The 54,386-nt window shown below is 64.2% G+C and carries 50 protein-coding genes and 3 pseudogenes; 28 read left to right on the top strand and 25 right to left on the bottom strand.

What is annotated here, in order from left to right; genetic code table 11:
• Positions 1 to 222: 222 nt before the first annotated feature.
• Positions 223 to 1,377, top strand: a complete 1,155-nt coding sequence (locus JMJ55_RS26345; protein WP_202828597.1) for a Bug family tripartite tricarboxylate transporter substrate binding protein — start codon at positions 223 to 225, stop codon at positions 1,375 to 1,377.
• A 36-nt stretch (positions 1,378 to 1,413) separates the two neighbouring features.
• Here the strand turns inward: JMJ55_RS26345 and JMJ55_RS26340 are convergent, their stop codons facing one another.
• The gene (locus tag JMJ55_RS26340; RefSeq protein WP_202828596.1) at positions 1,414 to 2,793 is read right to left on the bottom strand and encodes an MmgE/PrpD family protein; all 1,380 of its coding nucleotides are present in this window, start codon (positions 2,791 to 2,793) and stop codon (positions 1,414 to 1,416) included.
• A gap of 138 nt (positions 2,794 to 2,931) precedes the next feature.
• Between JMJ55_RS26340 and JMJ55_RS26335 the strand changes: the two genes are divergently transcribed.
• Positions 2,932 to 3,177 carry a hypothetical protein gene (locus JMJ55_RS26335; protein ID WP_202828595.1) on the top strand — a complete coding sequence of 82 codons (246 nt, stop codon included), beginning with the start codon at positions 2,932 to 2,934 and terminating at the stop codon, positions 3,175 to 3,177.
• Positions 3,178 to 3,317: 140 nt separating this feature from the next.
• On the opposite strand, the gene JMJ55_RS26330 is transcribed toward JMJ55_RS26335, so the two are convergent.
• Positions 3,318 to 3,830, bottom strand: coding sequence for a response regulator (locus JMJ55_RS26330; RefSeq protein ID WP_202828594.1), 513 nt, complete (start codon positions 3,828 to 3,830; stop codon positions 3,318 to 3,320).
• 266 nt (positions 3,831 to 4,096) lie between these two features.
• Here JMJ55_RS26330 and JMJ55_RS26325 point away from each other — a divergent pair, with 266 nt between their 5' ends.
• The 5 genes from JMJ55_RS26325 to JMJ55_RS26305 all read left to right on the top strand — a co-directional run bounded on the left by JMJ55_RS26325 (position 4,097) and on the right by JMJ55_RS26305 (position 9,999).
• Positions 4,097 to 4,843, top strand: coding sequence for a Crp/Fnr family transcriptional regulator (locus JMJ55_RS26325; protein WP_202828593.1), 747 nt, complete (start codon positions 4,097 to 4,099; stop codon positions 4,841 to 4,843).
• A gap of 108 nt (positions 4,844 to 4,951) precedes the next feature.
• On the top strand, positions 4,952 to 5,407 hold the full coding sequence (locus JMJ55_RS26320; RefSeq protein ID WP_236034080.1) for a response regulator: 456 nt from the start codon (positions 4,952 to 4,954) through the stop codon (positions 5,405 to 5,407).
• A gap of 145 nt (positions 5,408 to 5,552) precedes the next feature.
• Positions 5,553 to 6,572: an IS110 family RNA-guided transposase gene (locus JMJ55_RS26315; RefSeq protein ID WP_202828592.1), complete on the top strand. Its 1,020-nt coding sequence runs from the start codon at positions 5,553 to 5,555 to the stop codon at positions 6,570 to 6,572.
• A gap of 265 nt (positions 6,573 to 6,837) precedes the next feature.
• The gene (locus JMJ55_RS26310; RefSeq protein WP_202828591.1) at positions 6,838 to 8,004 is read left to right on the top strand and encodes an IS110 family RNA-guided transposase; all 1,167 of its coding nucleotides are present in this window, start codon (positions 6,838 to 6,840) and stop codon (positions 8,002 to 8,004) included.
• A gap of 708 nt (positions 8,005 to 8,712) precedes the next feature.
• A complete protein-coding gene (locus JMJ55_RS26305; RefSeq protein ID WP_202828590.1) occupies positions 8,713 to 9,999 on the top strand; it encodes a carbohydrate-binding domain-containing protein in 1,287 nt (428 codons plus the stop codon).
• Between the two features lie 490 nt (positions 10,000 to 10,489).
• On the opposite strand, the gene JMJ55_RS26300 is transcribed toward JMJ55_RS26305, so the two are convergent.
• On the bottom strand, positions 10,490 to 10,804 hold the full coding sequence (locus tag JMJ55_RS26300) for a hypothetical protein (RefSeq protein WP_202828589.1): 315 nt from the start codon (positions 10,802 to 10,804) through the stop codon (positions 10,490 to 10,492).
• A gap of 144 nt (positions 10,805 to 10,948) precedes the next feature.
• Between JMJ55_RS26300 and JMJ55_RS26295 the strand changes: the two genes are divergently transcribed.
• From JMJ55_RS26295 to JMJ55_RS26270, 6 genes are all read left to right on the top strand, one after another.
• Positions 10,949 to 11,125 (top strand): hypothetical protein, encoded by a 177-nt coding sequence (locus tag JMJ55_RS26295; protein ID WP_202828588.1) that lies wholly within the window; start codon positions 10,949 to 10,951, stop codon positions 11,123 to 11,125.
• A gap of 317 nt (positions 11,126 to 11,442) precedes the next feature.
• Complete coding sequence (locus JMJ55_RS26290) at positions 11,443 to 13,947, top strand: ABC-three component system protein (protein WP_202828587.1); 2,505 nt, start codon at positions 11,443 to 11,445, stop codon at positions 13,945 to 13,947.
• Positions 13,944 to 14,639: an ABC-three component system middle component 1 gene (locus JMJ55_RS26285; RefSeq protein ID WP_202828586.1), complete on the top strand. Its 696-nt coding sequence runs from the start codon at positions 13,944 to 13,946 to the stop codon at positions 14,637 to 14,639. The genes JMJ55_RS26290 and JMJ55_RS26285 overlap by 4 nt, the downstream gene beginning before the upstream one ends.
• A complete protein-coding gene (locus tag JMJ55_RS26280; protein ID WP_202828585.1) occupies positions 14,636 to 17,788 on the top strand; it encodes an AAA family ATPase in 3,153 nt (1,050 codons plus the stop codon). The genes JMJ55_RS26285 and JMJ55_RS26280 overlap by 4 nt, the downstream gene beginning before the upstream one ends.
• A 295-nt stretch (positions 17,789 to 18,083) precedes the next feature.
• Positions 18,084 to 19,577: an N-6 DNA methylase gene (locus JMJ55_RS26275; RefSeq protein ID WP_202828584.1), complete on the top strand. Its 1,494-nt coding sequence runs from the start codon at positions 18,084 to 18,086 to the stop codon at positions 19,575 to 19,577.
• The gene (locus JMJ55_RS26270; RefSeq protein ID WP_202828583.1) at positions 19,567 to 20,496 is read left to right on the top strand and encodes a hypothetical protein; all 930 of its coding nucleotides are present in this window, start codon (positions 19,567 to 19,569) and stop codon (positions 20,494 to 20,496) included. Before JMJ55_RS26275 ends, JMJ55_RS26270 begins: the two co-directional genes overlap by 11 nt.
• An 11-nt stretch (positions 20,497 to 20,507) precedes the next feature.
• Here the strand turns inward: JMJ55_RS26270 and JMJ55_RS26265 are convergent, their stop codons facing one another.
• Positions 20,508 to 21,053, bottom strand: coding sequence for a hypothetical protein (locus JMJ55_RS26265; RefSeq protein ID WP_202828582.1), 546 nt, complete (start codon positions 21,051 to 21,053; stop codon positions 20,508 to 20,510).
• 370 nt (positions 21,054 to 21,423) lie between these two features.
• On the opposite strand from JMJ55_RS26265, the gene JMJ55_RS26260 reads away from it, so the two are divergent.
• Together JMJ55_RS26260 and JMJ55_RS26255 are read left to right on the top strand one after the other, a co-directional pair.
• On the top strand, positions 21,424 to 22,182 hold the full coding sequence (locus JMJ55_RS26260) for a ParA family protein (protein ID WP_202828581.1): 759 nt from the start codon (positions 21,424 to 21,426) through the stop codon (positions 22,180 to 22,182).
• Complete coding sequence (locus tag JMJ55_RS26255) at positions 22,179 to 22,547, top strand: hypothetical protein (protein ID WP_202828580.1); 369 nt, start codon at positions 22,179 to 22,181, stop codon at positions 22,545 to 22,547. Before JMJ55_RS26260 ends, JMJ55_RS26255 begins: the two co-directional genes overlap by 4 nt.
• Positions 22,548 to 22,732: 185 nt before the next feature.
• Here the strand turns inward: JMJ55_RS26255 and JMJ55_RS26250 are convergent, their stop codons facing one another.
• Positions 22,733 to 23,704 carry a replication protein RepA gene (locus tag JMJ55_RS26250; RefSeq protein WP_328702782.1) on the bottom strand — a complete coding sequence of 324 codons (972 nt, stop codon included), beginning with the start codon at positions 23,702 to 23,704 and terminating at the stop codon, positions 22,733 to 22,735.
• A 655-nt stretch (positions 23,705 to 24,359) separates the two neighbouring features.
• On the opposite strand from JMJ55_RS26250, the gene JMJ55_RS26245 reads away from it, so the two are divergent.
• Complete coding sequence (locus JMJ55_RS26245; RefSeq protein WP_202828579.1) at positions 24,360 to 25,112, top strand: metallophosphoesterase family protein; 753 nt, start codon at positions 24,360 to 24,362, stop codon at positions 25,110 to 25,112.
• A 46-nt stretch (positions 25,113 to 25,158) separates the two neighbouring features.
• Here JMJ55_RS26245 and JMJ55_RS26240 read toward each other — a convergent pair whose 3' ends face one another.
• Together JMJ55_RS26240 and JMJ55_RS26235 are read right to left on the bottom strand one after the other, a co-directional pair.
• The gene (locus tag JMJ55_RS26240; protein ID WP_202828578.1) at positions 25,159 to 25,770 is read right to left on the bottom strand and encodes an HD domain-containing protein; all 612 of its coding nucleotides are present in this window, start codon (positions 25,768 to 25,770) and stop codon (positions 25,159 to 25,161) included.
• Between the two features lie 64 nt (positions 25,771 to 25,834).
• Complete coding sequence (locus JMJ55_RS26235) at positions 25,835 to 26,794, bottom strand: C45 family autoproteolytic acyltransferase/hydolase (protein ID WP_236034078.1); 960 nt, start codon at positions 26,792 to 26,794, stop codon at positions 25,835 to 25,837.
• Positions 26,795 to 27,250: 456 nt separating this feature from the next.
• Between JMJ55_RS26235 and JMJ55_RS26230 the strand changes: the two genes are divergently transcribed.
• Complete coding sequence (locus tag JMJ55_RS26230) at positions 27,251 to 27,538, top strand: hypothetical protein (protein ID WP_202828576.1); 288 nt, start codon at positions 27,251 to 27,253, stop codon at positions 27,536 to 27,538.
• A 201-nt stretch (positions 27,539 to 27,739) separates the two neighbouring features.
• Here the strand turns inward: JMJ55_RS26230 and JMJ55_RS26225 are convergent, their stop codons facing one another.
• The gene (locus JMJ55_RS26225) at positions 27,740 to 28,195 is read right to left on the bottom strand and encodes a hypothetical protein (protein ID WP_202828575.1); all 456 of its coding nucleotides are present in this window, start codon (positions 28,193 to 28,195) and stop codon (positions 27,740 to 27,742) included.
• Between the two features lie 136 nt (positions 28,196 to 28,331).
• On the opposite strand from JMJ55_RS26225, the gene JMJ55_RS26220 reads away from it, so the two are divergent.
• Entirely contained in the window at positions 28,332 to 28,574 is a 243-nt protein-coding gene (locus tag JMJ55_RS26220) for a helix-turn-helix domain-containing protein (RefSeq protein ID WP_202828574.1), read from the top strand.
• 232 nt (positions 28,575 to 28,806) lie between these two features.
• Here the strand turns inward: JMJ55_RS26220 and JMJ55_RS26215 are convergent, their stop codons facing one another.
• Positions 28,807 to 29,049: a helix-turn-helix domain-containing protein gene (locus JMJ55_RS26215; RefSeq protein WP_236034077.1), complete on the bottom strand. Its 243-nt coding sequence runs from the start codon at positions 29,047 to 29,049 to the stop codon at positions 28,807 to 28,809.
• A gap of 493 nt (positions 29,050 to 29,542) precedes the next feature.
• Between JMJ55_RS26215 and JMJ55_RS26210 the strand changes: the two genes are divergently transcribed.
• From JMJ55_RS26210 to JMJ55_RS26190, 5 genes are all read left to right on the top strand, one after another.
• Positions 29,543 to 30,529 (top strand): helix-turn-helix domain-containing protein, encoded by a 987-nt coding sequence (locus tag JMJ55_RS26210; RefSeq protein WP_202828573.1) that lies wholly within the window; start codon positions 29,543 to 29,545, stop codon positions 30,527 to 30,529.
• A 40-nt stretch (positions 30,530 to 30,569) separates the two neighbouring features.
• Positions 30,570 to 31,334, top strand: coding sequence for a hypothetical protein (locus JMJ55_RS26205; protein ID WP_202828572.1), 765 nt, complete (start codon positions 30,570 to 30,572; stop codon positions 31,332 to 31,334).
• A complete protein-coding gene (locus JMJ55_RS26200) occupies positions 31,331 to 31,687 on the top strand; it encodes a hypothetical protein (protein WP_202828571.1) in 357 nt (118 codons plus the stop codon). The genes JMJ55_RS26205 and JMJ55_RS26200 overlap by 4 nt, the downstream gene beginning before the upstream one ends.
• 323 nt (positions 31,688 to 32,010) lie before the next feature.
• The gene (locus tag JMJ55_RS26195; protein WP_202828570.1) at positions 32,011 to 33,114 is read left to right on the top strand and encodes an HNH endonuclease; all 1,104 of its coding nucleotides are present in this window, start codon (positions 32,011 to 32,013) and stop codon (positions 33,112 to 33,114) included.
• Positions 33,115 to 33,510: 396 nt separating this feature from the next.
• Complete coding sequence (locus JMJ55_RS26190; protein WP_202828569.1) at positions 33,511 to 34,542, top strand: hypothetical protein; 1,032 nt, start codon at positions 33,511 to 33,513, stop codon at positions 34,540 to 34,542.
• A 312-nt stretch (positions 34,543 to 34,854) separates the two neighbouring features.
• Here the strand turns inward: JMJ55_RS26190 and JMJ55_RS31990 are convergent, their stop codons facing one another.
• The 10 genes and pseudogenes from JMJ55_RS31990 to JMJ55_RS26150 form a co-directional block, all read right to left on the bottom strand.
• Positions 34,855 to 35,820: a site-specific integrase gene (locus tag JMJ55_RS31990; protein ID WP_202828568.1), complete on the bottom strand. Its 966-nt coding sequence runs from the start codon at positions 35,818 to 35,820 to the stop codon at positions 34,855 to 34,857.
• 351 nt (positions 35,821 to 36,171) lie between these two features.
• Positions 36,172 to 36,408 carry a hypothetical protein gene (locus tag JMJ55_RS26180; protein WP_202828567.1) on the bottom strand — a complete coding sequence of 79 codons (237 nt, stop codon included), beginning with the start codon at positions 36,406 to 36,408 and terminating at the stop codon, positions 36,172 to 36,174.
• A 357-nt stretch (positions 36,409 to 36,765) separates the two neighbouring features.
• The gene (locus tag JMJ55_RS26175; protein ID WP_202828566.1) at positions 36,766 to 38,154 is read right to left on the bottom strand and encodes a phage/plasmid primase, P4 family; all 1,389 of its coding nucleotides are present in this window, start codon (positions 38,152 to 38,154) and stop codon (positions 36,766 to 36,768) included.
• The gene (locus JMJ55_RS26170) at positions 38,154 to 38,609 is read right to left on the bottom strand and encodes a toprim domain-containing protein (protein WP_202828565.1); all 456 of its coding nucleotides are present in this window, start codon (positions 38,607 to 38,609) and stop codon (positions 38,154 to 38,156) included. The genes JMJ55_RS26175 and JMJ55_RS26170 overlap by 1 nt, the downstream gene beginning before the upstream one ends.
• Positions 38,610 to 38,615: 6 nt before the next feature.
• Positions 38,616 to 38,894: pseudogene (locus JMJ55_RS32355) on the bottom strand (DUF7146 domain-containing protein); the annotation flags it as partial.
• Positions 38,895 to 39,436: 542 nt separating this feature from the next.
• Positions 39,437 to 39,646 carry a helix-turn-helix domain-containing protein gene (locus JMJ55_RS32175; RefSeq protein ID WP_202828564.1) on the bottom strand — a complete coding sequence of 70 codons (210 nt, stop codon included), beginning with the start codon at positions 39,644 to 39,646 and terminating at the stop codon, positions 39,437 to 39,439.
• Positions 39,647 to 39,753: 107 nt separating this feature from the next.
• On the bottom strand, positions 39,754 to 40,458 hold the full coding sequence (locus JMJ55_RS31260) for a hypothetical protein (RefSeq protein WP_236034076.1): 705 nt from the start codon (positions 40,456 to 40,458) through the stop codon (positions 39,754 to 39,756).
• 591 nt (positions 40,459 to 41,049) lie between these two features.
• Positions 41,050 to 41,280: pseudogene (locus JMJ55_RS32170) on the bottom strand (transposase); the annotation flags it as partial.
• A 171-nt stretch (positions 41,281 to 41,451) separates the two neighbouring features.
• Entirely contained in the window at positions 41,452 to 41,691 is a 240-nt protein-coding gene (locus tag JMJ55_RS26155) for a tetratricopeptide repeat protein (protein WP_202828562.1), read from the bottom strand.
• Positions 41,692 to 41,989: 298 nt separating this feature from the next.
• Positions 41,990 to 42,886, bottom strand: coding sequence for a LysR family transcriptional regulator (locus tag JMJ55_RS26150; protein ID WP_202828561.1), 897 nt, complete (start codon positions 42,884 to 42,886; stop codon positions 41,990 to 41,992).
• A 174-nt stretch (positions 42,887 to 43,060) separates the two neighbouring features.
• Here JMJ55_RS26150 and JMJ55_RS26145 point away from each other — a divergent pair, with 174 nt between their 5' ends.
• The 4 genes from JMJ55_RS26145 to JMJ55_RS26130 all read left to right on the top strand — a co-directional run bounded on the left by JMJ55_RS26145 (position 43,061) and on the right by JMJ55_RS26130 (position 47,850).
• Entirely contained in the window at positions 43,061 to 44,449 is a 1,389-nt protein-coding gene (locus JMJ55_RS26145) for an MmgE/PrpD family protein (RefSeq protein WP_202828560.1), read from the top strand.
• A 3-nt stretch (positions 44,450 to 44,452) separates the two neighbouring features.
• Complete coding sequence (locus JMJ55_RS26140) at positions 44,453 to 45,829, top strand: MmgE/PrpD family protein (RefSeq protein WP_202828559.1); 1,377 nt, start codon at positions 44,453 to 44,455, stop codon at positions 45,827 to 45,829.
• Between the two features lie 16 nt (positions 45,830 to 45,845).
• Positions 45,846 to 46,817, top strand: a complete 972-nt coding sequence (locus JMJ55_RS26135) for a tripartite tricarboxylate transporter substrate binding protein (protein WP_202828558.1) — start codon at positions 45,846 to 45,848, stop codon at positions 46,815 to 46,817.
• 79 nt (positions 46,818 to 46,896) lie between these two features.
• Positions 46,897 to 47,850: an IS5 family transposase gene (locus tag JMJ55_RS26130; RefSeq protein ID WP_202828557.1), complete on the top strand. Its 954-nt coding sequence runs from the start codon at positions 46,897 to 46,899 to the stop codon at positions 47,848 to 47,850.
• A 114-nt stretch (positions 47,851 to 47,964) separates the two neighbouring features.
• Here the strand turns inward: JMJ55_RS26130 and JMJ55_RS26125 are convergent, their stop codons facing one another.
• From JMJ55_RS26125 to JMJ55_RS26105, 5 genes are all read right to left on the bottom strand, one after another.
• Positions 47,965 to 48,918, bottom strand: coding sequence for a Bug family tripartite tricarboxylate transporter substrate binding protein (locus JMJ55_RS26125; protein ID WP_202828556.1), 954 nt, complete (start codon positions 48,916 to 48,918; stop codon positions 47,965 to 47,967).
• Positions 48,919 to 48,967: 49 nt separating this feature from the next.
• Positions 48,968 to 49,726 (bottom strand): SDR family NAD(P)-dependent oxidoreductase, encoded by a 759-nt coding sequence (locus JMJ55_RS26120; RefSeq protein WP_202828555.1) that lies wholly within the window; start codon positions 49,724 to 49,726, stop codon positions 48,968 to 48,970.
• Entirely contained in the window at positions 49,723 to 50,568 is an 846-nt protein-coding gene (locus tag JMJ55_RS26115) for a phytanoyl-CoA dioxygenase family protein (protein WP_202828554.1), read from the bottom strand. The genes JMJ55_RS26120 and JMJ55_RS26115 overlap by 4 nt, the downstream gene beginning before the upstream one ends.
• Before the next feature lie 120 nt (positions 50,569 to 50,688).
• Positions 50,689 to 51,600 carry a LysR family transcriptional regulator gene (locus JMJ55_RS26110; protein ID WP_202828553.1) on the bottom strand — a complete coding sequence of 304 codons (912 nt, stop codon included), beginning with the start codon at positions 51,598 to 51,600 and terminating at the stop codon, positions 50,689 to 50,691.
• Between the two features lie 392 nt (positions 51,601 to 51,992).
• The gene (locus JMJ55_RS26105; RefSeq protein ID WP_202828552.1) at positions 51,993 to 52,820 is read right to left on the bottom strand and encodes an IS5 family transposase; all 828 of its coding nucleotides are present in this window, start codon (positions 52,818 to 52,820) and stop codon (positions 51,993 to 51,995) included.
• Between the two features lie 148 nt (positions 52,821 to 52,968).
• On the opposite strand from JMJ55_RS26105, the gene JMJ55_RS26100 reads away from it, so the two are divergent.
• Entirely contained in the window at positions 52,969 to 54,003 is a 1,035-nt protein-coding gene (locus JMJ55_RS26100; RefSeq protein WP_202828551.1) for an IS110 family RNA-guided transposase, read from the top strand.
• A gap of 269 nt (positions 54,004 to 54,272) precedes the next feature.
• Here the strand turns inward: JMJ55_RS26100 and JMJ55_RS26095 are convergent.
• Positions 54,273 to 54,386: pseudogene (locus tag JMJ55_RS26095) on the bottom strand (IS5/IS1182 family transposase); the annotation flags it as partial.

The raw sequence follows: 54,386 nt of genomic DNA, 5'->3' as shown, positions 1-54,386 counted from the left end.
CGATCTGCCACTCTGCGTCGGTCAGGCAGGTTGCATAGGGCTGGGACCGGCGAGCAAGCTCGGCCCGGGCGGCGGGGTCCACATCGGCAGCCTCAAGGACGTCAGACACCCTTCGAACGCTCCGGACCGCCGCCGCTCACCTCATATCAGATCCACTCCCCCTCGTTCCGAAGCGGGCTCTTAGCCCCCTAGCTAAGCTGTCATCGTATGGTGCAATGCTGCGTGACCTTCAGCAGGCTGCCTTACGAACGCTACAGCAAGCGTCTGGTTTGGGACGGCGGTGGCCGCTCCGATATCGTTATGAATCGGGTTCTAAGGGCCAAGAAAAGACAAGCCCGCTTGCGGAGAACCTCATTTCGACCGAAAGGACTGTTCCTCATGCATGACAGGACGAAGCCCGCCGCCGCCTTGCTGGGTCGCCGAAGCGTTCTTGCCGCTCCGCTCGCCGCCGCCGCACTCCCCGTCGCAGCTCAGGCTTGGCCGACCAAGCCCATCCGCTTTGTTGTGCCGCTCGGGCCGGGCGGCGCGACGGATATCGTGATGCGGATACTGGCACCGAAGCTGGCAGAAATCCTCGGTCAGCCTTGCCTGGTGGAGAACCGGGTGGGCGCCGGCGGCGTCGTGGGGACGGACAACGTCGCCAAATCAGCGCCGGACGGCTACAGCTTCGTCCACGCTGCGGTCGCTTCGGTCGTCATCGCCACCGCGCTATTCCGCAGCCTGCCCTACGATCCCGAGAAGGACCTGACGAATATCTCCCCGACGGTGTTCGTGCCGCTGACGCTCTCCGTAACGACGAAGAACTTCAATGTCACCTCGCTGAAGGAGCTGATCGCCGAGATGAAGGCCCGCCCGGGCCAGCTCAGCTTCGCCAGCAACGGCACGGGCGCGACCAGTCACCTCGCCGGCGCCAACCTGTTGCGGCTGACCGGATGCGAGGCAGTGCACGTGCCCTATCGCAGTGGCGCCGAGGCGCTGACAGCGCTGGTGAACGGCGATGTGCAATGGGCTTTCGATATCGCCGTACTGCACCGTGAGCAGGCGAGGGGCGGCCATATCCGCATGATCATGGCGACGCCAGAGCGTCAGCCGCTGATCCCGGAGGTGCCGAGCAACACCGAGGCAGGGTTGCCGGAGCTGAAGGCGTATTCCTGGTTCGGGATCTTCGGCCCGGCCGGGCTGCCCCAGCCGATCGTCGAGAGGCTCGCCGCTGCAATTGGGCAGGCCTTGGCCGATCCCGTGATCCGCGAGCGGTTGGAGCAAACCGGCATGCCCCCGATGCTGGACTACACTCCTGCCAAGTTCGAGGCCTTCATCAAGAGCGAGCGGAATTTCTGGCCGCCGATCGTCCGGGCATCCGGCGCGACCGCGCAGTAGCCCTGGCGGGCGGCCGACAGCTCCGGTCGCTCAGCTTCAGGCCCGCATGAGCGCTGTGAGTTCGGCTACCCGGTCCAGTTGTCCGAAGCGCGATAGCGCATCCCAGACGCGGTCCGCCTGGCCCGGGGTCAGGACACGCGCCGCGCAGTCGCGGAACTTGCCCTCCAGCTCTGCATCCGTGAGCGGCGCCTGCGGATGGCCGCGCGGCACGACGGCGGTCGCGCGGAGGACCGAACCGTCGGTCAATGTCACGGCCACGCTGCCGCGTTCGAAGGTCTCGGCGACCGGGCGATCGCCGGTCAGTTCCGGGTCCATGGCCACTTCGATGCGCTCCATGAGTGGCACCAACTCCAGCCGGGCGATGGCCTCGGGCGAAAAGCTGCCGACCGTCAACGTGCCGTCATACAACGCTGCGGCCAGGCAGTAGGGCAGGCTAAATCGCGCCTCGTTGGAATCGCGCGGCACGCGGTAGCGCAAGTTGGCCTGCGCCACTTCGGAAACCTCCGCGCGGATTGTGGCCACCTGCTCCGGCCGAAGATTTAACGACCTCAATGCGTCAACAGGTCGGTGGGTGGAAGCGCAGCACGGATAATACTTGGCCCAAGCGCCATACTGCTCAATCGCCGGGGGGTCACCGAGATGGGCGAGACCCGCCGCCATGCCCGGCGCGCCTTCCCCCGCCATCAGTTCCAGATAGCCCCAGCGCCCTTCCAAAGGTTCGGCGACGCCGGTCACTCCCGCAGCAGCGAGTTGGGCGGCTACCAATCCATTCTTGGCGGCTAGTCCTGCATGCAACGGCTTGACCATCGTGCCGAATTGCCGCTTGGAACCGCCCGCCATGCTGGTGGCCAGCGAGATCGCCATCATCATGCGGTCTTGGTCCAGCCGCAGCAGCCTCGCGCAGGCTGCAGCCACGCCCATGCTGCCGATGGACAAGGTCGTGTGCCAACCGCGCGTGTAGTGGACAAGGTTCATGGCCTCGCCCAGCCGCGCCAGCACCTCGAAGCCAACGATGAAGGCATCCAGCGCATCTGCGCCCGAGGACTCCACCGCCTCCGCCAGAGCCAGCACCGCTGGCACGAGCACCGCACTGGGATGGGACATGGCAGGATCCAGCACGTCGTCGTAATCCAGCGCATGGGCCGCGGTGCCGTTCACCAGCGCCGCCCATGGCGCCGCCTGGGGACGGCCTCCCATCACATGGCTGCGCCCGTCGCCCCAGTCGCGGACGGCATGGCGCAGGTTGACGGTGCAGGCCTCGTCCTGTCCGGCCAGCATCACCGCCACCGTGTCCACCACCGCGCGCCGCGTGGCCTCAAGCTGGCCGGCAGACCATCGGCGGGGGACCGTCGCGCACCAGCCGGCGAGCCGGGCCGTGGACTCTTCTGCCTCGAGGTCGCCTCTATGCGTGTCCATCGCTTGTCACCTTCTCAACCGCAACTGCTCCTGAGAGAGCACACATCGCGTATCCAAGCGCGGTCTCAACCCAGTGTAATCCCCGAAGTCGGCGGGCGTGTAGTCGTGCATCAGTGGCATGGCGTGGATCGGCGAGCCATGTGGCGGGCGGCGGAGGTGCAGCGGGCGGAGGGCGAGGCCTGCCTGACCGGCCAGCTTGCCGGCTGCACCGTCGAGCCGAGCCGGATGCAACGCGTCACCGAGAGTGCGGCGAGCCGGGCGGCGATCCGCGCCCTCTTCGGCTCGGCGGTGCTGCCGGGCTGGGTGCGCCGCTGCGGCGCGACCTGCGCCGAGAGCTGGAACGCGGTCGCGGGGCCGGTGCTGGTGGTCTTCGTCCGTAGATAAGGCTTACCTCATTGCTCCCGCTCACATGCGATAAGCACCCCATCCGGCTGGCCTCATAGCGGTGGCTCGTTCTTGGTAAACTTGAGCCGACGATTGCAGTCGACGTGAAGCTAGTTTCGGTTTGAGAAGACCGTGCCCCGTTACAAACTTCGACAGTCGTGCACGAACTTGATGTATGCGCGCTCGTGTGAGCGAGCATTCGTTGAATCGGCCATGCCAAACGGTTTGGTTAAGAGCTCAGGCTGCGCACCGGGAAGGAATAGTTTGAAGCCCGCGGGCATGTCCGAGGGTTTTCGGCCATCCAGTACCGCGCGCACGGCCTCGACGCTGCGCAGCACCGTTTCCGTCTGATAAGGTTTATGGATGATGCCGAGCGCGGCGGGTGCTTCCTGTAATACCTCCACCGGCTGCGAGCTGGCGAAGACCACCGGCAGATGCCACCGCGCGAACAGGTCGCACGCCAGGGCCACACCGTTGTCGCCGCCCGCCAAGTTAACGTCGAGCAGTGCAAGGTCAGGGAGCGTCGTCTCGCACAGCGTCAGCGCTGCGGCAGTGGTCGCCACCGGCCCCATAACCTCATGTCCTGCAGTTTCCAGGTCGTCGGCGAGCATCATGGCGATAAGCGCCTCATCTTCGACGACCAGAATGCGCATCGTTCCAACTCCGGCCCTTTGCGGTAGTCAGGGGGGCTTTACGGCAACGCGAAGCCGGCTAGTCCGTGCGTTCGAAATCGAACAAATACTTGACCAGTCTGCCGCCATGCCCGTCCCGATCCAGGCACGCCGGCGCCTGAAGAGCAGATTTCTTTAGGAAATCTTTCGCCAGCACTCTATGTCGAGCAGATCGCCTGCACGGATCCCCGGCTGCAGGTGCCTGAGAGAGGCCAGCGCTCCCGCCGTACCACGCGCAGGAGAGCCGCATGAGCCATTCCACGATCCAGCAGTCGTCCGTCCGCAATGGCTTGCTCGCGGCCCTGCCGCCGGCAGATTGGGCGCACCTGGGACCCCACCTCGAGGCCGTCGAATTGCCCTTTGATCAGACCGTGCATGCGGCGGGCGGGCCCGTGGATGCGGTGTTCTTCATTGAGACAGGCATGGTGTCCATTCTCGTGACCCTCGAGGATGGCTCGCAGGTCGAGAGCGGCATCGCCGGGCCAGAGGGTCTGCTCGGCCTGACACTGGTCTTTGGCGACAGTCGCTCGTTCACCGACGCCAGGGTGCAGCTGGAGGGCACCGCTCTGCGGATTGGCGCGGCGGCATTCCACACGGCCATGGACCGGAGCCCTGCTCTGCGGGCGTTGTTGTTGCGCTATGCGCTGGCCTTTCTCGGTCAGGTGACACAGAGCGGGGCCTGCAACGCGCGCCACCCCATCGAAAACCGTTTGGCCCGCTGGCTGTTGACCGCACACGACCGCGCCGGTGCTGACGAGTTCCCCATGACCCACGAGTTCATGGCGATGATGCTCGGCGTGAACCGCCCAGGCGTGTCCATCGCCGCTGGCATACTGAACCGGGCTGGCCTCATCCGTTACGTACGGGGTCACATGACTATTACCGACCGTCCTGGCCTCGAAGCCGCCACCTGCGAGTGCTATCACACGGTTCGCCACGAGTACGCCCGGCTGCTGGGTCCCCGGGCGGCAGCGTCAGCGGCATCAGGGGGCTGAGCAGGCGCTTTCTCCCCTACGTATGGTGTCGAACGGACAAGGTGACGCCCTGGGTCTTCTATGCGTCAACGTTGGCCGTGGCTGCCCGCGCCATGGGAGATGATCGCGATGCTGACCGCGAATGATAACCAAGCCGATTTACAACATCAGGTCATGCCGCAAAGGCACTCCACGCTTCGGGATCGCCGCATTCTGATTGTCGAGGACGAAGCGCTGGTGACGATGCTGCTCGAGGATGAACTGAGCGACGCGGGAGCAGAGGTCGTAGGCTCCGCCAGAACCGTGTCCGAGGCTTTGCAGATCATCGAGAGAGTGGCCCAGGATGGCGGATTGGACGCTGCGGTTCTGGACATCAACCTTGCTGGCGAGGCGGTGACACCAGTTGCTAATCAGCTCGCCGCGCTTGGCGTGCCGTTTCTGTTCGCCACGGGTTACGGAACGGACTGTGACACGGGCGGACACGCCGCTGCGCCAGTGTTGCATAAACCCTTTGCCACAGAGCGGCTGGTCGCTGCCGTCGAAGCCATCGTGTCATTCACTCCCGATGGTGCCGGCGCTTCCTAGGGAGACTGATCCGTACTGGCCATCGCAGGCACTCTGACGAGGTGGAGTCGGCTCACCTGATGGGGTGGATGCCCCCTGCTCCGCGGCATCGAGGTGCCATAGCGTGGTTGGTGCTGAGCCTGACCACGAGGGAGAGGAGGCATCCATGGAGGAGATTACGACGGTTGGCCTCGACCTGGCCAAGAGCGTTTTCCAAGTGCATGGGGTCAACGCGGCGGGTGGGGTCGTGCTGCGGCGCAAGCTCCGCCGGTCAGCGCTGCTGGACTTTTTCGAGACATTGCCGCCGGCGCTGGTCGGCATGGAGGCCTGCGGGGGAGCGCACCACTGGGCGCGCGAGCTCACCCGCCTCGGCCACACCGTCCGGCTCATGCCGCCGGCTTACGTGAAACCCTACGTTAAGCGCGGCAAGACCGACGCGGCGGACGCCGAGGCGATCTGCGAGGCGGTGACGCGCCCGACCATGCGCTTTGTGCCGATCAAGACCGAGGCGCAGCAGGCCAGCCTGGTGGAACTGAAAGTCCGCGACATGCTGGTGCGCCAACGGACCCAGACCATCAACGCATTGCGCTCCCATCTCGCTGAATACGGCATCGTGGCGGCGCAGGGGCGCAAGCTGGTCGAGCTGATCGCGGTGGTGCGCGGCGACGAGGATAGCCGGCTGCCCCATCTGGCACGCGAGGCATTGAGCGAGTTGGTAGCCCAGATTGAAGCCTTGCAGGAACGCATCGAGCGGCTCGACAGCCGCATGGTCCGCCATGCCCGTGAGGACGAGACGGCCCGGCGGCTGGCGAGCATCCCTGGCATCGGAGCGATCGGCGCGACAGCCCTGGCCGCGATGGTGTCCGATCCGCAGGGCTTTGCCTCCGCGCGACACTTTGCGGCCTCGCTTGGCCTGACCCCGAAGCCGCACTCGAGCGGCGGCAAGGAGCGCCTGGGCCGGATCTCCCGGCAGGGCAACTCCATGTTGCGCCGCTTGCTGGTGCTCGGCGCCACCAGCCGCCTGCGCTATGCCCGGCGCAACCCGGAGGCCTCGGACTGGACCACGCGCCTGCTGGCGCGACGGCCTTTCAAGGTCGTGGCCGTGGCGCTGGCCAACAAGATGGCCCGCATCGCCTGGGCCTTGCTGGCCCGAGGCGGGACCTACACCACAACCGCGGCCGCCTGAGCGGCCGCGTCCGAGCTCGCCGGGCGCCGCGCCCGGCGAGGGCCAAGGTGCTGACGTGACGATGACAGCGAGAGACCGGTGAGCCGGTGACGAGACAGGCCGTTTATCGCAGGGCGCCACCCGAGCGCGCTGACTTGAATGCCCCCTCGTTCCGCGCAGCTCATCAGGGCCCGCGGCCAGGCCGGCCGCATCAGAGAACCTATGGGGGTGAGGCAGCGGCGAGATCGGATAGGCTGCTGCCACTGGACCCAGAGGGAGCGCCCCGATGACGCAGATGCCCGTTCCACAGCCCACGTATTCTGCGGCCGACTTCGACCGCACCCTAATCCTCGCGCTGGAGGTCAGCGAGAAGAGCTGGGTGGTTGCCGCACACGTGCCTGGACTGCAGGGAAGCAAGCTCCGGCGCACGCTGTCTCCGGCCGCAGAGGCATTGTTGGAAGCAGTCAAGATCTACCGGGCCCGCGCGGCGAGAGCGGGTAGGAACGTGGATCGTGTGGTGCTGGTTTACGAGGCGGGCTACTCGGGCTTCTGGCTCGCGCGATGGCTGGCGCAGCACGCTGTGGACACCTTCGTCATCCAGCCGTCCAGCGTTCCGGTCGACCGCCGCGCGCGCCGTGCGAAGTCCGACGGGATCGATGCCGAACTGCTGCTGCGGACATTGCTGGCATGGCTGCGCGGAGAGCCGCGCGTGTGCTCCATGGTGCCGATCCCAACCGAAGCCGACGAGGACGCGCGACGTTGCGTCCGCGAGCGACAGGATCTCCTGGGTGAGCGGGTGGCGATCGCCAACGGGATCGCCTCGATCCTCGCCACGCTCGGCGCCCGGGGCTACGATCCGCTGCGGCGAGACCGCCGTGAGCGACTTGAGGGCCTGCGAACCGCACTGGGGGATCCGCTGCCGTCACAAGCAAGGGCCAGGATCGAGCGCATGCTTGACCGCCTTGAGCTGGTGCTGACCCAGATCGCCACACTGGAGCGCCAGCGTGATGCCGTTCTCGACGAGGCGGCACCAGGGGATGCGGAGCGGATGATCCAGCAACTCGTACAGCTGCGTGGCATCGGCGTGCAGAGCGCGACGCTGCTGGTACGGGAGGCCTTCGTGCGCCCATTTGCCAACGGCAAGGCGCTTGGCGCCTACGCCGGTCTTTCCCCAACCCCCTACAGCAGCGGCGGCACGGAACGCGAGCAGGGGATTGGCAGGTCCGGGAATGCCCGGCTCCGGACCACCCTGGTGGAGCTCGCCTGGATCTGGCAACGCTATCAGCCGGGCAGCGCGATTGTCGGCTGGTTCCGCGACCGCCTCGGCGGCGCCGCGCGGCGCCAGCGCAAGGTCATGGTGGTGGCGCTCGCGCGAAAGCTCCTGATCGCACTGTGGCGGCTCGCCACGCAAGGCGTCATCCCGGAGGGAGCTGCGCTCAAGCCAGTCGTCTGAGACACAAGATCGGCCAGGGCTGCACTCCAGCGCGCCTGGCCTGACCAGTCCAAGGGGGCGTCGCCGTTGTGCGGCAAGGCGCGACCACGCCGTTTCAAAGAGTGGTGCCGCCCCCCTGGAGCTCCTCCGTCCCGGATGCGGGATCGTGGTTGGGACTTTCGGTCCTGCCGGATGTGAGGTTGGTGGGGAGACCTGCCATGATGGGAGCTCCGCCTTGGGCTATCAGGCCATTTTGGAACGCGGGCACAACCCGAAGCCGCTAAACCTGCTTGATGGAGGGACCCCCCATGTGAGGCCGCACACATGACCGCACCCGTGCTCTCGGTGCCAACGCTGCAGATCCGCCTTGACCCGCAGGGGGCATCCACACATGCGATAAATCCCGCATCTCACAAACCATTAGCAACTTATCACAATATCTTAGCAGGCGGACTTTCAGATTTTATCCAATCATAACGCAAACTATAGCTCCAGAAATCTACCACTAAATAAGTAGTCATGGGTTGAGTTCCGCAACCATGATGACCGCTCTATGTCTTAGACAGCGAACTTCAGTAACAATAATTACATCACATTCCGGCGACAGTCTTGTTATTCGTTCCCTTAAAAGAGACATCGCCTGGACAACCGATGAAATTCATTTAGCCTTGCACTCCCATATGCCGAACAAAGAAGAACTCTATTTCGGCTAAGGTTGCGAGGAAATAAATGGCTAGTATTATTATTGGAACCGGTAACGACGAGCTTGTGTTGCAGATCAGCCAGGACGCTTGGCAGGGCGATGCGCAATACAGCATCACCGTCGACGGCGTCGCCTACGGCGATATGCTGACCGCAAGCTCGCTCCATGCCAGCGGCGAGAGCGACACCGTCACCGTCCATGGCGACTGGGGCGCGGGTCCGCATACGGTCTCCCTCGCCCTGCTGAACGACGGCTGGGGCGGCACGCCCGACACTGACCGCAACCTCTACCTTGACGGCGCCGTCTTCAACGGCCTTCCGGTGCTCGACGAGAACAGCGTCGCCGCCATCAAGACCTCAGACCCGGTGAGCTTCGACTTCGTCGAGCGCGGCCCCTATCTGCCGACCTACCCGCCGACGACCACCACCATCGGCGAGGGTTCTGACACCCTGGCCCTCAAGGTCAGCCAGGATGCCTATCTGGGCGTCAGCGCACAGTATGCGATCACCGTGGACGGGGTGCAGATCGGCGGCCCGCTCACGGCCAGTGCGCTTCATGTCGGCGGGCAAAGCGACACCGTGCTGGTCAAGGGCGACTGGGGCGCCGGCCCGCACGCGGTCACCGTCACCCTGCTGAACGATGAGTGGGGCGGCACGCCTGACGCCGACCGCAACCTCTACCTTGATGGCGCGACCTTCAACGGCTTGGCGGTCACTGACACGAACAGCGTCGCCGCGATCAAGAGCTCGGATCCGGTGAGCTTCGACTTCGTCGAGCGTGGCCCCATCCTGCCCGTATTCGAGCCGACCAGCACAACGATCGGTAGCGGCAATGACGCCCTGGTGCTGAAGATCAGCCAGGACGCCGTCCAGCCCGCTTACGCCCAATACACGGTGAGCGTGGACGGCGTGCAGATCGGTGGCGTTCTCAATGCTGGCGCCCTGCACAGCAGCGGCCAAAGCGACACCGTCACCGTCCTCGGCGACTGGGGCGCCGGCAGCCACCTGGTGTCGGTTGCGTTCCTCAACGACTTCTATGCGCCCGAATCGGGCCTCGACCGCAACCTCTACCTCGATGGCGCCACCTTCAACGGCTTGACGGTGAACGACCCGAACAGCGTCGCCGCCATCAAGAGCTCGGACCCGGCGAGCTTCGATTTCGTCGAGCGCGGCCCGTATCTGCCGACTTCCCCACCAGACACCTCGCCTGAACCCCCCCCGGTCGACCAGCCCGCATCGGAGCCGGTGGACTGGAATGCCCTGGCGGCCCAGGCGCTGGCGAACTACGAGGCGACCGGTCAGTGGTTCATATAGACCTCTGCAGCAGTAAGGCTCAGCCGGCCAAACAGTAGCTTCGCGGTTTGGCAGCAAGTGGGAACTGCGGTCTGGTGCACCGTCACCAGCCGCGGTTCTACACGGCGACCTGGGCCAGCGCTGCTGCCCAGGGTTACCTCGCTAATCAATGCCAGGCTTCCGAGCATGGTAATCGGGATGCGCCGGGGCGGGGTTACGGTGGCCGCGCAGCGCAGTGGGCATATGGCCGCCTCGTCGGGCTGCCGTCGGGGGCAACTCGGCCTTACCAGCTCTGATGCCACTCCTTCTCATACCGCTGAAAGTGGGTGAGCTCACTTGCGATAGCGCCCGCTCGCCGCAGATGAGGCTGCGATACTTGATTCGGGACAAAGGAAAGGCCGCCCTGGGGGAGCGGCCTTTTAGGCTAAGGAGACTACATCTGATGCACCCCTCTCCAACGCCGCTCTCGGCGGACTGGTTTGCGAGCGTTCCGCACCAGCAGCGGCGCTGGCTAGCCCGGCCAGTCGTCTCTTGCTGGTTCCAGCACCTGCACTCCCAGCCGAGCCGCCACGGCCTCGAGCAGCACCACTTCCCCCTCTCGCCACTGCCTCCGGTTCAGCAAGGAGGCTGCCTCGGCCGGTGGCATCCCAAGGGCGGCGCCGATCCCAGCGGGGGTCGTGATGCCCCGATTATCCAGCTCGCGGCCAATCGCCATCCGCAACCGGATGGTCTTCAGCTGATCTGCGGTGCGGCGCCGGCGCTCCTCGGGCGTGATCTTCTGTGGTGAGCTCATGCTGTAAATGTCGAGTGCCGTCGTGCTCAGCACCAGCCCACCGTGTGCAATGGGTGAGGGCTGAGGCCAGCGCTTCTCACATGCGATAATACCCCCTTACCGCAAGTGAGGAGAGGCCTGCCGCAATCGAGGAAAGCCGCCTGATTTCAGGCATGAGCGGGGGTCGGGGCAAGGAGCTTGGACGAGGCGGTGACCTCGGCAGAGGCCGGACCGCCGGCCGTGGTGCCGGTGGAGCAGGGCGGGGGCCTCGCCCCAGCCGGCGTTGCGGCTCTCGCCTCGGCCCAGGCCTATGCCCGACAGGCGCTCGCGCCCGAGACGCTCCGTACTTACGCCGCCGACTGGGCGCATTTCTGAGGCTGGTGCAGCGCCGCCGGTTGCGCCCCGCTGCCGGCCGAACCAGCCGCCGTTGCCGCCTATCTCGCCTCGCTGGCCGGCGTGTATTCCCGCTCGGCGTTGAATGTGAGTGGCGAGCAGGCAACCTGGCAAAAATCGGCTTAGCAGAGTGCATCAAAATATTGCGACACCTTCAATTTCTACCCATAAGCTAATGCGCCGGCTGTCGCAGCGACGTGGCCGAAGGGGGAGCGGCTTGTCGAACATGCGAGCGGGAGCACACGCCACAGCCATGGTGCCGGTACGGCAAACACGAGCGACTGCGGGAGTACCCGTCATTGGCTGATGCTTTGCTCGCCCAGGACATCCTTGATGGCGCGGCTGTTCGCGACCGCCCGAACCTGTTTGTCATCGGCAGTTTCGACCGGCGCATCACCTTCTATTCCCAGCAGGTCAGGGCGCTGTCACTGATCCACGCGCTCAAGGAACTCGGCTATCTCCATGCCAATCCTAGAATCGCAGTCGTCGGCGGCGGGGCGGCCGGCGTCACCGCAGCCGCAGCTGCCGCGCTGGTCACCGGGTCGCAGGTCGTCTTGTTCGAATCCGCCGATGCGCTTCTGCCCCTCCAATCGACGACTAATCGTCGGCGGCTTGATCCTCATATCTATGATTGGCCGGCGCACTACACGACCGATCCCATCGCCGACCTGCCGATCCTAGACTGGGAATCGGGAACGTGTCGTGCCGTCCGCGACGACGTCCTGCTCGGATTCGAAGATATCGTAGTCAGGCTCGCGCCGCGCCTGGAGCGACGTCTGCGCCATCAGGTTACGGCGCTGATACGGACAACGGATGGTTATCAGCTCGATATCACCGATCTCAATGCGCCGCCACCATCCCCAGGCGCAGAGCTACGCGAGCAATTTCACGTAGTGTTTCTCGCCGTCGGGTTTGGGCTCGAGCCAGGCGAACCGGTGCCGGCGATACAGAGCGCCAGCTATTGGACCGATGCAGGAGTTCCGGTTGCCGAGTTCGCGGGTCGCCCGACTCCGCGGTTCTTCGTCAGCGGCGCGGGCGATGGCGGGCTGATCGATTTCGTGGCCGCCGGAGCCCGTGATTTCGATCATGCCGGCATGATCCGGCTAATCTCCGAACATCCAGGCGTTGCGGCGTTGAAGCCGATCCTTGCAGCAATCGATGTGTGCGCCCGCGCCGAGGATGCAAAGGGCGCCCGCTTCGATTTTATAGGGGCCTATGACGCCAAGCTTCTACAGCCTCTCGTCAACAGCGGCCTAGTTGCTGCTGTATCGCAACAGCTTCGTCCCGGCGTGCAGCTGACCTTTCAAACCCAGCATGCCGAGCTGTTCGACGTCTCGACGGCAACGCTCAACCGGCTTGCCGCCTATCTCACGATCAAGGCTTGTGCGGGCGACGCCCAGCGCTCCTTCCGGCACTTGCATTGCAGTGTCGTCGCCCGGATCGACGCGCCGAATCCCGCACCGGTCGTCGCCCCCTTTTGGCTCGACTGCGACGGGGAGACAGTTGCGGCGGACGCGGTGATCATCCGTCGCGGTCCGCAGCGCGATTTGGTGCGAGCACCCTTTGCCCCACACCTAGCCAGTTTTGATGTGACGCATAAAGAATGGCTCGCCCGACACGGTGAGGCGACGCTTGTCCCGAAGTTGTCAGGACCGGCACGTTCTCTGTTCAGGGAGGCGGCACGCAGTGCGAATGTCCTCGCGCCGCGACTGCAGCGACTGGCGGCCAACCAGCTTCCCATATCGGTGCAGCTGTTGCGCGAAGGCCCTAACATTCGCTGGTCGGGCGCGATCCAGGCGGAACAGCTCATCCGGTCATGGAGCGAGCAACAGCCTTTCGAGATCATATTGCCGGATGGTCCCGAGGCGCTTGGTGTAGTTGCGGGTGCCGTGCTGCGGGTTGCCTGCCACAGCAGCAATTGCCGGCTCCACGCCGCGCCTGGCATTTGGGGCCAGCTTGTCCGAGAGCTTAGCCTGGAATCGCCGCATGCCGAAGGCATGGCGATGCCGGAAATCATTGCCGGAAACCCCGGGGGCGCTGCCCAAGGGCCGGTTTCACTGCCACCCGATATTCTCTCGCGTCGGATCCACCGGTCGCTCGATAGCTGGCTTCTCCAGCGGTTAGACGCACACCTCCAGCCATTCTTCGCTAGCAATGCCGATCCCGGCCGCCCGATCAACGTGAAGTTCGCGCAGGACCTTAGGAGGGAAATGGCGTCGACCTGGGCGATCTGGCATGCGTCGTTCACCGACGACGCGGCATTGCTGAACCATTTCCTGCGCTTGATGATCTGTGCGGTCGACGACGATGATCATCGCGATGTAGCACAGATTCTCGTGGGCCCGAGCAAATGGCCTGTGATCCTGCGGGGTACCGCGGTCGCGCTCGCCATCGCCGCAGCCTGGAATGCGACATCGCCGAAAAGCGCTAGGCCGGGCAATCTGATTCGTCTGCGCGACGGCGACAGCGAATGGGCTGGTCATGGCTGCGCGGCCGATATGATCAACGGTGACGAGATGTCATTGTGTGCCGCAAATTTCATGTGGAATACCCAGTTCGTCATCCTCGTCGTCAAAAGTGCCATTGAGGTTAGCCGCATTGCGCAGCGGCCGTTCGCGCAGATCGACACTGACCAGCCGGGGCTCAGGGATACGGATGGCTCTGGTCCGGTGATTATGTCGATCAGTCGCGCTTTTATCGACGCGGCGGCGGCGAGCCTCGCTGAGCTACGCGCCCTGCTGGCAACGGTGGAGGCGCAGCACTTTGAGGCACTCGAAAAGACGATCATGAAAGGCGCGGCATGACAGATAGCGCGGCTCTTTCACCCGGACTGGCTGACCTTGCTAACCGGCTGCGCAACGCGGCTCTGAAGCTCGAGTTCGAGTTTAAGAATCGGCCTGAATTGGTGAGCGCGACCTTCAACGGCGGATCGACCAAGTCGACAATGGTCAGTCCGACCGATCTGCCGGCAGAGAGCCATGCGATCCGGATCGATCGCTTCAATATCGTGCTGGGCATCCTCCCGGACGTTGCCGCCATGGAAGCGGTGCTCGAGACGCTGCGGCGCTATCGAAACCAATGCGTTGTCGCAAGATCGTTCCTCGGAGCCAACGAGACGCTGGACTTGCAACTGATGCTATTGGGACCACGCGCGAGCGAGCGGCAGGAAGCTTGGCGCGCGATGGCGCTGATGGTCGAGCGCGACGACCGCGTCGCTCGCAAGCTGGCGTGGCTGCGCCCCGAAGATCCTTTGAAAGACGACGAAAGCTTCGCTGACTTCCTCAAGCGCACTTTCCTCGCCCGGCCATGGGTCCATGCCGAAGGCCAGTTCGAGGATGTGGCGCTCGATGAGCTGAGCAACACCAGCGCGACCGCGCCAGGTATACCGCGGACTACTGCAGAAGAATGGACGCGCATCGCGCTCGACGAAAAGAAGACACCTGACGATATTGTCGCGGCGTTGGTCAAATCCTGGGGTCGGAGGGGGCAGGCATGAGTGAGATCTTTCTCTCTCGCGTTGCTATAAAAAACTTCCGGACCTTCGGCGACTTCGAGATCAACCTTCCGGCCGCGCCCAGTCTTGTTTTACTCACCGGCACCAATGGCCTGGGAAAGAGCAGCTTTTTTGATGCGATCGAATGGGGATTGACGAACAAGATCCGGCGCTTCGAACCCTATATCAACAGAGGCCGCAAGAAACTCGTTGAGAAAGATTATCTCACGCGCCGGGGCGCAGAACCGGGGTCGCATGGGGTCGCACTCACGTTTTCTGACGGCGACCCGGTCGAGCGCAGCGCGACCGGCGCTACGGCGATGGCGGACATCGTCGCAAAACTTGCCCAGCCTAACCGCCGCACGATTAACGATCTTGGGACCTATCTCGCCCTCACTCATTTCCTCGGCCAGGCAGCGCAGCAGCGATTCACCAGCCGCGAACCGCAAGACCAGTGGCAGGCGCTTAAGGGGCCGAGCGGCATCGATCGACTCGAGCGTATTCGCGCGGGGCTGCGCGGGCGGCCAACCATCGCTGCATTCACGCGACGGCTCGACGCCGAACAAGGTGTCGTCGCTACGCTCGATCGGCAGATCGCAGACTGGCAAGGATGGATGGCGCGCCTTGAGCGACTCCGCGCTGCCGCCCGCGCCACCGGCGTGATGACGGCCGACGAAGTTGCTACGCGGATCGACCAGCTCGAGAGTGACCTTCAGCAGCTCGCGGCGGGTCTGCCGCTTGCGGTTACCAGCGAGGGCGTCGGGCAGCGCCTAGCGGCGCTCGGCGATCGGATCGGCTCGGCCCTGCGGACGACCGGCGAACGAAAAGCAGCGCTGGAAGAGCTATCGGCGCTTCCGGCGCAGTTCCAAGTCAGCCAGACCGAAGGCCGGCTCGATCATCCGACTCTTGTACGGCTCCGCAGCTTGGTAGTCGATGCGCAGGTGCGGCTCGATCGGGCGTCACCGCTGATCGGTTCGACCGGTAACGCTGTGACCGCCCAGAACGCCGCGATCGCTACGATTGACCAGAACATCGCCCTACTCGATGCCGCGCGTACCGATCTTGCCCGCCGTGCCCAGCTCGCCGAGCTGATCTCGACCGAGCAGCAAGATAGGACGTTGCTGACCGAGGCGATCGCGGCGCACCGCAAGATAATCGTGGAAGCCGACGCGGTGATCAGCCAGCATGGTGACGCCAGTGGCGAGGTTGCGCGTCTGCGGAGACGCGCCGCATCGGCGCGTGCAACTAACGAGGCGATGGCGGATTGCCTCGATCTCGAAGCCGAATCTCGGGCTGCCGAGGCCGCACTGGCGCAGGGACGCGAGGCCACGGCGCGCGCCATCTCCGAACTTGTCCCTCTCGAGACGCAGCTCGCCAGTCTCGACCGCAAGATTGCCGATGCTGAACGTGAATGTGCCGAGGCCGACCGCCATGCGTCGGCGATCAGCGCGGCCTTGTCGCAGCTAGCCAGCCATATCCATGAAGACGACACCGACTGCCCGGTGTGCCGGACGCCGTTCGAACCAGGCGCGCTCAAGGCGCTTGCCGAGGCTGCGGCATCGGGCAGCGACCATCGTCTAGCGCAAGCCGATGACGCGCTGGAGGTATTGCGAAGTACCCGACCCGCGCTCAGCGATGAAATCCGTCGTCTTCGCGGGGTTGTGGCGACGGTGGAAGGGCTCGAACGGGTCGCTAGGGCAGCTGCTGATGCGGTGACAAATGCACGCTTCAGCGTTGCCCGAACCCTTGCTACCGCCCCCGAGAGCGACCTTGCCACGCTAGCGACAACCCGGGCACGCGACGCGGATGCCGCACTTGCAGCGGCAGAGGAAGCGTTGGAACCGTTGTCGGCGAACGCGGCAGCGGCAATTGAAAAGCGATCGAGCGTTGCAACCGAACTCGACGACCTTTTAGCGCGTGACAATCAGCTCGGTGCGAGGCTGGGAAGGTATCAGGCAGAGGACAAGGCCTGCGCCGATCGAATCGCCGCACGCAATCTATCGAACGCGACAATCGGCGACATCGAGGCGAGGTTAACGGCTGAACGCGAGCGCGGCGAAGAAGCGCGAGCACGTCTGGCACAGCTGAACGAGGCAGCGAGCAGCGCGTCTGCAGACGTCCATCGCGAGCAGACCGCGCTCGATTTCGCGCAGCGCGACCTTACCGCGGCCGAGGCAGCCCGCGCAAACTCGGAACAGGCAGCACGGCAGATGCAGCAGCGCTGGACCCGAGCTGGTCTCAACGCCATTCCCAGCCAGGTTGAGCATGACCGCGGGCTCGCCGCCGTCAGCGCAATGTTAGCGAAATTGAGGTCACTGGCCGAACGCCAGCTCGTGCTTGCCCGCGAAAATGAGGACACGCTTCTTCAGAGCGAGATCGATGAGATCGTCGCGTCGATGCGGGCAACTGGAGGCGACGAGGTCGTTCGGGATCCGGCGACCTATCTGGCCACGCTCAAGACCAAGCTCGAGGTAGCGCGAACGGCAGTCAAACTTACTACCACGGCACGCAATGCGGTAAAGCGCTACTCGGAAGACCTTCAGAAGCAAGCCGACGACTTTTCGGCGCGCGTGCTTGACCCGCTCAATACAGTGATTGACGATTTCAATGAGGCAATGCTGAGCACACCCGGTGAGAGCATTCAGTTTAAGGCCGACACGAGGGTTGATGCGACCAGTTTCGGCATGGCGCTGCGTTACCGCGAGAGGATCGACAACGCAATCGAGACGAAAAAGGATTTGCCGCCTCAGGTTGTGCTGAGCGAGGGCCAGCTTGCCGCGAACGGCTTCAGCATCCTGTGCGCTGCAAGTACCGCCTATCCTTGGTCACGCTGGCGCGCGCTGCTACTCGATGACCCGCTGCAGCATAATGACATCATCCACACTGCGGCCTTCGTCGACGTGATGCGCAATATGGTCGAATTGAACGGCTACCAACTAATTATGTCGAGCCATGATCGTGGTGAGAGTGAGTTCATAGCGCGCAAATTCGATGCGGCCGGTCTGCCATGCTCCACGGTTCTGTTAACGGCGCCGTCGGACAAAGGTGTGGTCTGGAACGCGCCGGAACATAACAAGGCCGCGCGACGGATATTGCGCAAGGATGCGCAATCCTCAGCGTCAGCAGCGCCTAACTCAGGACACTTAGGATAAGCTCAGGCATAGCCGAATGGCCGACATGAAGCACGTTGCCGTCGGATCTTTGGATGGCAGGTGATTGACCGATTCTGGTTCAAGTGAGAGTGGACCGTCTTCTTCTCTGCCTCTGAGAAACGGTCTGCTACCAGTCCGCGACGTATTCATACGGCCAAGGCTGCAGGTGGCGGAGGGCGGCGGGTGGGCGGCGTTTCCCGCGTCTGGTCGGGGCGGAGACCCCTGGGTGCGCGGAGGGCATGTCCGTGCTACGGTCCCACGAATCGGCGAGACATTTTTGGTTTGGAACATTGAGGTGAGCGCGGACGCTGCAATCGAAGTAGAGCCCTTCTCCCCCGACGCTCCCAAGGAGAGCGGGGCCTACTTCACGCCGGACCCCGTCGCGCGCTCGCTGGTCCGTTGGGCCGTCAGAAGCGAAGCGGATCGCCTGCTCGACCCGGCTTGCGGCTCGGGTCACTTCGTGGCTCTTCATTTTCGCAGCGTGGGTATCGAGCAGAACAGCCGGTCCGCCGCCGAGGCGATCCGACGCGCTCCGGCCGCACTGATCCATGACGGCGATTTCTTCACCTGGGCGGAGCGAACGACGGAGCGCTTCGAATGCGCTGCGGGGAACCCACCATTCATCCGCTACCAGACTTTCAAGGGGGAAGTCCGGCAGCGGGCGCAGGCGCTTTGTACCGCGTTAGGAGCCGATTTCAGCGGCCTCAGCTCGTCGTGGGCGCCGTTCCTAGTTGCGACCGCCAGCCTGCTCAAGAAGGGCGGGCGCATGGCCTTTGTCGTGCCAGCCGAGATCGGACACGCGCCTTATAGCGCGCCATTGATCGAGTATCTGGTCGGGCACTTCACGCGCGTGCATATCGTTGCCGTGCGGGAGAAGCTGTTCCCTGAACTGGCCGAGGATTGCTGGCTGCTGCATGCCGACGGGTACGGCGGCAAGACGGCACACATCGCTTTCACGGCGCTCGACCGGTTCACGCCGTGTGACACTCCGCCCAAGGCAACGATCCGTGTTCCGGTCACTGAATGGCGGGGAGACTGGAACCGGCGGCTTCGCCCCTACCTCATGCCCGCCGCGGTACGTGACCTATACCAGGCGCTCGCGGCAGGGGCCGGGGCGCGCCGCCTGTCTGAAGTGGCGTTGGTCGGTATCGGCTACGTCACCGGCGCCAATGAGTTCTTCCACCTGCGGCCGTCGCAGGCCGAGCGCTGGGGCATCCCCGATGCGCTGTTGCACCCAACGGTCAGGAATGGCCGCGCGTTGCCAGAGGCTCGTCTGACCCCGGGCGATGTCGCGGCATGGCGTCGAGGCGACGAGCCCAGCTTCCTCCTCAAGCTCAGCAAGGGCAGCGAGCTGCCTGCCAGTGTGAAACAGTACCTGGCTACCGAAGAGGCTCGCGAAGCAAAAAAAGCCTATAAGTGCCGTGTCCGCGACCCGTGGTACTCGGTGCCCGACGTGCGTGTGCCTGATTTCTTCCTGACCTACATGTCGGGTCGGCAGGTTGGCCTTGTGCGTAATGAGGCCGGTGCGACCTGCACGAATTCGGTCCATGCCGTGCAGCTGAAGTCAAAATCGGCGCTCAAAGATCTGCTGAAGTTGCGAGAGTCGCCCTTGTTCCAGCTCAGTAGCGAGCTGGAGGGTCACCCCTTGGGAGGGGGAATGTTGAAACTCGAACCCCGTGAGGCGGGACGAATCCTGCTTCCCGACATCGCTGCCGTTGCTGCGGCCCCAGCCCACATCGTTGAAGGCGGGATCGCCGCGCTTCAGACTTGGCGCCACTATGCCGATTGAGGTTTCCGACGGCGCGCGGGTCTGCCGTTGGATCAGCGGACACGATGCCCTGGAGCACTTTGCGTCCTATACCGGACCCACGCAAAGCCAGCAGCACATCAAGCCGTTGCACTGGTACGTCGCGTGCAGGCTCGTCGTTGAGGGTGGCTTCCATCCAGACGAGATTAACCCCCACCCGCCTTTCGAGGTGCGTCAGCGCGGGACAGAGCGCCAGCTGATCTTCAACCCGGCCAAGGCGACGGGCTCAGAGGGCACTATTCTCGGTGGCCTGAAAACGAAGAACGTCGATGTGGTCGTGACCAAGCACTCGCTTGGGCCAGTCATGGCGGTCTCATGCAAGGGCACGATCGGCGCGTTCCGCAATCTGACCAACCGTATGGAGGAAGCGGTCGGGGACTGCACCAATCTGCACATCACCTACCCGGCCATGGTGTGCGGCTTCCTGTCAGTGATCCGCGCCAACCGGGCCGAGGAAGCGGCCGTAGGAGAGATTGCCCCGGAAGGTGCTCCGCCGGGGCGCCAGCTGCAGGCGAATGACATCGCCGTTCAGCGGGGCGGCGACGTCGTGGAATCAGTGATCCGCTACCACAATGCGCTGCGCGAGCTGACCGGTCGGCGTGGCATCCGCGATGACGTGAGCCGCTACGAAGCAGTGTCACTGGCGATGGTAGAATCCAACTCGCCGACGCCGGGACGCGTGCTGCCCGACTTCCCAGCCGCCGACAGCCCGCTGCGCATCGAGCAGTTTTTCCAGGCGCTCTACCTCCGTTACGACGAGCGGTACGTCTACGCTGCACCCGACTTGAAGCATGTCACGCACCGGATCGAATGGGCCGAAACGTCGCCTGCTCTGGTCGAGAATCTCTCACGGGCAAGCCGGCCCGCGTTCGATTTCGTGCCGCGGCTGCGGTCGCCGTGAGTGGTCGATCGCTATGCCGATTTGCGAAAGGCCCGAACCCGCGCTGTCTGTTCACGCACCCGTGCTAGTTCAGCTTCGAGCCGCGGCACAAGGTCGCTAGCGGTTTCTGCGCCTGGAAATCCGCCTTTCGACGTTGGCATGGCCTCGGCGAGAGCCATCATGGCAGAGAACAGAGCGGGAGAAACCAGCTTGTCGGCGATCAGCGGGACAAACCCCTGAAGCCGGAGCGCGGCTGGCTCCTCGATCACGTGCATGTAGCGCACCATTTCACGAGCGGCAGCCTTTGCGCGGAAGTTGGCGAGGTCTGTCTCGAAGCGGTTGATGACCGCGTCGGCGAGGGTGACGACCGCATTGATAGCCTCGTCTTGCGTTGCCTCGGCCGCCCTGCGCTGCTCGGCGTCCCGCTCCGCCTGTGCCTTATGCGCGCGGTCGGTCTGGCGTCCCAGCGCGACCGCCGCCCAGATCGCCCCGATGGCGCCGACCGCTTGCACGGCGGCAGCGCTGGCAGCGAGCCACGCGGCGTAAAGCTGACTAGCGGCGATCTCTTCAGCGGTCATGGCAGGGCAGCGTCCTCACGAACGCGTGTAGACCGAAACGCACCGGCGGTCACCCCTCTGCTCTGCTTGTCGATTATCGGAATGGCGGAATCGCCTCTATGCCTTGCAGCATCAAAGCCTTGATGCCTTAACGAATTGGTGCCTTCAGGTGAAAATGCTTTGAGGCGGGACCGGCAGGAATCTGTGAAGCCTTAAGGCAATAAGGCGATTTTGTCGGTAGGTGGCGAAATCTCCGCCTCTGGACTTTGAGGCAACGACGTTCAAGCGCTGCCGCCTAGGATTTCTAATTGGCTTGCTGGCTAGCCCCGCCGGTCGCTGCTTGGCACCAAATGCAACGAGTCCAGCCGGGCACAGGAACGCAGACACTAACTTGAAGCATCTTGTGCAAGATGCCTCGTTGCCTCAAGGCGTTGCGATCGGAAAGCGGCACTGGCATGATGCCTTCCTGCCTTTAAACGGGGGCTTTATGGCGACAATATCTGTGGCGAGCGACAAAGGAGGGCCGGGAAAGACCACCACCTCCATCCTTATTGCTAGCGAGCTGGCGCTGGACGGGTATCGGGTGGCCCTGCTCGATACTGATATCAACCAGCAGGCCGCGTCTTTCGGGGCGAAAGCGGACATTCCCGGGCTGACCGTGGTTGGGGAGGTAAGAGAGGACAACATTCTCGCTGCGCTCCGAAAAGCCGAGGCCGAAAGCGAAATTGTCATGATCGACCTACCTGGCGGTTCATCGACGCTGGCTCTGAAAGCCATGCACCGATCGCATTTCGTCCTAGTCCCGGCGCAGGCGGCACTGCCCGACGTCAAGGCGGCGATGAAGACGATTGCTCAGATTGATGACGCCCAGGAACTGGCCCGAACTTCGATCGCTCGGGCGATTGTCTGGACCCGCGTACTGTCGGGGTTCGAGAGCCGAGGCGCCCGCCATGTCCGCCAGTCGCTCGAGGCGGAGGAGGGGGTTCCGATCCTGAAAGCTGCGATGATGGAACGGGCTGCGTTCCGAGAGATCCACATCACCGGCAAAGTGCCGAGGCAGATCGATCCGGCGAGCGCAGCGTCCGCCAACGTGGCGGCTGTGACAGCCGAACTGCTCGAGCAAATTGCCAAGCTGCGTGAGGCTGCATGACTGACTTCCCGCCCATCAAGGACGAACTACGCCAAGCCGCAAAGCCCCGGCTCGACGTCAGCCTAAAGCCGCGCCCCGAACTGCCGGACGAGGCCATTGCCGCCAACTCCAAAACAATTGGAGAGCGCTACGGCTCAGCTACCTCGCTGCCGCCGCCGGCACCGCTGGCTGAGCCGCCGAAGCCAGTTGCGCCGCTCACTAGCGTCCGTTTTGACTGTCCAGACTATCTGGACAAAGAGCTGTCAGTGAAGGCCGCTGAGCAGGGAGTTACCAAGACTTATCTGATCCTGCAGGCGCTGGGGCAGGCGGGTTACCGGCTCGACGAGGTCGATCTGGTCAAAGATCGCAGGCGCTTAAGAAAGTAAGGCATTTTGTACAAAATGCTTGAAGGCAGGTCAGGATACGAAAGTGCGCTAGCTGCCCAGATCGCGCCAGTAGACAAGCAACTCCGGTGGCGCGGTCGGTGCCTGGCTGACTGCCGTCACCGGATTGCAATGCAGGCCGGCGGATCCTGCTGTCCACGCCCCATACAGCCCTGGGGCTTATGCGGTCAGAGTAACGCCCGCTGAGCTTGGCGAGTGGGGACTTTACTAGCAGCGGCAGGTGCCCGGGGTGGGACTGGGGGGCGAGAGGGATGTAGAGTCAGGCCCCGATCGTCCATCTCAACCTTTGCATGTCGGTACACCGCCAGGGCCAACTTGAGGTTAGCGATGAAAGTCGGCTTAAAGTTGTTCATGCGCGAGCAACCGGCGCCGAACTGGCCCTTGAGGGCCGCCCACGAGACGGGCGTGGACTTTTCCAGCGCATGCAGCCGGTAGGCGAGCCATGCATAGAGGTCCAGCGCCATGGAGTTGTTGCTGATTGACCGCACTGCGGCCTCTTCCACCGGGACAGGGTGCTTGCGTAGCTGGTCAAAAAATACTTCCGAGAGCCGCGCCACCTCGACAAAAAGGGAGCCCTGGGCCGGGTCTTCCGCTGGCACAAACATGGCGGTGTCCATGACGTTCTGATTGACCAGGCCCACTCTGGAGCCGGTGGTGACGTGGAAGGTGAAGCGGCAGCGGGCGATGCGCTCGGCCTGCTCCCGCACATCCTTCTGGCTCTTCCCGCCGCTGCTGATGCCCATGCGGCCCAGCCAGTCCCGTAAGCTGCGCCCCAGCATGACGTCACGCGAGCCGGTGCGAAGCGCCTCGCTTTGCAGGTAGAGCATGATGAGGCGGGCGCGGCTGCCGTAGGGCACGCCCACCCAGCCCCATTCACCGCTCGGGCTGGGCTTACGGCCAGGTTCAACGGACAGAGCCACCCCGCCGCTGCTGATCTGCCAGGGGTCTTCATCAGGCAGTCTGCGGTGGGGGAGGGCAGCTTGGCACCAGCCGGAGTAGAGGAAGCCGATGCCCGCGCTCTCATCGGCCATGTAAAGAGCGGCGGCCTCGACAACCGCACGCTCGATATCCGCTCGCAGCGCGGCCTCTTTGCCCCCAGCTTCCAGAATGTCGTGCACCGTTCCCATGGCCATCACCATGCGAGGAATCAGCGCCGCTTGTCGCTGGGGACTTTACCAGCGCAGCTACTAGGAAAGAGCTATTTGTATAAAGTTATTTGAAGTAGGTGGGTAGAGTCCCCGGGATAACCGCGTAAGTCTTTGATTCGGCATGGCGACGGCTTGGTAGTCCTGCTGGCAAAGTCCCCACTCGTCGCTGGTAGAGTCCCCAGCGCCGTTGTGGGTAGCTGCTGGTAAAGTCCCCGCCCCGGCCGGCAGACTCGGCCCGGCTGCGAGGGACTTGATCGCCCATACCCTGAGGCGCTTCCCAGCAGAGCCAGGGGCAGCTCAGGCGCGGACTACCGCACCAGTCGGCGTCGCACCGTTCTGTACCTTGGCCGCACTCCGACGGCCTAAAATCCAGCCAGTTCATGGGTCGTAACTGTCATTATCACAAATGGATAGCAGCGCTCGGTGCTACAGTTACTTGGAATGATCGCGGCGGGGTGCTGGTGAGGCATTTGGCCGTTCTCGTGGGTGCTATGGCACCAAGCCCTGCGTGATCACCGACAGCGTTTTAGCCCCAAACGTCCATCACGCGGGTTGAAAAGCGTCCCGCGTGCCGCCGTGCGCGACCCGAACCGCTACAACGATACGCGACACCCAAAGGTCCGGCCCAGCCCCAGGAGGCAGACTGATGCGAATAGCCGTACTTGCCGATGCACACGGCAACCTCCTCGCCCTTGAAGCCGTATTGGCCGATTTACGAAAGCAGGCCCCTGATCTGCTGGTGAACTTGGGCGACCTTTGCACCGGCGCCTTCGATCCGGCCGGTAGCGCCGACATGCAGATGGCACTCGGTTGTCCGACCATCGCCGGCAATCACGAGCGCAACCTGGTAGAGGGCGACGACACGAGTTCCTCCGTCGCCTTCGCGCGACCTCGCCTGTCGGCGAGGCACCTGGAATGGATCAAGAGCCTACCTGCGACATTGCGCCTCCTCGATGTAGACGTGCTTGCCTGCCACGGCAGTCCGGCAGGTGGAGATCTTGACTACCTGCTTGAGGACGTCAGTTGCGGCCGGGCAGTTCTAGCCTCTGAGGATGCCATCAAGCCGCGGCTGGAAGGGGCCGGCCTGGCGCGCCTAATCTTGTGTGGCCACACGCACGTGCCTCGCGCGGTTCAGATGGGCGGAGAAGATGGCCGTCACGTGCTGGTGGTAAATCCAGGCAGCATCGGCATGCCTGCCTATACAGACGACAGCCCCGTCCCGCATGCCATCGAAACCGGTGCGCCGCACGCCCGCTATGCCGTGGTCACGCGGGGAGCTGGCGGCACATGGTCTGTCGAGCTGCGCGCTGTCGCCTACGACTGGGACCGAGCGGCTGAGCAGGCCCGAGCGAATGGCAGTCCCAACCTGGCGCGCATGACAGCGACCGGGCGAGCATAGGTCTCTGTGCCTTTAGGGATCCCGATAAGGCGAAACTGGGGGCACTCTAAGCCACCGTAGAAAAGTGCAGCCGGACCTGAGCGGCTGCTGCTTCCCAAAGGGCCGAACTCCCGCCTCGGATAGCTGGGCCGTATCGCTCCCCAACTTGTGCCTCGGTGACGCCGTTCTCGGTCCAGGTGCCCCCGCCGGCATGGGTGTTTACGAGCAGAGGCTGCAGCCGGTCCAAGGCCTTTGCGAAGCGGGCCTCCGGGGTTTCCCCTACCTCAAACTCCCACCAAAGCGCTAGAAAGCGCTCCGCCTGCTCAGGCGGCAACAGGCCGAAGATGCGTTCGGCCGCCGCCCGCTCGGCCCGCTCCAACGCAGCTTTGTCGGTGCCTGACGCGTGGATGGGGCTGTCGCCAGCGTCGATCTCCACAATGTCGTGGAGCAGCAGGAGTTTTACGACATGGGCGGCGTCCACGCGTCTTTCGGCATGCTCCGACAACACCAGGGCAAACATCGCCAGGTGCCACGAGTGTTCCGCCGAGTTCTCGCGGCGGCTGCGGTTAGCAAGCGGAGACTGACGGATGACGGATTTCAAACGGTCCAACTCCATCAGAAATGCAAGTTGCTGGTGAATCGTCTCGGCGGAGGTCATTGTATCGGTGAACTCCTGCATGAAGTATGCATCTACCACAGAAAAGTCGGACAGTTAGCGGAAGTCGGCTTTCCACCCGCAGCAGTCACTGTGTCAGATCGCCGTACGAGTGTGAGTATGTGCCCTCATCAAAGCGCTCGAAGCTCTGAGTCCAGCACCGGCCAGGCCAAAGATAGTCGACCCGCCTCTCTTTCGGACGGTAGACGGCAGTGTGGGCGGTGGTGAAACCTACGTGGCGCGAATACAAAGGAGCCTCGAAGAATCGAGCTACCAGTGATGGAAGTGTCATGGCCGGTTCGTCGAGGGCTGCGTCCAAAACGCTCTTGCGCAGAGCAGAGCCGGAAGCCATCGAGACCATCTCCTGGTGGTTTGTGCATGTCCGAAACCGGGTGACTGCTGCCTCACGATCAGGCCCCAGGAACAAGGTCGCATGATCGCCAGACCGGTCCAGCAACATAACATTTTGCGGCTGTGCGACGGGAACCCGGCAGAGGATTGCTTCAGGCACGCAGCGACAGGTCTCCAGCACGTAACGCAGAATGAGGATGACGGCGAACCTCATGCCGTTCCTGCCGCTCCCACCAAAGGTGAGGCTGGCAACCAGCCCGTCATCGTTCATCCCATCGAGACATCCACCCCACGGTCGCTGAGCTTTCGCAATCACGCGCCGTTCTGACCACGAGGTCAGCTCAATGCGATTGGAGACGATCTGGAGGGGATAGTCGTAATTACGCACCAGCGCTGGGCCTCCTTCTCCAAGCCAAATTGCTTGGCTGCATCCGTGAGGGAGCGACGCCGGACGGTAGTGGCTCAGGATACGGTGTGCGAGATCGTCGTCTCCGACCAACCGACATATGTCATCGTAGGGGGCCACGAGTTCAGGCATGTATCGTCGAAGAGCAGCGCGGCATTCTAAGGCTGTCGGCGGCTCATTAAGCCCAACGCCGCGGTACCAGCGTGCGGCCTCATCGCGGCCTGCCTGAAAGCGTGCGAGCCACGCCGCACCGGGTCGGTCCTCCCGTTCGGCAATGAAGGTCTTCTCCATGGGGCCGAGGTAACCATAGAGGGGGAGCTCAATCTACGCTGACGAAAGTCCGCTCACCACGTTACCAAGCGGTAGCCTTGGCCATATCGCCTGCTTCGGCAGCCAGTTTGCCATTGTGATGAACAAAGAGTTTTCCATCGGTTCAAGCGACCGTTTTGCGGAGACGGTTGCTCTCGGTAACGGATGCCTATGTCAGAAAAAGATCAGGTTTTCCCCCGCCACGTCAGGCGGAGCGCACCTTCCGCTGAAACGCGGCACATTGTCACCGCACCTCGACGGAAGGGCTCGGTGACGACGGCTGGTCGGGTCGTCGAGGTCGTAGAGCTTGCACGCAGCTCCTCGAGGCCGAAGGAGGACCCTCCACGCCCGACGTTGTCGGAAACCCATGCGGAGGTTTGGCCCGACCGCGTTTTTACGAAAGCACCTCTGCCTGACGCACAGCAGGCAGCGCCTGCCATGGAGCTCGAGCCGACACCCCCGATCACGCATGTCATGCCGATCTGGGAGCCATCAGCGCAGGAACCAGCATCGGAGCAGGCGAAGCCTGTCCCGCTACCAACCATCACCCCTGTCGCGGAACTCCGTGACCCGCATGGCCCAAAGCCGGGCATGCCGAAGGCGACACGGCGCTTTGCCGACCCCTTCGCTGAAGATGATGATCGCGCCAACTGTATCCGCTGCGGCTACCTGGTCGAGCAGAAGCGCGAAGCGCGTGGCCTAAAGACATGCTCGCTATGCGACTGATGGCCGCCGCATAGCCGCGCCGCTGCGCATGGCGCAGGCGTCATATCAGCCACGCCATGCACGGTAACTGCCATCAGCATGCATGACGTTCGGTTTGTGCGAGCAGAGCGCCGGATGAACCCCGCCCGACAAAGCCTCCTCGGCCGGCTTTAGGGTGGATGCTGGCCTAAAGCCGGCCGAGGCCGAAACCTGGCCCTGCCGCTATGGGATCCAGCTGTCCAGCAGATCCCGGGCCAATGACCATGGCACGCGATCATCCGGCCCCAGCGGCCTGCCCTTGTTGTCGGTGAGGGCGAGAACGATGCGCGCTTTGGCCTGTAGGCCCTCGATCGTCCGGGCCGGCAGCACGTATATCGCCTCGATCAGGTCGTGGTAGCGGCCATCACGCTCATCCAGCATGGCGTGCAGCTCCTCCGGCGGGCCAGCCACCACGGTGTAGTAGGGCGCCTCCAGCCCGATCGTCTCAGCCTGGTGCCGCGTCAGCTCGGTGCAGAGAGTAAGCAGCTTGGCATCGGCCTCGACGGGGGCGGAGAGGCCAGCTGCGGCGTCGGCGGCACCGGCCGCGAGCACGCCAAGGCTGGCGAGGATGCCGCGACGGGCGAGCACAGCGGGAGTGTCACCCCCTGGCGAGGGGGTGGTATGGGTGGTCCTAGCCATGATCCGGGCTCCTGAGGCTCGGGTTGTGGTTAGGCCGGGCAACGGGATCCAACCCCCGGGGCTCGGCCGCCTGCCCCTGTTCAGGCAGGCAGGGATAGCCTATGTCCTATTTTAGGACATAAGCAAGTCACATCTCATGCCGAAAGACCTCCACCCAGCCCAGTTGCGTGCGGCTCGGGCCCTGCTGGACTGGACCAGGGCGGACCTGGCCAGTGCCGCCAGCACAACCGAGCGGACCATCACCCGCCTCGAGACCGGCAGGAACACGGCGCGGGCGGGCACCGCCGCCGCGCTACGCCGCGCCCTGGAGGCCGCCGGCGTGGAGTTCATCGACGCGAATGGGGGCGGGCCGGGGGTGCGGCTGCGGCACATGCCTTGACCTGCCGCCTGGCTGATCGGCTCCGGAGACCTTGTCAGGAACAGGCCCCCGATCACCACCGGCATGGTCATGCCAGCGTCGCCCGAGCTTCATTGACGAGCCGTTCGAGCGATAGCTGGCGGTCAGGTGCCCTGCCGAGACCTGCGCGGCGAAAGCCCCAGCGGGCCTGGCAAAGTGCGATGTGCTGGACTTTGGCTGAGGTGATGGCCAGCGAGAGGCCCTTGAACGGCACTTACGTCCTCGTGCCAGACGCCTTTGCCTCGCTATCCAGCGCGACCAGCACGACATGGGTGGTACCCAAGGCCTGGGCGAGTTCGTAGAGGGACACGATCGTCGGGTTTCGACGTCCTCGCTCGAGATCGCTGATGTATTGCTGCGAGAAGCCTGACCGCTCGGCCAGCTGCTCCTGGGTCATGCCGCGATCGCGGCGCAGGCGCGCGACGTTGCGCCCGACCAGCTTTCGGACATCCACCATGGGGTGCAGGGCAGCCCAGGCGACACGGAAAGTTTATCAACTATAATATGTATTCCTGCTCTCCTTTTCGGAGGGGGCGTCGAGTCGCGCCCGCAGTTGGAAGGGGCGCCCGATGCAGGATGGCCAACCGCAGCAGCCGCAGCTTCCCGGGCTGGCGCCGGCCTCTGGCCCCGCTCAGGATTCGCCCGTCCGGTCAGTCGCGGGCGCCAAGCCCCAGCCTGCCTGCAGCGTCCCAGACTGCGGCGAGCCCCACTACGGCCGGGGCTACTGCCGACGACACTGGCGCCAGGCCAACGAGGGCAAGGACCCAGGTGAGGCACGCCGCTGCCAGCACTGCGAGACGGCGCTCAGCCTTACCGCGCGGCCGGACCGACTGTTCTGCAGCCGCGCGTGCAAGAATCAGCACTACCGCCAGGCGGAGGGGGGCTGCTATCGGCCAGAGCGGCTGCTGGCCACCCGCGGCGCCTGCTCCATCCCGGACTGCGGCCGGCCGGTGCACGCCCATGGGCTTTGCCAGCTCCACGAGAACCGCCGGGTCCGGCATGGCGATCCCCTCTACGAGGCGGAGCCGCGGGGCACCCTGTTCTGCTCCATCCCCGACTGCGGCGGCGAGCATCTGGCCGGCGGCTACTGCCGGTCGCACTACACACAGCAGCGCCGGCATGGAGATCCGCTCCATGCTCAGAAGGTCACCGCCGAGTTTTTGAAGCGGAAGGCCCACCCGCTCCACAGCCAGTGGCAGACCATGGTCAGCCGCTGCACCAACCCAAGGGTTGCCGGCTACGAGCGCTATGGCGGCCGCGGCATCACCGTCTGCGACAGCTGGCGGGAGAACTTCTGGGCCTACGTCGTCGATGTTGGGCTGCGGGTCAGGGACACCGACCAGCTCGACCGCATCGACAATGACGGCCCCTACGAGCCCGGCAATGTCGCCTGGGTCAGCCCGGCCGAGAACAGTCAGAAGCGGTCCTCCAACGTGCTGACCGCCGAAGGTGCTGCCGAGATCCGCCGGCGCCGCTCGGCGGGCGAAACTCAGGAAGCGATCGCCCAGGCCCTCGGGGTTACCCCCAGCACCGTGCTCGACGTCATCTCCGGCCGGACCTGGAACAACGGCGATGCGCCCGATATGCGCATCCGCCGCCGCCGTCCCCGCAGCGCCTCGGCGCCCGAGGCCGTCGCCGGCTCGGGGCGGCGCGATCCGCTGTATGACACCTGCGCCGGTATCAAGGCTCGCTGCCTCAATCCCCGCAGTTCCAACTATGCCGCCTATGGCGGGCGAGGCATTCGCCTCCATGAGCCTTGGGCGCAGTCGCCGCCGGCCTTCCTCGAAGGCCTCAAAGCCGAGATCGGGCCGCGGCCCTCGCCAAATCACTCGATCGACCGGATCGATAATGACGGCCACTACGAGCCGGGCAACCTGCGCTGGGCCACCAGCTCCGAGCAGCTTCTCAATCGTCGTCCCAGGCCACCCAAGGCCTGAGGCCCTGGCCGCATCACCGCCCAGCCGGATCCCACGCTCGATGGTCAGATATCCGCCCCTGCTCCTCATGGGGCTCCTGCTCACCGCCTGCGCGGCCCCGGCCACCGACCTGATCAACGATCAGGGCCGCCGCGTCCGCTGCAGCGCAGCCGGCTTCGGTGTCATCGGCTCGGCCGTGGCCCTGGCCGCCTACCAGAACTGCCTCAGCGCCAACCAGGCGGCCGGTTACCGCATCCCGGGAAGTGCCGGCGCCGCCCGACCGGCGGCAGCCCCGGCCACCGGCGCCATCCGACCGGAGGCGACCGCGGCCGGGGCCGCTGCGGCGCCAAGCTACGCCACAGGCCGTGACGGCCAGCTGCGTCTGCTGTTGCCGGCCGGCTGGCAGGCGGCACCGCCCCCGCCGGTGCTGGCAGCCGCCCAGATCTATGCGGTCAACCGTGAGCTCGATGCCGCGGCGGCCATCTCGGCCGACAACCGCCGCGATGTCGCCGATCTCACCGCCTATGCCGAAGCCTTCCGCCGGCGGCTCGCCGCCGGCCTTGAGACTACGCAGGTGACGGAGCTGCAGGAGGCGGTGGTCGCTGGCCGCCCAGCGCTGCGCTTTGAGGTGGCGGGGACCGGCAACGGGGCTCGCCTGCGCTTTCTCTTCACCGTCATGGCCGGCAGCACCCAGGTCGTCAGGATCAATGCATGGACCACCGAATCCCGCTTCGCGGCGCTGCGGCCCCAGCTCGAGCAGCTTGCCGAGGGCCTGAGCGAGGTCCCGGCACCGGTGGTGTCGGGCGAGCGCGGGCCGCCGCGATGACGACGGCCATGCAGCGGATGCGCGCGCTGCTCCCTGGCCTTGCGCTTCTCGGTGTTGCCTGCACCTCGGTGACCACGAGCGGCGTCAACCGGATCGGCCCGGACAGCTACCAGATCTCGGTCCGGGCCAGCCGAGCGAGCGGAGGCATCATCGGCGCCGAGGGGATCGCTTTGGAGGAGGCGGACAGTTACTGCCGCCGGCTGGAGCGCGAGATCCTGGTGGTCACCTCTGGCGAAGTGCGTGGCGCCTATCAGGCCAGCTTCCGCTGCCTGCCGCCTGGGCATCCAGGCCTGCAAAGTCCGATCCTCGACACGGTGCCTGAAGGCCAAAGACGCCGGCCGCGTCAGCCTTGATGGTGTCCGGATCAGACCTGTGCTCAACGGCGCAGTTTGGCCGAAAGCGGCAGGTCCGCTTTCGGGTGGAGCGTCCTGGCCTGCGACCGCGGGTAGTGCGGGCCGAACTGACTGAGTTCGATCCGAAGGGAACCTTCGCTGTTGCGGCTGAGTAGCGAGCGCTAGCGTAGATCGAAAAATCAGCTTGGTGTGTTCGAGCTGTCCAAGCCGGGACGTTACGTAGATTGCAGAGACCAAATTTTTAAGGTGCAAGTGGGCTGGCGGCACTCTCAACATTATGTGGTATTGATAACCGAATTTGCGGGTCAGTAGGCGGGGACGACATGAGCCGTATGCAATCGTCCAAAACATGCATCGTGTGCGGTGTCACAGATGTGTCTGTCCAACGCGAGCATATCTTGCCGAGGCTTTTCGGCGGGACAAACGATCCATCCAACATCGCTTTTGTGTGTGCGAACTGCAACGCCGCGATGGCTGATTTTCCACTTGAAAGGCACTTTGTTCAGTACCTGACATCTCTATTGGAGAAAAGTCCGCTTTTCAAAAACGTCAAAGCGGAAGCTCGAGTCCCCGGAACGAGCTTTAGGGCTGATATTATTGCCGAGCGAGTGGATACCGGCGAGAAACTGATTATCGAGTGCAAGCGATGGTCAGTCATGAATGAGATTCGGCTGAAAGACGCCCTTGCGCAATTGCAGGATTATTTAGCTGCGTCGGGAGTTAAGCAAGGTGTAATTGCCTTCCCCGGGTACGTCGATCAGCACACGGCTAGTCAGCTATCGCATAAGCGAATTGACTTGTGGGATCTTCAGAAGATTGCCGCCCAATTTCGGGCGCAGATTGCACAGGTCGAAGATAAATATTTCAAAGCAATTTTCCAAAACTCTGAGACTCGTCGATCAATCGAAGACGATCTCATACAACAGCTAGGTGATTGCCCAGTAGGCACACCTGGCTGGCTGCAGTACCAAAAGCTGGTCGGACGAATTTTATCGTATCTATTTTGTCCTCCACTCAATGCGCCTCTCTATGAACATTCCGATTTCTCGTCCATTAACCGACGAGACTTTATTTTTCCGAATTACGCATCAGAGGGGTTTTGGTGTTTTCTTCAAAGGAGATACTCTGCTGACTATATTGTTGTTGATGCGAAAAATGCAAAGGGAAAGATTCAAAAATCGCACATTCTACAAGTGGCGAACTACCTAAAAGAGCACGGAGTAGGACGGTTTGGCATGGTCCTCTGTCGGCAGGGACCAGATCGGGGTGCAATCGCAACCCTACGCGAGCAGTGGGTTCTGCATGGAAAACTAATCATTGTTCTCACTCATCGTGATATCGAGGATATGCTCCTAGCAAAAGCGGCTTCGGGAGATCCCAGCTCTGTGATTGGAGCCCACATTCAGCGATTTAGATTGTCTATGTAAGGCCTTAGAGAATCCTGCCGGCCAAACGCAATTCGCTGACAATTCCAACTCTCCGCTTTCAGAAAGTTGTCCGCAGTAAGGGAAATTCGTGGAAGGGGTCGAGATCGGCTCCTGATGCGCCTTGAACAAAGTTTGCTTATCACCCAACTCAGCCATCGCCCCTCTGGGAGGCATTGTCCACTTTCCGGGAAGCGGCAACGGCAGACGGCTGGCCAAAATGAGCGCGCACCGGAGCGGCAAGAGTTGGCCGTTAGCGGATCGTCAGCTTGTGGTGGCAAAGAGGTCGAAAAGCGAACATAAGGCATTTGCCCCCACCCTCCGACCTAAGGATCGGGACTCCAAGAGGGCTGTCCAACGACGTCGAGCAGGCGCCTACGGGCATGCCGGTAGACCTCCATGCATGATCTTGCATTGACGGGCCACGCCTATGACAGTCACTTCGCTCATGCTTCAAACAAGGTAATGAGGGAGGCAGCCTTGCCCGCCAACGAGAAGCTGATCCATCTTCGATACACCACCCTCTCGAACGTGAGCTCGATAGATTTTACTTGGCAAGGAAGCGACTTCCAGCTGGTGTTCGAGGATTCAAGCATTGAAACGGGCAAGTCGTATCTAATTAAGGGGCCGGTGACCACGTTCATACCGACCGAGTTGCTTCTTTGGCTCTCGGTGTTTGTTGGAGAGGACGCGGTCGATCCACATCGTGAGAAGGATACGAGGCTCAATCGAGAACGAGGCTCGTTCAAGATTTCACAAAAGCAGCTCGCCACATTTCTCTTTGCCGCCGAGCGCATGGAGCAAAGGAAATGGCCGAGATGGCGGAGAGAGCTTTTCAGGAACGCCCTGATCTACTACTCGGTAGGAGTCAGGTCCGGCGTCGATATGATGCCGCTGAACATAGGCTTCTTCGGCTTATCGCTTGAATGCATAGGCAACGTGCGGCACGGAACGAGGGACAAGCATTACACGCTGGGCGACAAACGCTTTAAGGACTACCTGACGACTCGGCTCGCGCGAGCGAAGCGGGACCCGGCCAAGAGGCTCATGATCAAGGACTTCGAGAAGAAGTTCAACGCGGACATTGATCTGATCAACCAGATGAGGAACGCATTCTACGGCCACTCGCTGCTCCATCTCAAAGATGACCGCAAAAGACTTTTGTATTCGCTCAGGCAGTGGATGACGCGAGGCGGACACACTTGCGATTTTGTCAATATCTCATTCACTTTGGAACGGTTGAGGGATCAAGTGGTGACACACAGTCCCGCCCTCTACAAAGTAGGTTTGCGGGTGAACCGGATTTTTCTGTTCCTGAGCTTGGGCATTCACAAGAGTATACCCTTCGCGGAGTACGACTTCCAAACCGTCGGAGATACGTCGACCCCGTTTGTCGGTGAGTTCCGGGGTATGCGCGTCAGGTTCAGCTGATGCGCGCGCTTCACGTAGAAGAGCGCTAATTCGCCCTCCCTAAATCGGCCTTCGGTGCCGCTGCGATGCGGAAAACCTATTGGAGAATGGCGTCTCGATCGGCGTCAATCGGAATCCCACCCTCCGGTCAACATACGCCGAGAAATCAGCGATTTGCGTCCGTTTTTCGGAGAGGTCCCGGTTCGGCGCTAAATCACGCTGGGCTGAATGGCCGCTTTTGGGCGCCAAACTGCCGGTTTCGAAGACGCATAAATAGCCTTTCGGCAATGCTCGTACTTGCTCCTCGGCACCAGTCCGTGAGCAGCGAAGCCCCTACTCTTGCAGCCGGGCGACCGCACCGCGCTCAGCTAGCAGCCGCTCCGCATACCGGGCCGGCATGGTCGGGGATCTCCACCGTCCAGCCTGCATCACGGCGGGCAGATCGGCGCCGTTGGCGACCAGGTCCTGGGCCATGCCGACCCGCAAGGAGTGGCCAGAGATGGCAGCTGGATCGAGCCCGGCCTGTTCCACAAGCCGCTTCAAGATGCGTGGCACCTCGCCATCGGCCAGGGCCGTGGCGCCAACGATGCCGGGCCGCCCCACGCGCCGAAAGATCGGCCCCTTGGTAATGCCGGCCGCATCCAGCCACCGGCGAAGCTCGCCAACGGTTCGTGGCCTGAGCCAGCACACCGCACCAGCGCCTGCCTGGTCGGTCTTGCTCCGCTTGATCAGTACCGTGCCGCCGCCATCACCGGCGAAGCGGAGATCTGCGACCTCGAGTGCCACAACCTCGCTACGGCGTGCCAGCATGTCCCGCATGGTGAGGAGCAGGGCGACGTCGCGGCACTCCCGCAGGCTCATTCCGGCTTTGTTGAAAATCTGGTTGACGTCGGCCTTGCCCAAGGGCGCGGCTTGGCGCTGGCGGGTGCCCAGTGTCCGAGACATGCGCTTGAGGGCGAGCCGGACCACCTCCGCCTTGGAGGGGTCTGGTAGCGCCGCGGCTCGGTGCAGGGTTGCGACCGCCCATACCGCTTGGCGGATCGAAGCGGGCCTACGGCCCAAGCCGCTCAGGGCGTCCACATAGGCCGCCAGGGCCTCGGGTGAGGCGGGGAGGGCGGCGACGCCTTCTGCACCGGCCCAGCTGCTGAAGGCGGCCGAGGCCTTGCGTAAAGCGCGCTCCGTCTCCGGCGCCAGGGCGCCTTGGGCTTGGCGGGCATGCTCCGTCAGTCGAGCGACAATCTCTTCGGTGGCGAGTACCCCTGGCTGATGGACCAGGACGGCGGGGAGGGGGGCGGTCACGGCGGAGATATCCCTGGTTTAGCTCCCGAGCAGGACGCGGATGCTCCGCTGCCGCCTGGTCAGGCTGTTGGGATCGCTCTGTGACACGGTGGAGCGTCACCAAGGGAGTCAAACGACTGGACTGCAGCGGTGACGCCGTCGATTGCCAAGCGCAGCATCATGCTTGGTAACTGAAACCGTCTGCCAAGATATGCGCGGTAGCTATTTTCCGCCACCATCTAGGTGCTCGGTAACTATTTTTCGGCGCGATTCAGACGCGCGGTAAGTGGCATTACCGTGCATATACCTCACCATCCCAGCTCGGCACCTAGTGCTCGACACATTCGGATGGTGCAGATTTCGAGCCTTGCGCTATTGGCCGCCGATGACGCCGAACAGGCGCATGCCGAGAACCATGAGGATCAGCACAACGCCGAAGGCGATGATGAGGACATCGAACCCCGACATGCGCCAGTTGCCTGTCGGCACCCAGCGAGGAGCGTAGGCGAACACCGGGTCGCCCGACTTGGTTCTCTCAGCCATTCCACGAAACTTGCGGTTCTCATTCCGGCTTCTGGCGTCACCTAGATCATTAGGTTCACGGACCATGGCAGTTCTCCACCATCGAGTATGTCGCCTCTAGCCGGAGGTCCGCAATCATGGGCTGCACCATCCGAATGCGTCTGGGCACTAGCTGGCCCTCCAGCTCAGCCTATGCCAGCCAGCCCGCATTTCTAACCGCAGCCATGAAGGGGGTTTCGAGTCCGATACGCGCGCACGCACGCGTGCGTGCCATTAAACTCTTGATTGAAAATCACCGAAAGCTTGTTCGCGTAAGTTTTGTCCAAGGGCTGGCGCCTCGTTCTCCATGCGCCCAATCCGCTGACCCGATGTAGGGTGGTGAAGGGTTTAGCATCCCGGATGCTCGCGCGTAGGAGGTGCCGTGGAGAAACCCTACACCACCCTTCACAAGACCCCTCCTAACGAGGGCTTCAGTTTGATCCCTATGAAAACGACGCCCTCGTTCGTTCGCTTTTTCGCGCGATACCGCTCTAGGGTGCCCGAAAACGCCTTTTGGGTGCCCGCCTGTTCGCCACGCTCGGTCGCCCACTGCGACCAATCCCGGTAGAGCACAGAGGAAAGGGTCGTGGCTGACGGCCGGTCCTCGCAGCGTTCAGCAAGCCAACGAGCTAAAAGATCCTGCTCGGCGAAGTAGTCGGCAGTCGCTTCCTTGGCGACTAACGGCATCCCGAGGCCGTGCATCTGCCACAAGAGGCACCCTTCGATCGCCCAGGCCAGTATACCCGGCATTTCGTTCCGAAGCAGATCAGGAAGATCTGGATTTGGCTGAGCCGGCCGGTGTGTCAGGGGGAGAAGGTGCAGCCGCCGGCGCATCGCATCATCGGGATTGCGGAGGACGGGACGGTGGTTGCCCGCCATTATCAGCTTGAAAGCCGGTTGGAAGGCGAAGAAATCTCGGCCCATGAAGCGCGCCTTGATTCTGTCGCCACCGGTTAGGGCTTTGACCCTCGCTTCGGCCAACGGCTTGTCGGCCTCCGTTTCCTGAGCGACAACAAGTCGTGCCCCGCGCAGGTCTGCCAGCCCCGTCGGGTGCTGATGGCCATGGGTGGCAGTGAACAGGTCCATGTCAGCTACCGTTGCGTAGTCTCCCATGACCGCCGCCAAGGTATTCAGCAAAACGCTTTTGCCGTTCCCGCCAGGCCCGTAGAGGAACAGAAAGGCGTGTTCGCGGACCAACCCGGTCAAGGCGTAGCCGCACCAGCACTGGAGGTAGGTAGCAGCGCCCGCATCGCCCTGCGTAATTTCGTTGATAAACGCCAGCCAGAGTGGGCACCCCTGGACAGGAGCCGTTGCCGTAACTTTGGTGAAGAGGTCGGCGGGCCGGTGCGGCCGGGTGCGGCCGTCCTGCAAGTCTACTACGCCACCCGGCGTGTTGAGCAGCCAGGGGTCGGCATCGAACTGGTCTGACGCTTGGGCATGTCGCCGATCGGAGCGCACCAGCCGCTCGACGGCCGCGACTTTCTGCGCACTAGCGAGCCCAGCGATGCTCCACCGCTCGCGTGGATTAGCGGCCTCCAACGCTCGGGCCGCCGCCTTACGGCAAGCGCGCCTTACCAAATCGTGGACAGCGAGGACCGTGTCCGCAACCCATCGGACGCCATCCCATTGCAGCCACCGCCCCCACTCAGGCACGTAGAGTAGGTGCTCGGCATGGTGGGCGGAGAACGCGAGCGCGATGGCGTCGTCCGAATACTCCGGCGACGCTTCGGGAGCTTCTTCAATGGATGCGCCGGCGGCCCGCAGCGATTCTTCAGGAGAATTTGCGCCGACCATTACGCCACGCTCCTGCGCAGGTTGTCGTTGAAATCCTCACCCAGACGCGGAATGACGATCTGGGCCTCGTGTCCGGCTTTCCGCCAACGGGCGGCGCAGCGTCGGCCTGCAGCGATGCCAACGCCGCGGTCGTCGGCGTCTGCGAAGACGGTCAGAGCTTCGATCCCAGAGAGAATGGGGAAGGCGCCGATCCCGCCCGCAGAACCGGCCGCCCACACCGGGCGCCAATCATGTCCCTGAATGACCGAAAGCGCCGTCTCGATACCCTCGGCAAGGCCGAGGCTCATCGTTACCTCCTCATCCGGCACCAGGCGGACCACACCAGCGCCGCCGAGCATGATCTTGGGCCGCTTGCCCTCGGCCTTGCCCTGGCCGTCTGGGCGCAGGTAAGTGACGTGCACGCCGACCGCCCGCGGATGGCCGAAGGCGCGGTATTCTGCGGGGAGGGCAAGCATCGTGGGCTCCGCCGACCCACAACGTTCGGTAGGATGCGTCATGAGCGCGAGCATCGCGGGCCCCGGCAGGCCGCAGGCGAGGTTGCGCGATGCGCGCGGGTGAAAGCGGAGAGGGGCATCTTCGGGCAGCCGCAGCCCGCGAGACGCGAGGTAGATCTCGGCGAGGGTTCCCGCAGCGGGTAGGGACTCCCGCCAAAGCTTCTGAGCAAGATCGATGGTCCCGCGTTTTGGGGGCGTGTTCCGGCTGGGAGACCGAGTGGCGGCCCTGGCGTACGGCGGCGCCATTGGTAAGCCCGGCGACCAACTCAGCCAGCGAACCGCCCAGTCCCAAGCTTCACGCCACGAGCAGGCGCGCAGGTGAAGTACCAACCACAGCGGACCACCCCCTACACCGGCTTCAAAGTCAAACCATCGGCCCCGCTTCAGTCCACCAGTCCAGATTTGAAGGGAGCAGCGCCTGCGAAAGCGCAGCTGGTTGGGCGCAACGGCTGTAGGGTCGGAACCGGCGAGCTCACGCGCCAGATCTGCCATGCGGCTGCCGAGCCGGGCGTTTACGGCGGCGATATCGGACGGGCCCGTCATGCGATGGCTCCTTTGCGCTGTGCGCGGTGGATTCCAGCCAAAGCGTTCATGACCAAGGACGGGCGCGTCGGCGCACGAGCGCGGCCGACAGTAGCGCTGCCGATTTTCATAAGTGGGTCTCTCGGGGAAGGGGAGCGCGATGGCGTAGATGTGGGCCCGGGAATCGGCTATGATCTGCGGTACCAACCTGCAGTTCCGAAGCCTCCGCAGCCCACCAGCGTCGCCGCGCTTGGTGGGTGCGTGCTTTAGTCGGTCTTTTTGCAGCTTTCTGCAGGGGGAAGGCTGGCGAGGAGAGTACTTAGAGCACTTTCGGTCACCAAGGTCCGACCACCTAACTTCACGGCTGCAAGCCGGCCTGTGCGGATTAGGCCGAACACCGTTGTACGTCCGCAGCCGATGCGCTTGGCGGCGTCATCGACGGAATACGCCAAACGCTTTGGTTCTGCCGAATACATCTGAACTCCCACGAACTCGGATGAACGCGGTCCGAAGGTGCACGGGCGACACGTGGCCCTCAAGTTGCAGTTGGAAAGCGCAAATGCGTATTCCAAGCTTTCTTCTGCTACCGGCCGCTTCTTTCCCTTGCTGCTCTTGCGACGTTCGCCTGGCGGATGTGGTGCGCAACCCCGTCGCGACTGCCGGTCGGCCGCCCTTGGCGTACGCCATCCGACCACTTCGCTAGTGCGATCAGGTGGCGTAAGCCGGTTACTGCCTCTGGAGCGAGAGCTTCGGCTCCTTCCGTAGCACTGTATTTTGCGAGCAAGCCTTGGGCACGGTCGGCCACAAGGCGTATCAGCGCGATATGCCACTCGACCGAAGGTCCGCCGGGGATTGTCTGCCGTTCATTCCCAAGTGGGGGGTTGACGCTTGCCAGCGTGGGAACCTGCGCGAACAAACTGCGGTACACTTGGCTCAGCCGTGTGAAGAGCTCGTGCAGAGCGGCATCGCGAGTGCGTCCGCCTAGTTGGACCGCTGCCGCCCACTCCTGTGTTGCGCGATCTGCGATTAAAATAAGGGCCACCAAGCTCGACCTGAGATTGTTGGCCAGCAGCGTCCAGAGCGCCGACACCGCGTCATCATGAGACTTGGTCCGTTTCGCCTTGAGCCACAGCTCTGGAGCTCTATCGTCGAAAATCCGGCTGAATGCCGGCTGACTAGGATCGCGCTGAAGACTGTGTAGACCGGCTCCAAGATGAGACAAGGCATCGGCGAATTGCCTTGGGTCTTCCAGCTCAATATCGGTTGCCCAGCCCATACCCTTCAGCAAAGCACGTGCTTCTGTGGCAACTCCCGCGGACCACTCGGATTTCTGCCTCGGAGCACTGTCGCGGTGCTGATTACATGACCACAACGCAAACTGCGTGAAGTGCCAGTTGAGATCCCTTGAAAACCGCTCGTGGGTCGAGCGTGGCGCAACGAGCCGCAATCCGGCAGTCGCTGCGAGTTCTGACAGATCTGCAGCGTTGATTAGTTCGAAATATGGAACAGCCCCTTGACCCGCGGTTGGAGGCGGAAACGCATGTCTTCTCCTGGGTCGGCTCGAGCCCGCGCTCCTAACAAAAACACTATCCTCATTTGCAGTATTCTTTCGCTTGGGCGGAACAAGCGGCTCCCACAACGGAATCGGTGTGGCATTAGGATCGGCTGTTGATGGACTTCCTATAGCGGCGGAGGCGGTCCAATGGTCCGCTGTGTTGCTGCTGACCTGCTGCTCGTCAGAGAAAGCCGGTCCGGGTTTCTCGTTGGGTGACCGAGGAGAAAAAGACGGCTTTGCCCTGGTGCCAACTGATGCGCGGCGCCAGTCGAAGCGGTTAGCACCAGGCAGTTTTTGCGAGAGAAGTGCCTTCATACGCGGCCAAACACCCAACAATTGCCAGGCTTGAAGCCGCCGCCAGCAGGTCATCCCGCAGCAACCCAACTCGGCCGGCACATCCTCCCATGCTGCACCTGTGCGAAGGACGAACAGCACCGCAGTTAGAGCAACACGGTCGGATACCCGCGGACGCCCACGCCTTGGCTCAGGTGGTTTCGGCGAAAGAACTACTTCTAGCTCCTGCCAGAGCGCGTCAGGGATAGGGTGTTTTGCCATGAGTTGAGTAACACGGGAGGCGCTTTTTTGTTAGCACGGGGACGCCAAGCTCCGCTGTCTCACTCAGCTCGGCACCGGGTAAGGGGGCCCGACATAGGACGGACGCTGGATGCGTTCTAAACGGGACCAAATCGAGACATTGAGACAGGATCGCCGCCAAGTGCAGCGGCCTCAGCCGCGGCCGAGATAGCGGCGTGCCTCCGCCAGTTCCGGCCGCAGCGTGTCGACGGCGGCGGCGATCTCCAACAGCTGCGAATAGTGCCCCTGCACCGCTTCTACCTGCCCGGCCCGCTCCGCCACGCGGCCGGCGCCGGCGACCGAGCGGAAGCGGTTGGGCTCGGTATCCTGCACCCGTTCGAGCTGCGCGAGCGCGTTGGCGGCGTCACCGGCTTTTAGTAGCGCTTCGGCCAACAGCTCCCGCGCGGGCGCGAGGGGACCCGGGCTGACCGAATGACCTGATGGGCTGAAGTACTTCCAGAGCTGTCCGTTCGAGACGGATATTTTCGTCGATATGGATACCGACAATCAGGTGCGTAGCTTCAGGCAAGCCGAACTTATTATGCGCGGGATTGCGGTCATTCAACTGCATAGACTGGATGACCGCGTCACCCTGCTCTCTGCTGCCCGGCCACAGCGCCAAGCCCGCAGAAGCGGCCGCACCAAATCCGGTCGACGCTGCGCCTTGCATCTCAAGGCGCATATGCCGGCTTCAGACGACGCTCGTCGTCTTGGTGAAGGTGCTGCATTCGGCCGCGACCTCTGCGACGATCGCACCAAGTGTTCCCTGCCGCTCCACATAGATGGCCCGATACTCCACGTTGGGAAAGTCCGGCCATGTCGGCATGAGGACAAGCTTGCCTTCAGCCAGCTCGCGCTGAACCACCTGCAGCGGCAGCAGCGCGACGCCCAGACCGGCTGTTGCGAGGCGCGCCAAGGTAACCACCGAGTTCGAGGTATGCCGCGGCACCGGAAACGCGTCACCGGCGGCGAACCAGTCCGATATTTGGCTGTAAATCGCGGACTGCTCCGGCCAGGTGATCAGCGGCATCTGCTGCAAGGCCGCCGGCGTAACCAGCTCCGCGAAGGCAAATGCACCCGGCGCTAACATCCAGCCGAGGCGCGTGTCACCCAGCGAGCACGTGGGATGCACTGTCGCCAGCCGGTAAGAGCCGGCCAGGACGACATCGAAGCTACCCTCCTCGAGCCCACGCGCAAGTTGCGGCGTCAGATCGACATGGGTGTCGATGATCACCTCGGGATGGCGGACCGCCAGACGGCGCAACAGGTCCGGAAGCCAGGTGCAGGCGACGACCTCACTCACGCCAAGACTCACCCTGCCGCGCAAGTGCTCCTCGCCGCCGACGCATTGCCGCATTCGGCCCTGCCAAGTCAGGATCCGCTCCGCATAGATCAGACACTCCCGACCGGCGGCGGTCAGCCCGACACCATGCGGGCCACGATCGACTAGGCGTGCGCCGAGGTCCTCCTCCAACCTTTGCAGCCGTGCGGAGACGCTGGGCTGGGTGGTATGCAGCTTGCCTGCCACGGCATGGAAGTTCCGTAGCCGCGCCAACCAAACCAGAGTTTCCAGCTGCTGGAAGTTCATCTCGCTGCCCTTCCAAGTGTTCCGCCTCGCGGACGACGATCATATTTTATGATCAAGGTAGATCAGAAATAATAGTTTGTGGCGATCGATAAAATCTGGAGACTGACGTCAAAAGGAGGGGGTTACGGTCGCCTGCGAGCGTCCGCGCATCTCTCTATGAGGAGGAACGCCATAGTGACCACGCTGAAGCCAGCGCGAACCATCACGCAATCCCTGGCGGCATGGTCCACCGACGTCGTTGCTACGGATCTGCCGGCCGACCTCCGCCACGCAACCGAGCAGCGGCTACTGAACGTCATCGGCGTCGCGCTTGCCGCCAGCGCCCGTCCACAGGGCCAGGTCGCAGCGGAAGCCGCGCTGGCCATCGGTGCGCCCGGCCCATGCCACATCCTCGGCCGGCCGGACGGCACGCTTGCGACCAGCGCCGCCTTCGCCAATGGTAGCATGGCCTCGGCCCTGGCTTTCGATGATTCGCAAACCGAGACGCTGATCCACTGCACATGTACCACCGCCGCTACCGCGCTCGCCCTCGCCGAATGGCACGGCATCGCGGGGCCCGAGGTGCTGCTCGCGATCGCCCTCGGCAATGAGGTGATCTGCCGCATCGGCGCGGTGGCACCGGGGCAATTCCACCGCAGCGGGTTTCATCCGACTGGCATTGTCGGGGCCTTCGGCGCCGCCTTCGTCGCCGGCAAACTGCTGGGGCTCGATGCCGCTGGCTTGGTCAACGCCGCCGGAATCGTCGGCACGCTGGCCTCCGGCAGCAACGAATGCTGGCGGGACGGGAGTTGGGCGCAGATCGTCGATCCGGGCTGGGCCTCCCAGGCGGGAATCACTGCAGCGGTGCTGGCGGCTAAGGGCTTCTCCGGCCCTGCCGCGGTGTTGGAAGGAAGCTTCGGCCTGTTCCCCAGCCATGTGCAGGACCGCGACTACAAGCTGAACTACGCGCGCGCCGCCGCTTCCCTGGGCGAGGTCTGGGAGAGCCGCAACATCGCAATCAAGCCCTACCCGACAGGGCATGTCAGTATCCCCTTCGTGGATTGCGCGCTTGAACTGCATGCGAAGGGCGCGCGGGCGGAGCGAATCCGCCGCATCACTTGCCACACGGCGCAGTGGATCACGCCCGTGGTCTGCGAGCCGGCGGCGGAGAAGAAGCGCCCGAGCACCGACTGGCACTGCCGTGTCAGCCTGCCCTTCACCGTGGCCGAGACGCTGTTCTTCGGCCGGCTGGAAGCCTCGGCCTATAGCGCGGAGAACCGTGCCAACCCGTCGCTGCTCGCGCTGGCGCAGAAGGTCGACTACGTCATCGACCCCGATGCGCCGCGCGACGAGCGGTACAAGGGCTGGATTGAGGTCGAGCTTGAGGACGGCACGCGGCTGGAGAGCATCCACTTCCACGGCCGCGACGGCCACATGAGTGATGACCAGCTGATGGTCAAGCTGCGCTCCTGCCTGCGTGGAACGGCCGCAGAAGGCAAGGCGGAGGCGCTGCACAGCTCGGTGTGGGCCTTGGCGCAGGGCAGCGAGGTCGCCGCCATCTTCGCCGCTGCGGCGGGGAGCTGAGCCATGGCGACGATCGCACACCGCCTGGCCGCATGGGCCGCGGACCTGACCTTCGAGGCACTGCCTGAGGAGGCTCGGCATGCGACGAAGCTCCGCACCCTGGACATTCTCGGTGCCATGCTGGCAGGCAGCGAGACCACGCTCGCCGCGCGTGTCCGCGCCGCGGTCATCGAGAGCGGGGACGGCGGCACAACGCTCGTCGGCAGCGCAACGCGGGCCTCGCTCGGCCTCGGGGCGCTGGTCAACGGCACGGCGGCGCATGTGCTCGAATACGACGACAGCCATGTCGAGACTGGGGTGCACCCTACCAGCCCCGTACTGGCCGCGGCGCTCGGTCAGGCGGAGGTGCTGCACCGGCCCGGGCGCGACCTGCTGCTTGCGGTGGCGCTTGGCAACGAGGTGGCATGCCGGCTCGCCTGCGTCGCGCCCGGCATGTTCCACCGCCACGGCTTCCATCCCACCGGCGTGTTCGGCATCTTCGGCGCGGTCGCCGCGCTCGCCAGCCTGCAGCGTCAGCCGGTTGCGGTGTATGGCAACGCGCTCGGCCTGGCCGGCAGCATGAGCGCCGCGCTGATGGCGGCCTGGGAGGATGGCAGCGAGAGCAAGTCGCTCCATGCCGGCTTGGCGGCGCAGGATGCCCTGCAGGCGCTAGCGCTGGCGCGGCATGGCGTCAGCGGCCCTGGCGTGGTGTTCGAGGGGCGCTTCGGCTTCTTCCCCGCCCATGTCCAGGCACCGGGCCACGCCTTCCGCTGGGATGCCGCCACCGCCGCGCTGGGAAAGCGCTGGGAGCTGTTGAGCATCGCCGCCAAGGTCTATCCAAACGGCCACTACATCCAGCCCTTCACCGACGCCGCCGAGACACTGCAGCGCCGCCATGGGCTGCGCGCCGAGGAGATCGCCACGGTGGAATGCGCGGTGGCCGACTACATGGTGCCGCTGGTCTGCGAGCCGGTGGCCGAGAAGGCCCATCCTCACACGCCCTGGCATGCGCGCTTCAGCCTGCAGCATTCCATCGCGGAGCTGCTGGTCACCGGCCAGCTGGACAAGCGCAGCTACACCGAGGCGACGCTAGCCGATCCGCGCATTGCCGCGCTGCGTGCCCGAGTCGGCTACCGCGTAGATGAGAATGCCACCGATCGCCGGCGCTGGAGCGGCGACGTGACTATCCACACAACCGACGGCCGTGTCCTGCACCACCGTCTGGAGGATATGCGCGGCACGCCGGCCAATCCGCTCAGCACCGAAGAAATTGTTGCGAAATTTACAGCGAACGCATCCGGCGTCATCACCGACGCGGCCACGGCGCGCTGCATCGAGACCGTGCTGGGCCTGGAGCGGCTAGAGAGCACTGCCGCCCTACTGACCCTGCTGCGGCCCTGATACGGGAGGAAAGAGGATGATCCGCCTTGCCCGCAGGCCGCTGCTCCTGGCCGCCATCCTGGCGGCGCCGAAGGTCGCGCGCGCCCAGTCATACCCAGCCCGGCCGGTACGGGTCATTGTGCCCTTTCCACCGGGGAATTCCACCGACATTGTCGCGCGCTTCATCGCCGACGGCCTGTCGAGATCCTGGCAGCAGCGCCTAGTCGTGGACAACCGTAGCGGCGGCGCCGGAGCAGTGGGCATGGACGCTGGGGCGCATGCACCCGGGGATGGATACACGCTGGTGGTGGGCTCCTCCGGCACGCTGGCGGTGAACCCGGCCATCATCCCGAACCTCTCCTACGACGTGCTGCGCGACTTTGCGCCGATCAGCAATCTCGCCACCATGCCGCTGCTGCTGCTGGCGCGGCCCGACTTCCCGGCCAATACCCTGCCCGAGCTGCAGGTCCTGGCACGGCAACGGCCGGGCGAGCTGGGCTACGGCTCGCCTGGGCCGGGCACGGCGGGCCACCTGGCGGGGGAATACCTGGCGCATCGCGCTGGCATCCGGATGCAGCACGTCCCTTACCGCGGCACTGGCCCGGCGCTAGCCGACCTCCTCGGCGGCACCTTGCCACTTGTCAGCGATAGCTTGGCGAGCGCGCTGCCACATGTGCAGGAGGGCCGGTTGAAGGCCCTCGTCATCACTGGACGGAACCGCGCACCGCAACTGCCGAATGTGCCGACCGCTGCCGAGACGCTTGGCAAGTTCGAGGCAGTGGGCTGGATCGGCATGGTCGCGCCAGCCGCAACGCCCGGGCCGCTGGTGACTCAGATTAATGCAGAGGTGGTGCGCATCCTGCGCGACCCGGCTTCCTCGCAGCGCCTGGAAAGTCTCGGCGGCTCGCCTGATCCAAGGACTCCGGCCGAGTTCGCCACCTTCATCCGCAGCGAGACAGAAAAGTGGCGCGAGGTCGCTCGAATAGCAAATGTGAAGCTCGACGGCTGACTTTCTGCTCGGCGCTGGGGGTTAACGGTGGTTCGATCTGCGCGCGGCCTTGTTGCATAAATCTTGCAGGTAGCCCTTTATGAGCAAGGCATCGCCACAGGGCGAGCGCCCCAGGACGCGCTATCGGGCGCGGAATTGGCGTGAGTATGACCGAGGGCTGATCGCCCGTGGTGACCTGACCGTCTGGATCTCGCCCGACCTGTCCTGGCATGCCTCAGGGGGCACGGGCAGGCGAGGCCGTCCGCGGATCTTCACGGATGCAGCGATCCAGGCGGTGCTGACGCTGAAGGTGCTCTACCAGCTGCCGCTCCAGGCGGCCCAAGGCATGGCGGGTAGCCTCATCCGGCTGGCCCGCCTCGACTGGCAGGTGCCGCACTACAGCACCCTCTCGAGGCGGCAACGGGATCTGACGGTCACGATCCCCTACCGCGCCCGGAGCGGGCCGCTGCACCTGGTAATCGACAGCACGGGGCTGAAGGTGCTGGGCGAGGGCGAGTGGAAGGTGAGGAAGCACGGCGCTGACAAGCGCCGGGTCTGGCGCAAGGTGCACCTGGTGATTGATGCCGACAGCCACGAGGTCAGGGCCGTCGAGATGACCGACCATCGGCATGGGGACGGCGAGATCGTGCCAGGGCTGCTGGCTCAGGTTCCGGAGGACGAGCGGATCAGAGTGATCAGCGGCGACGGCGCCTACGACACCCGCGGGGTCTACGAGGCGTCAGCCCTGCGCCAGGCCGACCTGATCGTGCCCCCGCGGCGCAACGGCAAGCCTTGGCGGGAGCGAACCACCGGGGCTGCCGAGCGCAATGAGAGCCTGCGCGCGATCAAGCGCCTTGGCCGACGGCTCTGGAAAAGGTGGGGCGGCTACCACCGGCGCAGCCTCGCCGAGACGGCGATGTCACGCCTCAAGCGCCCCGGCGAGCGCCTTGCGGCCCGCGATCCCGCCCGTCAGGTCGCCGAGGTGCAGATTCGCTGCGCCATCCTGAACACCTTCAACGCTCTTGGTATGCCCGACACCGTCGCTCGCGCCTGATCAGCGCATCAAAGACCGAACCACGTCCTCATACTGATTTCTGCAACAGCGCCATTCTACGACACAGTAAGATTAGTGGCAGGCGATGAGCGAGTGAGCCCGGTGCGGGCGTTTTCATTGGACAGGTACGTTCATTCCCCGTACCACATTGCGCCAACGCGCCGCATCTTCCTGTATCATTCGGGCAAGGCTCTCCGGCGCCAGATGCTCGGCTTCTATACCCCCGTTCGCCAAGCGAGCCCGGAATTCCTCGGATGCCACCACGCGCTCGATGGCTGGGACCAACACAGCGCGAACCTCCGCGGGTAAGCCGCTTGGCGCCAGAACGGCGGCCCAGTTGCCGATCTGAAAACTCGGCATGCCCTGCTCGCCGAAGGTCCTCAGCTGCGGGAACATGGGCAGGCGTTGGGCGCTGCCCACGGCGATCAACTTGAGTGAATCCGTCACCGGCTGCGCCGTGGAGGAAGCCACCATTGTCAGGTCGACCTGGGAGGCTATGGTCGCCGTGATGGCCGGCGCCGCGCCCTGGTAGGGAACCCGCAGGAAGCGGGTGCCAGTCTCGTATTCGAAGGACGCCAGGAACATGTCGGCGATGCCGTAGCTGCCGACCGTCAGGACGCCCGGCCGCTGCCTTGCCAGCGCAATGGTCCCCTGCACGTCGCCGGCGGGGAAGGAGCTGCTCGCGACCATGACGAAGCTCGTGCGGGCGATGAGGCCTAGCGGCTCGAACTGCGTGGCCACGTCGTAGGGTACCGTCCGCATGATCGCGGGATTGATCGTCAGCGGTTCGGAGACCGTGCCCACCAGCGTGTAGCCGTCCGGCGCGGCGCGCTGCACAACGCTCATGCCGATAACGCCGTTGGCGCCGGGCCGGTTCTCGACCACGACGCCGACGCCCAGCTGCTTCGACAGCCCCTCGGCGAAGACCCGGCCGATCAGGTCGGAGGAGCCACCCGCGGGCCAGGGCACAACGACCCGGATCGCATGATCGGGATACGCCGACCAGGCGGAGCCCGATGCCAGGAGGAGAAAGGCTGAGGCCAGACCATGCAACGACAGGAAGGACATAACCGGTACCCCCGGGGATGGAAGGAATGCCGTGGCGTGCTGGCGTTGCTCAATGCGCGGTGTAGCCACCGTCTATCAGGAGATTGCTGCCGTGCAGGAAGGTGGCGCTGGTGGAGGCGAGGAAGCCGATAAGTTCCGCCACCTCGCCGGGCGCACCCCAGCGCCGCAGGGGCACCTCGGCCTCCCGGGCCTCGCGGTAGCCGGGCCGGAGCTCCATCTGGTGGCGCGTGAACTCCGTCTCGATGGGGCCGGGGCTCACGCAGTTGACCGAGATGCCGTCGGCCGCCAGCTCCACTGCCATGGATTTCGTCAGGTGGATCAACGCTGCCTTGGCCATGCCGTAGAGCGCCGAGGTCGGCGCGGCGACAAGGCCCATCTGGCTCGCCACGTGAATGATCCGCCCGCCGCCCTGCCGACGCATCGCCGGAAGCACCGCCTGGGAGAGCAGGAAGGGCGCCCGCAGGTTCACGGCCATCAGCGCGTCGAAATCCGCGGCGGAGAACTCGCCGAAGGGGCGCCGGATGCGCAACCCGGCATTGTTGACGAGGATGTCGATGCGGCCGAGCTCGGCCTGCACCTGCGCGACGAGCGCTTCGGTCCGCGCCGGATCGGCGAGGTCGAAGACGCCCCAAGCGGCGCGTTGGCCGGCCGCCCGGCAGGCGGCCGCGCCTTGCTCCAGCTCCTCTTCCGTGCCTTCGGCCACAAGGAAGACCTCCGCACCCAGCCCGGCCAGCGCCTCGGCCGTCGCGCGGCCGATACCGCGCGAGGCGCCGGTGATGAGCGCGACCTTCCCGGCCAGCGCGCTCACGCAGCCGGGACCGGGCCTGCCGTGCCGAAGGCAGCGCGATGCCGCTCCTCCTGCTCGCGGTAGTTCTCGCGAAAGCGCCCGTAGGCGCGCTCATGGGTGTCCAAGCCGGCGGGATCGAAGGGCTCCGCCGCGCCCGGCAACAGGTCGAAATGCCCGTAGCGGTCCTCGCCGCGCACCAGCATGGCTTGTAGGCGCAGCGAGCCAATCGGCTTCACGCGGGTCGGGATGTAGCTGATGCCGAGACCGACGCGCCGGTGCGAGGCCCGGTTCGGCGCGGAAGTGTGGCAGCAGAGCGTGTGGTGCAGCGAGAACTCGCCGGCACGCAGGCTCATCACGGTGCGGCCGTTGTCGTCCAGGGGCTCGGTAATGACCTGCCCCGCGCCGTTCAGGCTGTTTGTCAGCCGCGCGGCGTCGTGGCGCATCTGGCGCGGCTGTCCGCGCGAGGAGAGCACCTCCATGCAGCCCGCTTCCTCGGAGGCTTCGCTGAGTGCGAGCCAGGCGGTGACGTGCTCGTAGGGCGCCAAGCCGAAATAGGTGGAGTCCTGGTGCCAGGCGGTGAAGCCGGCGCTCTTCGGCTCCTTGATAAAAAAGGTGCTCCAGAAGACCAGGATATCCGGGCCGATCACGTCCTCGACCACGTCCAGCACACCCGGGTGCCGCACTAGATCGTTCACCCAGCCCGCATAGTAGTGCGCCCCGCCGCGCCACATAAGGTCGGCCGAGGTGAGCGGCGTGCCAATCCGGTTCTCCATCTCCTTTAGATCGGCCAGCCGCTCCGCGGCCTCGCCGTCCGTAAGCGCGCGGAAGGGGAATGCGAACCCGTTCCAGCGGTAGCCCTGCAACTGACTTTCCGTGAGAACTTTCATGGGAATTACCCCTTCGTCGACTTCCCGAGTTTACGTGGCCCAGTTCATAAGAAAAGCGATTTAATTTCATGCTGGAATATTCGAAAAACGACCGATTCAGGCACTCCAGAGCGCATTGGGCACGGTGAAGTTCACCTCTGCACAGACCAAGCTATGCATCTCCCGGAGCAACCGGCGATGATCGTCCTTGCGGAAGATGAAGCTATAGGTGATGGGCGGAAACGGAAAGGCGCTGCGCAGCGTGACAAGCAGCTTCCGGTCCACCAGAGGCTGCACGTAGTGCCTGGGCAGCAGGCTGATCCCCTGGCCAGCCACCGCCAAGCCAACAATCGCCGTCAGGCTGTTGCAGGTGATCGACTGCGTGATGGTAAGGCCGTGGGCCGCCACCCATTGCTCGAAAGGCAGGTTCACACCGGAATCCGCGGTGGAGAGGATTACGGGATGCTGCTCGAAGGTCTGGGCGGTTACGCGCTTGGGCCGGGCCATCCGCCGTGGCGAAGACATCCATTCGAACTCCACGGCACCGACGGCTTCGGAGCCTACGCCGTCGAGCGAGGACACGCCCGGGATCACGGCGAAGTCGAGCTCGCCCCGCAGCACGAGACGCTCCAGGCTGCGGCCCAGGCCGACGCGTGGGCGGGCTATCAGGTCGGGAAACCTCGCGCGCAAGCGATCCATGAAGGTGGGGAACCAGGTCGTGGACGACTGCTCGCTGACGCCGAAGCTGCAAATGCCGGACAATGGGCCCTCGGCCCCGAGGTCGCTGGCCAGCTTCTGCTTGAGGTCGAGGATCTCCCGGGCGCGCAGGAGAAGGAGCTCGCCCTGCTCCGTCAGCACCGCGCGCTTGCGGCCCCGGTCGAACAGTTCGCGCCCGAGCACGGCCTCAAGCTCGGCAATGCGCTTGGAGAGCGAGGACTGCGTGACGTGGAGCCGCTCCGCGGCAATTGAGAAGGTTCCGAGTTTAGCGGCCCAGTAGAAGGCCTCGATCTGCTTGAAGGTGATGTTCATGCATGTTCCTGGCAGCGACGCTGTCGCCGAGTGATCGCGGCGCGGCGAAGGTCGGGGAAGCGTCGGCGTTGCCGCTATAAGCTTTACCCCCAGAGCTTGTGGCAACGAGGACTTTTCAAACGGTCAGCAAGGCACCATGAACATGTCTGACTCAAAGCGGCCGAGCGAACGTTTCCCCATTTGTCCTCTGGATGAGGTTGCGTCGAGCGATGATGCCGCCACGACCGCCAAGCGGATGCTCGCTTGCCTGCCGCTGGCCGAGCGGCTGAAGCGTGAGCTGCGCCATTACTCGCTGTCGGATGGCCGTCAGTATCTACTATCGGGTGAGACACTGAAAGGGACGCCGCCCCACTGCCGCAGAAGCCGGCTAACTGACTGTCTGGAAAGGCGGATCAGGCGGCGATGCGGCGGAGCATGATGCGCGACATTGCGGCGTGGATCATGGTTTCGCCTGTCTCCGGCAGGCGCTCGTAGTCACGGGCGAGACGGCGCGAGCGCGACAGCCAGGCGAAGGTCCTCTCCACGACCCAGCGACGCAGGATGACCTGGAAGCCCTTCGGCTTCTCTTCCAGCCCGTAGCGCCACAGGTGCCGGTCGCGGTGCTTCGGCACCTCGACACGCCAGCCGCGCTCGGCCTGCAGCCAGCGTGCGAAAGTCCCGGCGTAGGCGCCGTCGGCCCACACCAGTTCCAGACGTGGCAGTTCGCCATCGCCTGCACGTCCGACGAGGATTTGCGCTCCGAGCCGGTCGTGCAGGTCGGCGGCGTGGACATGGGCGAGGAGGACCAGACCGGCTGCATCGACGAGAATGTGCCGCTTCCGGCCGAAAGTCCGCTTCGCGGCATCGTAGCCGCGCGCCGGGCCGCCGACGCCGGTGGCCCGCACGGTCTGGCTGTCGATGATGGCAGCCGACGGCTCGGGCTGTCGTCCCTCAGCTTGACGTGCGAGAGCACGAAGCTGGTCGTGTGCACGCCGCAGGGTGCCGTCCAGGCGCCAGCGGCGAAAATGCGCGAACACCGTCTGCCAGGGCGGGAACGAGGTGGGCAGCATGCGCCAGGCGCAGCCGGAGCGGACGAGGTAGAAGATCGCCTCGGCCATCAGGCGCCGGGGCCACTTGAGCGGCCGTCCGGTCGTCGCTGGTGGTGGAAGCAGCGGCTCAAGGGCCGCCCACTCGGCGTCGGATAGGTCGGTCGGATAGCGGCGGGATCTGGTTTCACGCATCGCTGCCTCGGCTTGGAAAGCTGAGGAACTCCCAACGCGTTAACTCAGGATCCGCCTTTCCAGACATGGGGTAATCGGGGCGGGCAGCCTCCCCGAGCCCCGGGGGACTAGGATCAACTCCGGGACACCGGTCTCGGGAGAAGCCGCTATGGAGCAGTATGTCGCGCTCGACGTTTCGCTGAAGGAGATCAGCGTCTGCGTGATCGACGGCAAGGGCGCCGTAACCTACGAAGGCAAGGTGGCGGCGGAGCCCGCTGCCCTTATCAGCCTCATCCGCGGCAAGGCGCCGCAGTTGGCGCGGGTGGGTTTGGAGACCGGCGCCACCTCCCCATGGCTGTATCACACGCTCAAGGCGGCGGATCTGCCTGTGGTGCTGATGGACGCACGACACGCCAACGCCGCGCTCTCCATGCGGCCGACCAAGTCGGACCGCAGCGATGCCCGCGGCTTGGCCGAGATGCTCCGCATGGGGTGGTATCGCGCCGTTACCGCCAAGAGCTTTACCGCGCACGAACGCCTGGCGCTGCTCGCGGCCCGGCACCGTCTGGTAGAGATCCGCGTGGACCTGGATGGGCAGATCCGCGGCTTGCTGAAGACCTTTGGCCTGATCCTCGGGCCTGGGAATACGGATGCCCTGATCCGCCGAGCTGAGGCTCTGGCAGAAGGCAACCCGACCATCAGCGGCTTGGTGGCGAAGCTCGCCGAGGTGCGGCGCCATGTGGTTGAGCAGATTGCCGCGCTAGACCGCGACATCCGCCGCCTCGTGCGCAGCGAACCCGTCCTCAAGCGGTTCATGACCGTGCCGGGCGTCGGGCCGATCACCGCCCTGGCCTTCCTCTCCACCATCGATGACCCGGAGCGGTTCAAGCATGCGCGCGACGTCGGCCCTTATCTCGGGCTGACCCCGACCCGCTACCAATCCGGCGAGACCGACCGACACGGGCGCATCTCGAAGTGCGGTGATGCCTTTACCCGCACCTGCCTGTATGAAGCAGCCAACGTGCTGCTGACGAAAGTGCGGCGGTTCTCGCCGCTCAAGGCATGGGGCACCCGCCTGGTGGGGCGGATCGGGGCCAAAAAGGCGCGGGTCGCGGTCGCACGCAAGATCGCCGTCATTCTCCGCTGCATCTGGACAGATGGCACCGAGTTCTGGTGGACCCGCGAGGAGGCCAAGATGGCCTGACCCGCGCTCCACCATCCAGGCTCCGCTCCGGCGGAGAGGCTGTCTCTGCCGGGACGGTGGGTGGAGGCGACCGCGCACAGCCCGTTGGCTGGTCCGGCATAGCCTGCTGGACCAAGCCGCTTCAAACATCGCGGCGTCCCACCCCTGACCCCCATCATGGGGCGGATCACACCGACCCCGGAGAGAACCATGACCCCGGCAGCGGTCAGCCTCCACTCCGGCGCTTGACCTGGAAACCCCGATTAGAGAACAGTCAGTAAGAGCCCGCTTCATAACGGCTTCGCCAAGCGCCTGAGTAAGACGGTGGCGGCGGCGAGGACGAAGAAGGCGACGGCAGAACCGGGTGTGGCTTCGTGGTCGCGTGCGAGGCGGCGGCACCGCCC

Source organism: Belnapia mucosa, from assembly GCF_016775475.1.
Classification (GTDB): domain Bacteria; phylum Pseudomonadota; class Alphaproteobacteria; order Acetobacterales; family Acetobacteraceae; genus Belnapia; species Belnapia mucosa.
Note: the sequence above shows the minus strand (reverse complement) of the source record. Positions and strands in the feature narration are given on the sequence as shown.

Coding starts and splice junctions, on each gene's coding strand:
- JMJ55_RS26195 (WP_202828570.1), top strand. CDS start 32,011: ATGAGCCGTATGCAATCGTCCAAAACATGCATCGTGTGCGGTGTCACA.
- JMJ55_RS26285 (WP_202828586.1), top strand. CDS start 13,944: ATGACAGATAGCGCGGCTCTTTCACCCGGACTGGCTGACCTTGCTAAC.
- JMJ55_RS26245 (WP_202828579.1), top strand. CDS start 24,360: ATGCGAATAGCCGTACTTGCCGATGCACACGGCAACCTCCTCGCCCTT.
- JMJ55_RS26310 (WP_202828591.1), top strand. CDS start 6,838: ATGACGCAGATGCCCGTTCCACAGCCCACGTATTCTGCGGCCGACTTC.
- JMJ55_RS26235 (WP_236034078.1), bottom strand. CDS start 26,794: ATGGAGAAGACCTTCATTGCCGAACGGGAGGACCGACCCGGTGCGGCG.
- JMJ55_RS26170 (WP_202828565.1), bottom strand. CDS start 38,609: ATGCTTGCCCTCCCCGCAGAATACCGCGCCTTCGGCCATCCGCGGGCG.
- JMJ55_RS26340 (WP_202828596.1), bottom strand. CDS start 2,793: ATGGACACGCATAGAGGCGACCTCGAGGCAGAAGAGTCCACGGCCCGG.
- JMJ55_RS26225 (WP_202828575.1), bottom strand. CDS start 28,195: ATGGCTAGGACCACCCATACCACCCCCTCGCCAGGGGGTGACACTCCC.
- JMJ55_RS26150 (WP_202828561.1), bottom strand. CDS start 42,886: ATGAACTTCCAGCAGCTGGAAACTCTGGTTTGGTTGGCGCGGCTACGG.
- JMJ55_RS26330 (WP_202828594.1), bottom strand. CDS start 3,830: ATGCGCATTCTGGTCGTCGAAGATGAGGCGCTTATCGCCATGATGCTC.
- JMJ55_RS26250 (WP_328702782.1), bottom strand. CDS start 23,704: ATGGTGATGGCCATGGGAACGGTGCACGACATTCTGGAAGCTGGGGGC.
- JMJ55_RS26270 (WP_202828583.1), top strand. CDS start 19,567: ATGCCGATTGAGGTTTCCGACGGCGCGCGGGTCTGCCGTTGGATCAGC.
- JMJ55_RS26130 (WP_202828557.1), top strand. CDS start 46,897: ATGAGCAAGGCATCGCCACAGGGCGAGCGCCCCAGGACGCGCTATCGG.
- JMJ55_RS26265 (WP_202828582.1), bottom strand. CDS start 21,053: ATGACCGCTGAAGAGATCGCCGCTAGTCAGCTTTACGCCGCGTGGCTC.
- JMJ55_RS26215 (WP_236034077.1), bottom strand. CDS start 29,049: ATGGTGGATGTCCGAAAGCTGGTCGGGCGCAACGTCGCGCGCCTGCGC.
- JMJ55_RS26125 (WP_202828556.1), bottom strand. CDS start 48,918: ATGTCCTTCCTGTCGTTGCATGGTCTGGCCTCAGCCTTTCTCCTCCTG.
- JMJ55_RS26140 (WP_202828559.1), top strand. CDS start 44,453: ATGGCGACGATCGCACACCGCCTGGCCGCATGGGCCGCGGACCTGACC.
- JMJ55_RS26255 (WP_202828580.1), top strand. CDS start 22,179: ATGACTGACTTCCCGCCCATCAAGGACGAACTACGCCAAGCCGCAAAG.
- JMJ55_RS26220 (WP_202828574.1), top strand. CDS start 28,332: ATGCCGAAAGACCTCCACCCAGCCCAGTTGCGTGCGGCTCGGGCCCTG.
- JMJ55_RS26280 (WP_202828585.1), top strand. CDS start 14,636: ATGAGTGAGATCTTTCTCTCTCGCGTTGCTATAAAAAACTTCCGGACC.
- JMJ55_RS26320 (WP_236034080.1), top strand. CDS start 4,952: ATGCTGACCGCGAATGATAACCAAGCCGATTTACAACATCAGGTCATG.
- JMJ55_RS26315 (WP_202828592.1), top strand. CDS start 5,553: ATGGAGGAGATTACGACGGTTGGCCTCGACCTGGCCAAGAGCGTTTTC.
- JMJ55_RS26180 (WP_202828567.1), bottom strand. CDS start 36,408: ATGGTCCGTGAACCTAATGATCTAGGTGACGCCAGAAGCCGGAATGAG.
- JMJ55_RS26335 (WP_202828595.1), top strand. CDS start 2,932: ATGTGGCGGGCGGCGGAGGTGCAGCGGGCGGAGGGCGAGGCCTGCCTG.
- JMJ55_RS26100 (WP_202828551.1), top strand. CDS start 52,969: ATGGAGCAGTATGTCGCGCTCGACGTTTCGCTGAAGGAGATCAGCGTC.
- JMJ55_RS26190 (WP_202828569.1), top strand. CDS start 33,511: ATGCATGATCTTGCATTGACGGGCCACGCCTATGACAGTCACTTCGCT.
- JMJ55_RS26230 (WP_202828576.1), top strand. CDS start 27,251: ATGGAGCTCGAGCCGACACCCCCGATCACGCATGTCATGCCGATCTGG.
- JMJ55_RS32175 (WP_202828564.1), bottom strand. CDS start 39,646: ATGTATTCGGCAGAACCAAAGCGTTTGGCGTATTCCGTCGATGACGCC.
- JMJ55_RS26305 (WP_202828590.1), top strand. CDS start 8,713: ATGGCTAGTATTATTATTGGAACCGGTAACGACGAGCTTGTGTTGCAG.
- JMJ55_RS26240 (WP_202828578.1), bottom strand. CDS start 25,770: ATGCAGGAGTTCACCGATACAATGACCTCCGCCGAGACGATTCACCAG.
- JMJ55_RS26175 (WP_202828566.1), bottom strand. CDS start 38,154: ATGGTCGGCGCAAATTCTCCTGAAGAATCGCTGCGGGCCGCCGGCGCA.
- JMJ55_RS26110 (WP_202828553.1), bottom strand. CDS start 51,600: ATGAACATCACCTTCAAGCAGATCGAGGCCTTCTACTGGGCCGCTAAA.
- JMJ55_RS26105 (WP_202828552.1), bottom strand. CDS start 52,820: ATGCGTGAAACCAGATCCCGCCGCTATCCGACCGACCTATCCGACGCC.
- JMJ55_RS26200 (WP_202828571.1), top strand. CDS start 31,331: ATGACGACGGCCATGCAGCGGATGCGCGCGCTGCTCCCTGGCCTTGCG.
- JMJ55_RS26205 (WP_202828572.1), top strand. CDS start 30,570: ATGGTCAGATATCCGCCCCTGCTCCTCATGGGGCTCCTGCTCACCGCC.
- JMJ55_RS26135 (WP_202828558.1), top strand. CDS start 45,846: ATGATCCGCCTTGCCCGCAGGCCGCTGCTCCTGGCCGCCATCCTGGCG.
- JMJ55_RS26325 (WP_202828593.1), top strand. CDS start 4,097: ATGAGCCATTCCACGATCCAGCAGTCGTCCGTCCGCAATGGCTTGCTC.